General features: G+C 43.1%; 53 protein-coding genes and 1 pseudogene. 50 read left to right on the top strand and 4 right to left on the bottom strand.

The window, feature by feature from the left end; genetic code table 11:
* Positions 1 to 286 precede the first annotated feature (286 nt).
* From speE to argS, 4 genes are all read left to right on the top strand, one after another.
* Positions 287 to 1,114, top strand: coding sequence for a spermidine synthase (gene speE, locus D0469_RS04735; protein ID WP_117325509.1), 828 nt, complete (start codon positions 287 to 289; stop codon positions 1,112 to 1,114).
* A gap of 239 nt (positions 1,115 to 1,353) precedes the next feature.
* Complete coding sequence (gene speB / locus D0469_RS04730; RefSeq protein ID WP_117325497.1) at positions 1,354 to 2,235, top strand: agmatinase; 882 nt, start codon at positions 1,354 to 1,356, stop codon at positions 2,233 to 2,235.
* Between the two features lie 316 nt (positions 2,236 to 2,551).
* Positions 2,552 to 2,989 (top strand): DUF1934 domain-containing protein, encoded by a 438-nt coding sequence (locus tag D0469_RS04725; protein WP_117325496.1) that lies wholly within the window; start codon positions 2,552 to 2,554, stop codon positions 2,987 to 2,989.
* A gap of 3 nt (positions 2,990 to 2,992) precedes the next feature.
* Positions 2,993 to 4,663 (top strand): arginine--tRNA ligase, encoded by a 1,671-nt coding sequence (gene argS, locus D0469_RS04720; RefSeq protein WP_117325495.1) that lies wholly within the window; start codon positions 2,993 to 2,995, stop codon positions 4,661 to 4,663.
* A gap of 932 nt (positions 4,664 to 5,595) precedes the next feature.
* Here the strand turns inward: argS and uvsE are convergent.
* Positions 5,596 to 6,552, bottom strand: coding sequence for a UV DNA damage repair endonuclease UvsE (uvsE, locus tag D0469_RS04715; RefSeq protein WP_117325494.1), 957 nt, complete (start codon positions 6,550 to 6,552; stop codon positions 5,596 to 5,598).
* A gap of 16 nt (positions 6,553 to 6,568) precedes the next feature.
* A complete protein-coding gene (gene cls / locus D0469_RS04710) occupies positions 6,569 to 7,774 on the bottom strand; it encodes a cardiolipin synthase (RefSeq protein WP_117325493.1) in 1,206 nt (401 codons plus the stop codon).
* A 219-nt stretch (positions 7,775 to 7,993) separates the two neighbouring features.
* Here cls and D0469_RS04705 point away from each other — a divergent pair, with 219 nt between their 5' ends.
* From D0469_RS04705 to D0469_RS04665, 10 genes are all read left to right on the top strand, one after another.
* Positions 7,994 to 10,105 carry a (Fe-S)-binding protein gene (locus D0469_RS04705; protein ID WP_117325492.1) on the top strand — a complete coding sequence of 704 codons (2,112 nt, stop codon included), beginning with the start codon at positions 7,994 to 7,996 and terminating at the stop codon, positions 10,103 to 10,105.
* Positions 10,106 to 10,422: 317 nt separating this feature from the next.
* Positions 10,423 to 11,613, top strand: coding sequence for an acetyl-CoA C-acetyltransferase (locus D0469_RS04700; protein WP_117325491.1), 1,191 nt, complete (start codon positions 10,423 to 10,425; stop codon positions 11,611 to 11,613).
* Between the two features lie 292 nt (positions 11,614 to 11,905).
* On the top strand, positions 11,906 to 12,757 hold the full coding sequence (locus tag D0469_RS04695; RefSeq protein WP_117325490.1) for a 3-hydroxybutyryl-CoA dehydrogenase: 852 nt from the start codon (positions 11,906 to 11,908) through the stop codon (positions 12,755 to 12,757).
* A 246-nt stretch (positions 12,758 to 13,003) separates the two neighbouring features.
* Positions 13,004 to 14,134 (top strand): acyl-CoA dehydrogenase, encoded by a 1,131-nt coding sequence (locus D0469_RS04690; protein WP_117325489.1) that lies wholly within the window; start codon positions 13,004 to 13,006, stop codon positions 14,132 to 14,134.
* A gap of 19 nt (positions 14,135 to 14,153) precedes the next feature.
* Positions 14,154 to 15,296: an acyl-CoA dehydrogenase gene (locus tag D0469_RS04685; RefSeq protein ID WP_117325488.1), complete on the top strand. Its 1,143-nt coding sequence runs from the start codon at positions 14,154 to 14,156 to the stop codon at positions 15,294 to 15,296.
* Between the two features lie 268 nt (positions 15,297 to 15,564).
* Positions 15,565 to 16,212, top strand: a complete 648-nt coding sequence (locus D0469_RS04680; RefSeq protein ID WP_117325487.1) for a TetR/AcrR family transcriptional regulator — start codon at positions 15,565 to 15,567, stop codon at positions 16,210 to 16,212.
* Positions 16,213 to 16,223: 11 nt separating this feature from the next.
* On the top strand, positions 16,224 to 19,490 hold the full coding sequence (gene icmF / locus D0469_RS04675; RefSeq protein ID WP_117325486.1) for a fused isobutyryl-CoA mutase/GTPase IcmF: 3,267 nt from the start codon (positions 16,224 to 16,226) through the stop codon (positions 19,488 to 19,490).
* A gap of 369 nt (positions 19,491 to 19,859) precedes the next feature.
* A complete protein-coding gene (locus tag D0469_RS20965) occupies positions 19,860 to 20,018 on the top strand; it encodes a hypothetical protein (protein WP_158553349.1) in 159 nt (52 codons plus the stop codon).
* A 170-nt stretch (positions 20,019 to 20,188) separates the two neighbouring features.
* On the top strand, positions 20,189 to 20,764 hold the full coding sequence (gene rpoE, locus D0469_RS04670) for a DNA-directed RNA polymerase subunit delta (protein ID WP_117325485.1): 576 nt from the start codon (positions 20,189 to 20,191) through the stop codon (positions 20,762 to 20,764).
* A gap of 433 nt (positions 20,765 to 21,197) precedes the next feature.
* Positions 21,198 to 22,802: a CTP synthase gene (locus D0469_RS04665; RefSeq protein ID WP_117325484.1), complete on the top strand. Its 1,605-nt coding sequence runs from the start codon at positions 21,198 to 21,200 to the stop codon at positions 22,800 to 22,802.
* Between the two features lie 58 nt (positions 22,803 to 22,860).
* Here D0469_RS04665 and D0469_RS04660 read toward each other — a convergent pair whose 3' ends face one another.
* On the bottom strand, positions 22,861 to 23,400 hold the full coding sequence (locus D0469_RS04660) for a DUF2529 family protein (RefSeq protein WP_117325483.1): 540 nt from the start codon (positions 23,398 to 23,400) through the stop codon (positions 22,861 to 22,863).
* 315 nt (positions 23,401 to 23,715) lie between these two features.
* Here D0469_RS04660 and D0469_RS04655 point away from each other — a divergent pair, with 315 nt between their 5' ends.
* The 12 genes from D0469_RS04655 to spoIIR all read left to right on the top strand — a co-directional run bounded on the left by D0469_RS04655 (position 23,716) and on the right by spoIIR (position 35,963).
* The gene (locus D0469_RS04655; RefSeq protein WP_117325482.1) at positions 23,716 to 24,087 is read left to right on the top strand and encodes a response regulator; all 372 of its coding nucleotides are present in this window, start codon (positions 23,716 to 23,718) and stop codon (positions 24,085 to 24,087) included.
* Between the two features lie 287 nt (positions 24,088 to 24,374).
* The gene (locus D0469_RS04650; RefSeq protein WP_117325481.1) at positions 24,375 to 25,232 is read left to right on the top strand and encodes a class II fructose-bisphosphate aldolase; all 858 of its coding nucleotides are present in this window, start codon (positions 24,375 to 24,377) and stop codon (positions 25,230 to 25,232) included.
* Between the two features lie 99 nt (positions 25,233 to 25,331).
* On the top strand, positions 25,332 to 25,982 hold the full coding sequence (gene fsa, locus D0469_RS04645) for a fructose-6-phosphate aldolase (protein ID WP_117325480.1): 651 nt from the start codon (positions 25,332 to 25,334) through the stop codon (positions 25,980 to 25,982).
* Between the two features lie 366 nt (positions 25,983 to 26,348).
* Positions 26,349 to 27,632, top strand: coding sequence for a UDP-N-acetylglucosamine 1-carboxyvinyltransferase (locus D0469_RS04640; RefSeq protein WP_117325479.1), 1,284 nt, complete (start codon positions 26,349 to 26,351; stop codon positions 27,630 to 27,632).
* A 158-nt stretch (positions 27,633 to 27,790) separates the two neighbouring features.
* Positions 27,791 to 28,753, top strand: a complete 963-nt coding sequence (glpX, locus tag D0469_RS04635) for a class II fructose-bisphosphatase (RefSeq protein ID WP_117325478.1) — start codon at positions 27,791 to 27,793, stop codon at positions 28,751 to 28,753.
* A gap of 541 nt (positions 28,754 to 29,294) precedes the next feature.
* A complete protein-coding gene (gene rho / locus D0469_RS04630) occupies positions 29,295 to 30,584 on the top strand; it encodes a transcription termination factor Rho (protein WP_117325477.1) in 1,290 nt (429 codons plus the stop codon).
* Between the two features lie 197 nt (positions 30,585 to 30,781).
* Positions 30,782 to 30,994, top strand: coding sequence for a 50S ribosomal protein L31 (gene rpmE, locus D0469_RS04625; RefSeq protein WP_101591604.1), 213 nt, complete (start codon positions 30,782 to 30,784; stop codon positions 30,992 to 30,994).
* Positions 30,995 to 31,363: 369 nt separating this feature from the next.
* Positions 31,364 to 31,984, top strand: coding sequence for a thymidine kinase (locus D0469_RS04620; RefSeq protein WP_117325476.1), 621 nt, complete (start codon positions 31,364 to 31,366; stop codon positions 31,982 to 31,984).
* A 326-nt stretch (positions 31,985 to 32,310) separates the two neighbouring features.
* Positions 32,311 to 32,769: a membrane lipoprotein lipid attachment site-containing protein gene (locus D0469_RS04615; protein WP_117325475.1), complete on the top strand. Its 459-nt coding sequence runs from the start codon at positions 32,311 to 32,313 to the stop codon at positions 32,767 to 32,769.
* Positions 32,770 to 32,840: 71 nt separating this feature from the next.
* Positions 32,841 to 33,920: a peptide chain release factor 1 gene (gene prfA, locus D0469_RS04610; protein WP_233522940.1), complete on the top strand. Its 1,080-nt coding sequence runs from the start codon at positions 32,841 to 32,843 to the stop codon at positions 33,918 to 33,920.
* The gene (prmC, locus tag D0469_RS04605) at positions 33,913 to 34,782 is read left to right on the top strand and encodes a peptide chain release factor N(5)-glutamine methyltransferase (RefSeq protein WP_117325508.1); all 870 of its coding nucleotides are present in this window, start codon (positions 33,913 to 33,915) and stop codon (positions 34,780 to 34,782) included. The genes prfA and prmC overlap by 8 nt, the downstream gene beginning before the upstream one ends.
* 245 nt (positions 34,783 to 35,027) lie before the next feature.
* A complete protein-coding gene (spoIIR, locus tag D0469_RS21960; RefSeq protein ID WP_117325473.1) occupies positions 35,028 to 35,963 on the top strand; it encodes a stage II sporulation protein R in 936 nt (311 codons plus the stop codon).
* A gap of 207 nt (positions 35,964 to 36,170) precedes the next feature.
* On the opposite strand, the gene D0469_RS20960 is transcribed toward spoIIR, so the two are convergent.
* Positions 36,171 to 36,311 (bottom strand): hypothetical protein, encoded by a 141-nt coding sequence (locus tag D0469_RS20960; protein WP_158553348.1) that lies wholly within the window; start codon positions 36,309 to 36,311, stop codon positions 36,171 to 36,173.
* Positions 36,312 to 36,401: 90 nt separating this feature from the next.
* On the opposite strand from D0469_RS20960, the gene D0469_RS04595 reads away from it, so the two are divergent.
* The 24 genes and pseudogenes from D0469_RS04595 to D0469_RS04475 form a co-directional block, all read left to right on the top strand.
* A complete protein-coding gene (locus D0469_RS04595; RefSeq protein ID WP_117325472.1) occupies positions 36,402 to 36,851 on the top strand; it encodes a GNAT family N-acetyltransferase in 450 nt (149 codons plus the stop codon).
* A gap of 173 nt (positions 36,852 to 37,024) precedes the next feature.
* A complete protein-coding gene (locus D0469_RS04590; protein WP_117325471.1) occupies positions 37,025 to 38,071 on the top strand; it encodes an L-threonylcarbamoyladenylate synthase in 1,047 nt (348 codons plus the stop codon).
* Positions 38,072 to 38,200: 129 nt separating this feature from the next.
* Positions 38,201 to 38,716: a manganese efflux pump MntP gene (locus tag D0469_RS04585; protein ID WP_199478360.1), complete on the top strand. Its 516-nt coding sequence runs from the start codon at positions 38,201 to 38,203 to the stop codon at positions 38,714 to 38,716.
* Between the two features lie 313 nt (positions 38,717 to 39,029).
* Positions 39,030 to 39,467, top strand: a complete 438-nt coding sequence (locus D0469_RS04580) for a low molecular weight protein arginine phosphatase (RefSeq protein ID WP_117325469.1) — start codon at positions 39,030 to 39,032, stop codon at positions 39,465 to 39,467.
* 33 nt (positions 39,468 to 39,500) lie between these two features.
* The gene (locus D0469_RS04575) at positions 39,501 to 40,826 is read left to right on the top strand and encodes a methyl-accepting chemotaxis protein (RefSeq protein ID WP_199478353.1); all 1,326 of its coding nucleotides are present in this window, start codon (positions 39,501 to 39,503) and stop codon (positions 40,824 to 40,826) included.
* A 357-nt stretch (positions 40,827 to 41,183) separates the two neighbouring features.
* The gene (gene rpiB, locus D0469_RS04570; protein ID WP_117325467.1) at positions 41,184 to 41,630 is read left to right on the top strand and encodes a ribose 5-phosphate isomerase B; all 447 of its coding nucleotides are present in this window, start codon (positions 41,184 to 41,186) and stop codon (positions 41,628 to 41,630) included.
* A 358-nt stretch (positions 41,631 to 41,988) separates the two neighbouring features.
* Positions 41,989 to 42,582 carry a TIGR01440 family protein gene (locus D0469_RS04565; protein ID WP_117325466.1) on the top strand — a complete coding sequence of 198 codons (594 nt, stop codon included), beginning with the start codon at positions 41,989 to 41,991 and terminating at the stop codon, positions 42,580 to 42,582.
* A gap of 276 nt (positions 42,583 to 42,858) precedes the next feature.
* Positions 42,859 to 44,103: a serine hydroxymethyltransferase gene (glyA, locus tag D0469_RS04555; protein ID WP_117325464.1), complete on the top strand. Its 1,245-nt coding sequence runs from the start codon at positions 42,859 to 42,861 to the stop codon at positions 44,101 to 44,103.
* Positions 44,104 to 44,389: 286 nt separating this feature from the next.
* Positions 44,390 to 45,019, top strand: coding sequence for a uracil phosphoribosyltransferase (gene upp, locus D0469_RS04550; protein WP_117325463.1), 630 nt, complete (start codon positions 44,390 to 44,392; stop codon positions 45,017 to 45,019).
* Positions 45,020 to 45,038: 19 nt separating this feature from the next.
* Positions 45,039 to 46,193, top strand: coding sequence for a non-hydrolyzing UDP-N-acetylglucosamine 2-epimerase (gene wecB, locus D0469_RS04545; RefSeq protein ID WP_117325462.1), 1,155 nt, complete (start codon positions 45,039 to 45,041; stop codon positions 46,191 to 46,193).
* A 186-nt stretch (positions 46,194 to 46,379) separates the two neighbouring features.
* Positions 46,380 to 48,605: a S8 family serine peptidase gene (locus tag D0469_RS04540; RefSeq protein WP_117325461.1), complete on the top strand. Its 2,226-nt coding sequence runs from the start codon at positions 46,380 to 46,382 to the stop codon at positions 48,603 to 48,605.
* Positions 48,606 to 48,851: 246 nt separating this feature from the next.
* A complete protein-coding gene (locus D0469_RS04535) occupies positions 48,852 to 49,073 on the top strand; it encodes an AtpZ/AtpI family protein (RefSeq protein WP_117325507.1) in 222 nt (73 codons plus the stop codon).
* Positions 49,074 to 49,081: 8 nt separating this feature from the next.
* The gene (locus tag D0469_RS04530; RefSeq protein WP_117325460.1) at positions 49,082 to 49,453 is read left to right on the top strand and encodes an ATP synthase subunit I; all 372 of its coding nucleotides are present in this window, start codon (positions 49,082 to 49,084) and stop codon (positions 49,451 to 49,453) included.
* Between the two features lie 18 nt (positions 49,454 to 49,471).
* On the top strand, positions 49,472 to 50,206 hold the full coding sequence (atpB, locus tag D0469_RS04525; protein WP_117325459.1) for a F0F1 ATP synthase subunit A: 735 nt from the start codon (positions 49,472 to 49,474) through the stop codon (positions 50,204 to 50,206).
* A gap of 78 nt (positions 50,207 to 50,284) precedes the next feature.
* Complete coding sequence (gene atpE / locus D0469_RS04520; protein ID WP_117325458.1) at positions 50,285 to 50,509, top strand: F0F1 ATP synthase subunit C; 225 nt, start codon at positions 50,285 to 50,287, stop codon at positions 50,507 to 50,509.
* Positions 50,510 to 50,679: 170 nt separating this feature from the next.
* Entirely contained in the window at positions 50,680 to 51,207 is a 528-nt protein-coding gene (gene atpF / locus D0469_RS04515) for a F0F1 ATP synthase subunit B (RefSeq protein WP_117325457.1), read from the top strand.
* Positions 51,204 to 51,740, top strand: a complete 537-nt coding sequence (locus D0469_RS04510; protein WP_117325456.1) for a F0F1 ATP synthase subunit delta — start codon at positions 51,204 to 51,206, stop codon at positions 51,738 to 51,740. Before atpF ends, D0469_RS04510 begins: the two co-directional genes overlap by 4 nt.
* A 27-nt stretch (positions 51,741 to 51,767) precedes the next feature.
* The gene (atpA, locus tag D0469_RS04505) at positions 51,768 to 53,276 is read left to right on the top strand and encodes a F0F1 ATP synthase subunit alpha (RefSeq protein WP_117325455.1); all 1,509 of its coding nucleotides are present in this window, start codon (positions 51,768 to 51,770) and stop codon (positions 53,274 to 53,276) included.
* 35 nt (positions 53,277 to 53,311) lie between these two features.
* Positions 53,312 to 54,169: an ATP synthase F1 subunit gamma gene (atpG, locus tag D0469_RS04500; protein ID WP_117325454.1), complete on the top strand. Its 858-nt coding sequence runs from the start codon at positions 53,312 to 53,314 to the stop codon at positions 54,167 to 54,169.
* A gap of 153 nt (positions 54,170 to 54,322) precedes the next feature.
* Positions 54,323 to 55,720: a F0F1 ATP synthase subunit beta gene (gene atpD / locus D0469_RS04495; RefSeq protein ID WP_117325453.1), complete on the top strand. Its 1,398-nt coding sequence runs from the start codon at positions 54,323 to 54,325 to the stop codon at positions 55,718 to 55,720.
* Positions 55,721 to 55,744: 24 nt separating this feature from the next.
* Positions 55,745 to 56,149, top strand: a complete 405-nt coding sequence (locus D0469_RS04490) for a F0F1 ATP synthase subunit epsilon (protein WP_117325452.1) — start codon at positions 55,745 to 55,747, stop codon at positions 56,147 to 56,149.
* A 437-nt stretch (positions 56,150 to 56,586) separates the two neighbouring features.
* Complete coding sequence (locus D0469_RS04485; RefSeq protein WP_117325451.1) at positions 56,587 to 56,961, top strand: NADH-quinone oxidoreductase subunit A; 375 nt, start codon at positions 56,587 to 56,589, stop codon at positions 56,959 to 56,961.
* Positions 56,952 to 57,464: a NuoB/complex I 20 kDa subunit family protein gene (locus D0469_RS04480; RefSeq protein WP_117325450.1), complete on the top strand. Its 513-nt coding sequence runs from the start codon at positions 56,952 to 56,954 to the stop codon at positions 57,462 to 57,464. The genes D0469_RS04485 and D0469_RS04480 overlap by 10 nt, the downstream gene beginning before the upstream one ends.
* Before the next feature lie 2 nt (positions 57,465 to 57,466).
* Positions 57,467 to 57,671: pseudogene (locus D0469_RS04475) on the top strand (NADH-quinone oxidoreductase subunit C); the annotation flags it as partial.

The following is a 57,671-nucleotide window of genomic DNA, read 5'->3' as shown; positions in this document are numbered from 1 at the left end:
TATAATTTTTTTTAACTAAAACAAATGTCTAGCTGGAAGCCCCAGTATCGTTTTTCCTCCTGAAAATAAAAACCTCATGTGCTGTGGACTAAGTTGGATCACCACTTGTTGCTGCATTCCCCTGGGCTCTTGCGCTTTTCTTGGTTTTTAATTTTTTTGTTGGGGAACTTTAATAGTGACTGGATATAAAGTTAGGTTACCTGTATTTCTCCGGAAACTAGGGGACTTGCCTTGCTTCTTGAAAGCGATAACTTTGATAAATACAAAAAAGGAAGGAAGAGATACAATGGGAATTTGGTTTACTGAAAAACAGACAGAGAATTTTGGCATTACGATGAAGGTAAATCGTACTTTACATACAGAGCAAACAGACTTTCAAAAGCTTGATATGATTGAGACAGAAGAATGGGGCAATATGCTTCTTCTTGATGACATGGTCATGACATCGGTTAAAGATGAATTCGTATACCATGAAATGGTCGCACATATTCCATTGTTTACTCACCCGAATCCTGAAAATGTGCTGGTTGTAGGCGGAGGAGATGGAGGAGTTATCCGTGAAGTCCTGAAGCATCCAAGCGTAAAAAAAGCAACACTTGTAGATATTGATGGCAAGGTTATCGAGTATTCCAAGAAATACCTTCCTGAGATTGCAGGAATGTTAGACGATTCGCGTGTGGATGTTCAAGTAGATGACGGTTTCATGCATATCGCAAAGAGCGAAAACGAATACGATGTTATCATGGTTGATTCTACAGAGCCAGTCGGTCCTGCGGTGAACCTATTTACAAAGGGCTTCTACGCTGGAATCTCAAAAGCGCTTAAAGAAGACGGAATTTTCGTAGCTCAAACAGATAACCCTTGGTTTAAGGCTGACCTTATTACAGATGTACAAAGAGATGTTAAGGAAATCTTCCCGATTACGCGTCTATACGTTGCGAACATTCCTACTTACCCAAGCGGATTGTGGACATTCACAATCGGTTCTAAAAAACATGACCCTCTTAACGTAAGCGAAGAGCGTTTCCATGAAATCGAAACAAAGTATTACACAAAAGAACTTCATAAAGCCGCGTTTGTATTGCCGAAGTTCGTCCAGGATTTGATTAAATAATTAATATTGTTTAGCACCTTGCCTTTGTGACAGCACAAGGAACTTTACGCCAGCGATACATCGAACGAAACAAAGCGTTTAGCTTTGGGAGGATGTGCTGGCGTCGGCATTTGGCACAGGACGGAGGTTGAAATGGCCTTAAATTTCAACCCTGCCAGTTTTTAGTCGACGTTCCTTTTGTCTGGCGGCAAGGTTTTCTCATGGTTCATGAAATTTTTTAAAAGAAAGAGGGATTCTCCATGCGTTTCGATGAAGCATACTCAGGAAATGTTTTTATAAAAAGCCACCCAAACTTTGAAGAATCAGAAGCTGTTATTTATGGAATGCCGATGGATTGGACAGTAAGCTACCGCCCAGGCTCACGTTTCGGCCCGGCAAGGATTCGTGAGGTTTCAATAGGTTTGGAGGAGTACAGCGCGTATTTAAACCGCGAGCTTGAAGAAGTTAAGTATTTCGATGCTGGAGATATCCCGCTGCCATTTGGGAATCCACAGCGCAGCCTTGATATAATCGAAGACTTTATCCATAAGCTGCTTGCTGAAGATAAGTTTCCGCTTGGAATGGGCGGAGAGCATTTGGTTTCCTGGCCGGTTATGAAGGCCGTTGCGAAGAAATATCCTGATTTGGCCATTATTCATATGGACGCTCACACAGACCTTCGTGAGGAATATGAAGGGGAGCCGCTTTCCCATTCAACTCCAATCCGTAAAATTGCCGAGCACATTGGACCAAAGAATGTTTATTCATTTGGAATCCGGTCAGGAATGAAGGAAGAATTTCAATGGGCAAAGGAAAATGGAATGCACATCTCCAAATTTGAAGTGCTTGAGCCATTAAAGGAAATTCTGCCAACCTTAGCGGGCCGTCCAGTTTATGTAACAATTGATATTGATGTTCTTGATCCGGCGCACGCTCCTGGAACAGGTACTGTCGATGCAGGCGGCATCACTTCAAAAGAGTTATTGGCTTCGATTCATGCCATTGCTCAATCAGACATCAATGTGGTGGGCTGTGACTTGGTAGAGGTTGCCCCGATTTATGACATATCAGAACAAACAGCAAATACAGCCAGCAAGCTTATCCGTGAAATGATTCTTGGCTGGGTTCAAAAACGAAAATAATAAGATTGCAGTCCGGATGATCTCCGGGCTGTTTTTCTTAAAGATAGATAAAGCTTTTTCAACAGTTACAGATGTCTAGCTCCAGCGTCCGGCAACTTTTTTTGCAGGAAAATAAAGTCCTGACGCCAAGATGTGCTAGTGCCGACGTAGCCACAGGACGTGGCGGCCTTAGCGGTTCTTCCTCTGTGAGAAAGTGCTGACGCCGGCGTTCCTCTTTCAGGGCGCTTGCGCTTTTCGAATGAGGATAGGTTGAAACTTATGGAAAGAATAATTATACTTATTAAGTTATAAGGCATAAATTAAGGGAGCGGTCAAGATGTCGCTTAATGGTACAGACAGGAAAAGTGTCGCCATTACACTTAAAACAACCATACATAACGGCGGAGAAACCCAGACATATGAACTGGTCTTATCCGGCACGCAAATGTTTAAGAGTTCAGCTTTATATTTGCAATTTGAAGAAGCCAGTGAAAACGGTACTATCAAAACTACTATAAAATATACCAAAGAAGAGGCGCTGCTGATGAGAAGCGGTGCAGTCAAAATGCGGCAGGTGTTCCGGCCAGGCGAGCTGACAAACGGGCACTATCAAAGCATCTATGGAACCTTGCCGATGATAACCACAACTCATGAAATGGCACATAAAATAAGCCAGGACAATTCGGAAGAAATTATTTTTCGTTATAACCTCGAAATGAACGGAGACAGTCTTGGTCTTTATAAAATGTCGATAAAATACAGGGAGGTAGCATAAACGATGAACATTGTTGCTCAGGTTCAAGACAAGCTGAAACAGGAAATTAAAGCTGCGGTGCAAAAAGGAGGGCTGGCGGCTGAAGACCAGATTCCAAATGTAGTGCTGGAAATTCCAAAAGAAAAAGCTCACGGGGATTACTCTTCCAATATGGCCATGCAGCTGGCAAGGGTAGCAAAAAAAGCGCCGCGCATGATTGCCGAAGCCATCATTGAAAACTTTGACCGTTCAAAGGCATCCATTGAAAAAATAGAAATTGCAGGACCTGGGTTTATTAATTTTTATATGGACAACAGCTATCTTACTGAGCTAGTCCCGGCTATTTTAGCAGCGGGTGAGCGTTATGGGGAAAGCGATTTTGGCAAGGGAGAAAAAATCCAGGTAGAGTTTGTTTCTGCTAACCCTACAGGAGATCTGCACCTTGGACATGCCCGCGGTGCTGCAGTAGGCGATTCCCTATGCAATGTGCTTGCTAAAGCAGGCTATGATGTGTCTCGTGAATATTACATTAACGATGCTGGAAATCAGATTAATAATCTTGCTGCTTCCGTTGAAGCGCGTTATTTCCAGGCGCTAGGATTCGATAAGGAAATGCCGGAGGATGGATACCATGGCGCAGACATCGTTGGAATCGGTCAAGATCTGGCTAAAGAATACGGTGATAAGTTTGTTAATGAACCTGAGGAAAAAAGGTTTGAGTTTTTCCGCGAGTACGGCTTAAAGTATGAAATGGAAAAGCTGAAAAATGACCTGGAAAACTTCCGCGTCGGTTTTGATGTGTGGTATTCAGAAACCTCATTGTACAAGAACGGCAAGATTGATGAAGCACTTTCTGCTTTAAAAGAAAGAGGACATATTTATGAACAGGATGGCGCTACCTGGTTCCGGTCTACAGAGCTCGGAGACGATAAGGACCGCGTTTTAATCAAGCAGGATGGGTCTTATACGTATTTGCTTCCTGATATCGCTTACCACCGCGACAAGCTTCAACGTGGTTTTGAAACGCTGATCAATATTTGGGGTGCTGACCACCATGGCTATATCCCAAGGATGAAAGCTGCCATTGAAGCATTGGGCTATGACCGTGAGAAGTTGGAAGTAGAAATCATCCAGCTTGTTCACCTGTATAAAGACGGCGAGAAAATGAAGATGAGCAAGCGTACTGGAAAAGCGGTGACGATGCGCGATTTGATTGAGGAGGTAGGCCTTGATGCCGTACGCTACTTCTTTGCTATGAGAAGTGCTGATACCCATATGGATTTCGATTTGGATCTTGCGGTTTCTCAATCCAATGAAAACCCGGTATATTACGCCCAATATGCACATGCCCGTATTTCCAGTATCCTTCGCCAGGGAGACGAGCAGGAAGTCAGCTATGAGGGAGAAGCTGACTATTCGCTCATCTCGTCTGAGAAGGAAATTGAGCTGCTAAAGCGTCTGGGCGAATTCCCGCAAGCGATTGCAGAAGCAGCAGAAAAGCGCATGCCCCACCGCATTGCGAACTATATCTTTGACCTTGCATCTGCTTTCCACAGCTTTTACAATGCTGATAAAGTATTGGATGCAGAGCATATTGAAAGAAGCAAAGCACGTTTATCATTGGTAAAATCCGTTCAGATTACGCTAAAGAACGCTTTAAGCATAATTGGAGTTTCTGCTCCAGAGAAGATGTAATAAAGATAAAGAGACCGGTATGGCTTGTGGGCCATACCGGTCTCTTTCATAGCGGGCTCGGTTGCTCGAGTTCGTAATTTGACGTTATCGATATAATTTTTAATAGTTTTTTTAAAAAAATACTAACTCTTATAACGAAAATCAGAGTTGTCCAAGCCATTGGAATTTTATCGTCAAGATTTAATCTGTTTAGAGCAATTATATCGTTTATCGTCAATTTTTCAGGCGCATTAATTAACTTTTTGCTTTATATCGGTTAGCGATATATGTATGTGTCGCTATGAAAGGGTCAAAAAAGCGTCCGTTAAAGCCAGCAGGGGATTATATCGCCGACTTCGCTGATTTTATCGGCAACTTTTGATTTTTATCGGCGACTAAGGCAATTTTATCGGCGACTTTGCAAATATATCGATTTCTCTACATAATTCGACACAGATGGAGGTCATAAAGAGTATTAATCCGAATCCATTACATTAACTCTGTCGATTATATTCCATGAGAACAGAATGTAATTCCTGAAAACGCTGGCTAATTCCGTGGAAAATGATTTATTCCGTGGAACTGTTCATTCATTCCGAGAAAAGTAATTTTTTTCCGTAAAAATGGGCATGAATTCATTAAAAACGAACAATAATCCCGTGAATGATTCTTTAGAAAAACCAGCAATGAATTCCATGAACGATATTTTTTTGGAAAAACCAGCAGTGAATTCCGTGAACATTTTGTATCTGAAATCAAGGAATGATTCTGTACCGGAGAACCAGCATAAATCCCATGAACAACCTCACTCGGTTTAACCCAGCAAGCATCTTCCCTGAAAATTTCCGTAAAAATAGAATGTAAACTTAATCCGTCTCACAACAATGAATTCCCGCCCCACAATCCTGTGAGGCCGGCCTCACCCTATAATCCGCAAGCTTTTCGGTGGGTTTTCAGCGCCACTCCACGGTCCCGCCATTCAACCGTTTCACCCCACGGATTTTTGCCACGTCTTCAATCAGCTTTAGCATAGCTTTGTCCTTTGATTTGGCTTCGACCATGAAATCGGCATCCAGCTGCAGTTCTTTCATTAGCCGCAGCAGTGGCATGATAAAATCCAAATCGACCAAGTCCGCGTGAGAGCGGTATTCTTTTTCTGATTTAGGAGAGGATATGTGGATTTTGAGAGGTATTCCTGTATGTGCCCAGGTTAACGCAATCTCCGGCAGCAACAGCTCTAACGGAACTGTCCCTGGATTGGCCATATGGTGATGGTAATCAAATGCCAACGGGACTGTCTCGGACTGGCAGACACGCAGAGTTTCTTCTGTTGTATAGGTTTTATCATCATTTTCAAGGGTCATTTTCCGTTTGATATGCTCAGGAAGCTGTTTTATATTTTCACCAAACCGGCCAAGTGCACCCTGTTTATCACCGTAGGCGCCACCGATATGAATATTCATGTAGGAATGGCCGTGTATCCCCATGGCTTCAAACATCCGGTAATGATATTCCAAATCTCTCACAGCATTCGCGGTGATATGCGGCTTATCACTCGTAAACAATGTAAACTGATTTGGGTGGAAGCTAACCCGCATATTATGCCGCTTAATCCAGTCCCCGATTTCCTGCCATTCTTCCTTAAAGGGAGTGACAAAATCCCATAGCAGCTCGGGATGGGTGGCTAAAGGCACGATGGAGCTGGATAGGCGATATACAGATATTTCATGTGCCGCATTATAGTATAGGGTCCGCAGTGTATTGTTCAGATTTTGGCGGGTTATCTCCAGGACTTTTGTAAATCCTTGTTTGCTGCCCAGCTCCTGAAATCGTTTAAACGTAACTGTCCTGGCAGGGGAAGACTCCCATAATGAAGTTGCTGTGGAAACATAGCCAAACCGGATTATCATAGCATCCTCCTTTTAATTATAAAAAGTTGGAAATCAAGCGGGCACAGGTTTCCTTTAACTTAAGGCTAAAACCCGGTTTGTCCAACAGTTTTTTTGAAACCGGGAAGGAACTTCGAATATCCTTATCGAGTTCCTTCTTCAGGGCATCAATGCAGCTTGGGTCATATACGTAGCAATTCATTTCATGATTAAGGAAGAGGCTTCTCTTATCAAAATTAGCCGTTCCGATATCACAAACCTTATCATCAATCAAAATGATTTTCGAGTGATAGAAGCCATGCTGGAACTGGAGGATGTTAGCCCCTTGTTTAAGCAGCCTGCGAAAGTACTGATAGGATGCTTCCCGAACTAGTGAGTGATCGGCTGTCTGCGGTACGATAATCGTTATCTCCACGTTTCTCGCCAGTGCACCCAGAAGCTCGGTCATGAGCCTTTCGCTAGGGATGAAGTAGGGGGTTCCGATTACGATTTTTTTTTCAGCCATTCTTAAAAGCTTTTGATAATTTTCCTCCAGCCCAATTCCCTCGGTAGAGAAAAATTGATGCCGGCATTTTCCTCTGGATTCATCAGGCCATTGATAGTTGGGGTCAGTCTGTAAATCCTCCCCAGTAGCATTCTGCCAATCCTGGAGAAATTCAGCCTGTAAATCTGTAACACCTTCGCCTGTCATTTTTAAGTGATAATCACGCCATGGACTTAATTTTGGATCCCCGCCAATATACTCATCGCCAATATTGAAGCCGCCGAGATAACCCACCCGGCCATCAATCACACAAATTTTTTTATGATTCCTCACCTGGAGTGAATAAAAGAGATAGGGGAGCCTTGGAACCTGACAAAATGAAAAATGGACTCCAGCCTCTTTTAATTCCCTGATTATAGTGGGGTTGAGGCGGTTGCTTCCTACCCAATCAAGCAAAAGCCTGACCTCAACTCCTTCTTTTGCTTTGGACTTTAATAATGAAAAAAAATGATGGCCTATTGAATCCTCTCGTACGATATAACAAATCAAATGAACATGCTGCTTAGCACGGAGGATTTCCTCGAATAAATCAGAAAATAGCATTTTCCCTTCAGTAAAAAAACTTAAGTCAGCATATCTAATCGGATAATCTTTCTTTTCATATTTCTGCTTATGCAGCTTCTTTCCTCGTAAAAAATCTATGCGCAGCCAAAGAGCGGCTAATAAAAATGCCAATAGTAGTATAAAAACAATTGTCATTCAACCCGCTCCTTAGTCTATAATGATAGTAATAGCGTATCTCAAAAATGGCTGCTTCATCCATGTTAAACAAATCTGCGAGAAGTAATTCTGAAGAAAAAACTGTTGACTGAATGCTCATTCATTTTTATAATAAGAATAATAATTACATATGTCAGAAAAATTGAATAGTTTATAATTTTTTAAATTAATTAAAAGCCGGGAAAGGAGCAGGAAATTATGAATCCATTATTGTGGATTAATCTTATTGCGTTTTTGATTGTAACCGCTTACGCTGCGAGCTTGTTTGTCTATTTGATCAGGACAAGAATGGAATATATTAAGCTCGGCAAAAAAGCCGAGTTTGATAACCGTGTCAAGGAAAGGCTTGACAAGGTTTGGGTCAATGTCTTTGGCCAGAAAAAGCTGCTGAAGGATAAGAAGAGCGGGGCGATCCACGTCATGTTTTTCTATGGATTTATCCTTGTCCAGCTTGGGGCTATCGATTTTATCATTAAAGGGATTAAACCGGGTGCGCATCTGCCGCTTGGACCTTTATATCCTGCTTTTACCTTTTTCCAGGAAATAGTAACACTGGTCATCCTTGTGGCGGTTGTCTGGGCTTTCTACCGCCGCTATGTTGAAAAGCTGGTCCGTCTTAAGCGCGGCTTTAAATCAGGGATCGTATTGCTTCTGATCGGCGGATTAATGCTTTCAGTGCTTTTAGGAAATGGAGCGAGCATGGTCTGGCACGATCATGCAGGAGTATGGTCAGAGCCAGTTGCCTCCAGCATTGCTGCAGCATTGGGCTGGATGGGCACAACAGCAGCCATCGTTGTTTTTTATATTGCATGGTGGATACACCTGCTGTTCCTGCTTACTTTCCTGGTATATATTCCGCAATCTAAGCATGCCCACTTAATCGCCGGGCCAGCAAATGTATATTTTAGCCGCCTTGATAACCCGGGCAAACTCAAAAAGATCGATTTCGAAGATGAATCTCAGGAATCCTTTGGGGCCGGCAAAATTGAAGATTTCAACCAATACCAGTTAATTGACCTGTATGCATGCGTGGAGTGCGGACGCTGTACAAATATGTGTCCAGCCACAGGTACAGGGAAAATGCTTTCACCTATGGATATTATTTTGAAAATGCGTGATCATCTTACGAACAAGGGTGCAGCCATTACGACAAAGCAGCCATGGGTTCCGACATTTGTTTTTTCCAATACAAAAGGAAACCAGCTGGCACTTGCAGGAGCTTCCCAAGGGGCTCAGGAATCAGCTGCCGCTTTGGATTATAGTCCAAGCCTTATTGGCGAGGTTATTACAGAAGAAGAACTGTGGGCTTGTACGACGTGCCGGAACTGTGAAGATCAGTGTCCAGTAATGAATGAACACGTGGATAAAATTATTGATATGCGCCGTTACCTTGTACTGACGGAAGGGAAAATGGATGCAGATGCACAGCGGGCGATGCAGAATATTGAACGTCAGGGCAATCCGTGGGGACTTAACCGTAAGGAAAGAGAAAACTGGCGTGAAATCAGGGATGATGTGCATGTTCCGACAGTAAAAGAGGTTAGTAAAGCTGGCGAGGAATTTGAATACTTATTCTGGGTTGGTTCTATGGGATCTTATGACAATCGCAGCCAAAAGATTGCTCTATCCTTTGCCAAGTTGATGAATGAGGCCGGCGTTAAGTTCGCAATTTTGGGCAATAAGGAAAAGAACTCCGGTGATACACCGCGCCGTTTAGGTAATGAGTTTATTTTCCAGGAGCTTGCAACTAAGAACATTGAAGAGTTTGAAAAAAATGAAGTGAAGAAGATCGTCACAATCGACCCTCACGCTTACAACATATTTAAAAATGAGTATCCTGATTTCGGCTTGCAGGCTGAGGTATATCACCATACAGAGTTGCTTGCCAAACTAGTAAAGGAAGGAAAGCTTGTTCCACAACATGCGGTTAACGAAACGATTACCTTCCATGACTCGTGCTACCTGGGCCGATACAACGAAGTGTACGATGCACCTCGTGATATCCTAAAAGCAATCCCAGGAGTAAAGCTTGTTGAAATGGAACGCAACCGTGAAACAGGAATGTGCTGTGGAGCCGGCGGCGGATTAATGTGGATGGAAGAAGAAACAGGACACCGCATTAATGTGGCCCGCACTGAACAGGCTCTTGATGTGAATCCTTCTGTCATTAGCTCAGGCTGCCCGTACTGTCTAACAATGATCACAGACGGCACAAAAGCTAAAGAAGTAGAAGAAGATGTTAAAACATATGATGTAGCCGAGCTTTTGGAGAAATCCATTATCGGTGAAAAAGAAGCGTTAGTTTCCTAAACCGTTTAATAAAATTACAACAATGCCTGCACCTGCACTTGAAGGAGATTATAAGGATGCAGGCATTTCTTTAACTAAACTATTAAAAAAATGACAATTCAAAAATACTTTTGGAATGTAATCACAAATTATTTAATATTTTCATAAAAGTTGGTACTATAGAAGAGTGAATAAAGCGCTTACATTTATTTAGTTAATTTTAGCAGGGAATTTTCAGCTCGGACTAAATCCGGGCTTTTGTCCCGAGCTGGGGTGAACGAGCGTTCAGTCAGTTAAAATATTAATAAAGAAATAAAAAAGAAAAGAGGAGGAGAATTATGGCGAAAACAGTTATTGTCAGTGGCGTAAGAACACCTTTTGGAAAGTTTGGAGGGGGTTTGAGCAGCTTAACAGCTTCGCAGCTGGGAGGTATCGCTATTAAGGAAGCGCTTAACCGTGCGGGAATAGAGCCAAATCAGGTGGATGAAGTAATTATGGGCAATGTGCTTCAGGCTGGACAAGGGCAAATTCCTTCAAGGCAGGCATCAAGGCACGCGGGCATCCCTTGGGAAGTAAAGACGGAGACGATCAACAAAGTTTGTGCTTCCGGACTTCGCAGTGTTACCTTGGCTGATCAGATCATTCGTTCTGGAGATGAAGAAGTTATTGTAGCCGGGGGGATGGAATCAATGAGCAACGCCCCTTATTTTGTCCCTAAAGCAAGATGGGGTCTACGTATGGGCGATGCTCCGATGAAGGACTTAATGATCCATGATGGGTTGAGCTGCAGTTTCACAGGCGTCCATATGGGAACTTATGGCAACAGTACAGCAACTGATCTTGAGCTTTCGCGTGAAGAACAGGATGAGTGGGCCTTCCGCAGTCATCAAAAAGCCATTGAAGCCATTGAAGCGGGAGTGCTGGCGGAGGAAATTGTACCTGTAACTGTTCCAGTCCGAAAAGGAGAGCCGGTTACGGTTGCAAATGATGAAGCACCGAGAAAAGATACCTCTATTGAAAAGCTTGCTAAATTGGGGGCAGCCTTCAATAACGAAGGGACCATTACAGCGGGAAATGCACCAGGAGTTAATGACGGAGCAGGAGCACTTGTCCTAATGAGTGAAGAACGCGCTCAAAAGGAAGGAAAAACTCCATTTGCCTTTATTCTTGGACACGCAGAAGTTGCTGTGGAAGCAAAAGACTTTCCAAAAACACCGGGATTAGTAATTAATGAAATTTTAAAAAAGACTGGAAAATCGCTTGAAGAAATAGATTTATTTGAAATCAACGAAGCCTTTGCCGCTGTAGCTCTTGCCAGCAGCAGGATTGCGAATGTGGACCCGGAAAAAGTCAATGTAAACGGCGGTGCTGTAGCAATTGGGCATCCAATCGGTGCGAGCGGGGCAAGGATTATTGTCACTCTTATGCATGAGCTAAAGCGCCGTGGCGGAGGTTTAGGAATTGCAGCCATCTGCAGCGGTGGCGGACAGGGTGATGCTATCCTGATAGAAGTGCCTAAACAAGCATAATCTTAGCTAAATTCGATGTGCGGGTGTGCGAGAATTAGATTCAGTCATTTATTAAAGACTTAGTGGAAACTTATTACAAGTACAGATATCTAGCTGCAGCGCCCAGCAACTTTTTTCCCGCAGGAAAATAAAGCCTGACGCACACGATGTGCTAATGCCGGCGTTGCCGCAGGACAAGGAATGCTGCGGCAGTGATACATCGCACGAACATAGCGACAGCTTTGCGAGGACGTGGCGAACTGAGCTTTACTTCGTTACTGGGCGCTTGCGCTTTTCGAATAGGAGTGTACCAATGGATATTAAAAAAGTAATGGTCATCGGTGCTGGACAGATGGGCTCTGGAATTGCGCAGGTTTGTGCAATGAGCGGCTATAATGTCGTCCTTCATGATCTTAAACAAGAGTTTGTCGACCGGGGAATGGGAATTATTAATAAAAACTTGTCCCGTCAGGTGGAAAAAGAAAAAATGAGTGAAGACAATAAAAACAGCATATTAGGGAGAATTAATCCTTCTACGGAACTGAATAATGCAGCTGACGCAGACCTGGTAATCGAAGCAGCCGTGGAAAATATGGAGATCAAGACTAAGCTGTTTGCACAGCTGGATGAAATTGCTCCTGAACATGCCATATTAGCATCCAATACATCTTCCCTTCCTATTACAGAAATAGCTGCAGCGACAAAGAGACCGGAAAAAGTAATCGGCATGCATTTTATGAATCCGGTACCTGTTATGAAGCTGGTGGAAATCATTCGCGGGCTGGCAACAGCCAATGAAGTGTATACCGCTATTGAAGATATGTCCAAATCGTTGAATAAGGTTCCAGTTGAAGTGAATGATTTCCCTGGCTTTGTTTCTAATCGGATTTTAATGCCGATGATCAATGAAGCCGTTTACACGCTATATGAAGGAGTGGCATCCAAGGAAGCAATTGATGAAGTGATGAAGCTCGGGATGAACCATCCGATGGGACCGCTGACTCTTGCTGATTTTATCGGGCTGGACACATGCCTGTATATCATGGAAACCTTGCATGAGGGATTTGGCGATGACAAATACCGTCCATGTCCGCTGCTAAGAAAGTATGTAAAAGCTGGCTGGCTTGGAAAGAAATCCGGCCGCGGCTTTTATGAATACAGCTAATAAGTTGCCACACACGGTGGTAACAAAAGGTGTCAGGGTATAGTGACGCCTAAAGGTGCTCACGGCATGGTGAATGAAAAGGGTCTTCAAGTGTTTTGGTGAAAGAAAAAGTGGTCTCCGCTCAAGGTGATACAAAAGTAGTCCTCAATTGAGGTCGCAAAGAAAGATTGAAAGGCAATCGCTGGCATCAAAAAGGTCACGGCTTTTGACATTACAAAGCTTGTTGGCATCATGGAGGCATAATCTATGAATCTAAGATTTAATGAAGAGCAAAATATGATGCGAAAAATGGTGCGCGATTTTGCACAAAGTGAGATTGCCCCTTTTTTTGAGCAAATGGAGGCGGGAGTATTCCCAAGACCGATTCTTAAAAAGATGGGTGAACTTGGACTTATGGGAATTCCGGTTCCTGAACAGTATGGCGGCTCAGAAATGGATTATCTATCTTATATCATTGCTATTCATGAGATATCGAAGGTCAGCCCTACAGTCGGTGTTATCCTTTCTGTTCATACATCGGTCGGAACCAATCCGATTCTCAATTTCGGAAACGAGGAACAAAAACAAAAATATGTACCAAAGCTTGCTTCTGGTGATTATTTAGGCGCTTTTTGCCTGACCGAGGCCAGTGCCGGTTCTGACGCCGGAAGCCTTAAGTCCAGGGCTGTTAAAGAAGGTGATTTTTACCGGATTAATGGCTCAAAGATGTTCATTACAAACGGGGGCGAAGCAGATGTATACATTGTATTTGCTTCGACACATCCGGAAGCTGGCAGTAAAGGTGTTTCTGCTTTTATCGTTGAAAAGGGAACTCCTGGACTGTTGTTTGGTAAGGATGAGCATAAAATGGGGCTGCTCGGATCAAGGACGATCGAGCTTACCTTTGAAGATATGATGGTACCGGCTGCAAACCTATTAGGCAAGGAAGGGGACGGCTTTAAGGTCGCCCTCGCTAACCTGGATGCCGGCAGGATTGGCATTGCGGCTCAATCACTCGGGATCGCTGAAGGTGCCTATGAGCATGCAGTCCAATATGCGAAGAATCGTAAGCAATTTGGAAAACCGATTGCAGTCCAGCAGGGAATAGGCTTTAAGCTTGCCGATATGGCTACTGCAATTGAAGCTTCAAGGTTATTAGTCTATCAAGCTGCCTACTTGCGTTCACAAGGAATTAATTGTAAAAAAGAGGCCTCGATGGCTAAGTTATTTGCCTCCAGGACAGCGGTTGAGGTTTCAATTGAGGCGGTCCAGGTTTTCGGCGGCTATGGATATACGAAAGAATATCCGGTGGAACGGTATTTCCGTGATGCTAAGGTAACCGAAATCTATGAAGGTACAAGTGAGATACAAAGAATCGTGATAAGTAAACAGCTTTAGCGGAAACGGAGGATTCTACATGCAATTTAAATTATCAGAAGAGCATGAAATGATCAGGAAGATGGTTCGTGATTTTGCGAGGAATGAAGTGGCTCCAACAGCAGCCGAAAGGGATGAAGAAGAAAGATTCGACCGCGAAATCTTTGATAAAATGGCTGAACTTGGCCTGACAGGTATTCCCTGGCCTGAGGAGTACGGCGGAATTGGCAGTGACTATCTGGCCTATTGTATCGCAATTGAAGAGCTTTCCCGCGTCTGCGCTTCTACAGGGGTAACTCTATCGGCACATACGTCTCTTGCAGGCTGGCCGATCTATAAGTTTGGATCAGAGGAGCAAAAGCAAAAATATCTTCGCCCAATGGCAGAGGGAAAAACAATTGGTGCCTACGGTCTTACAGAACCGGGTTCAGGATCAGACGCCGGCGGAATGAGGACAACAGCTAAGCTGGATGGCGACCACTATATTCTTAATGGCTCCAAAATTTTTATTACAAATGGCGGAATTGCCGACACATATGTAGTGTTTGCTTTGACTGATCCTTCCTCTAAACAAAAGGGAACCAGCGCGTTCATTATCGAAAAAGATTTCCCTGGCTTTGGTGTAGGTAAAAAAGAGAAAAAACTGGGGATCCGGTCTTCACCTACAACTGAAATCATTTTTGAAGATTGCAGGGTTCCGAAAGAAAATCTTTTAGGCAGTGAGGGAGAAGGCTTTAAGATTGCTATGATGACTCTTGATGGCGGCCGGAACGGGATTGCGGCACAAGCGGTCGGAATTGCACAGGGAGCCTTGGATGCTGCGGTTGAGTATGCAAAGGAACGGGTTCAGTTCGGAAAACCGATTGCTTCACAGCAGGGAATCTCTTTCAAGCTTGCCGACATGGCAACAAGTGTGGAAGCATCAAGGCTGTTGACATATCAGGCTGCCTGGCTGGAATCTGAAGGACTCCCATACGGAAAAGAGTCAGCTATGTCAAAGCTTTTTGCAGGAGACACTGCGATGAAGGTGACAACAGAGGCTGTCCAAGTATTTGGCGGATATGGATATACAAAGGATTATCCAGTTGAGCGGTTTATGCGTGATGCGAAAATTACACAAATCTACGAAGGAACCCAGGAGATCCAGCGACTTGTAATTTCAAGAATGATCACAAAGGATTAATTGCGGAATCCTTTGCAGGCTTTATTAAGTAAGTATAACTGTTTTAACAATTATAGATGTCTAGCTACAGCGCCCAGCAGCTTTTTTTTCGCAGGAAAAAAAGCCCCGACGCACAGGACAAGGAACGCTTCGGCAGCGACGCATCGCACGAAACCAAAGCGGCAGCTTTGTGAGGACGTGCTAGTGCCGGTGTTGCCAAAGAAGGTGGCAGTTTTAGCTGTTCTTCCTTAGCCAGGGCGATTGCGCTTTTCTTAAAAGGCGGTGACGTATGAAAAAAAGAGAGGTACACGCATCTGTAAAAGATGAACGGCTTGTTAAAAAGAGACGGAATCAAATGATTAAGGGTGCTGTCACACTTTTTATAGAAAAAGGCTTCCATCGTACGACCACCCGGGAAATCGCTAAAGCAGCGGGCTTCAGCATCGGTACGCTCTATGAATACATCCGTACAAAGGAAGACGTCCTGTATCTCGTGTGTGACAGTATTTATGACGAAGTAAAGGATCGGCTCGAAAAGGATATTCCCTCGCAGGAAGGGACACTGGAAAGCCTGAAGCTGGCGGTTGCCTATTACTTCAAAGTAATGGACGAAATGCAGGATGAGGTATTAGTCATGTATCAGGAGCTAAAATCCTTAACAAAGGATGCATTGCCATATGTATTGAAGAAAGAGCTCGAAATGGTATCCATGTTTGAGCATTTGATTAGCCGTTGTGTTAATAATGGAGAATTAAATTTATCTGAACCTTACATCCGGCTGGCTGCACATAACATTGTTGTCCAAGGACAGATGTGGGGCTTCCGCAGATGGTCATTGCAAAAGATATACAGTCTTGAGGAATTTATTGATCTGCAGACTGAATTATTGATTAAAGGGCTTGCGATAAAGACAGTCAGCACGGCTACTATGGAATAGGGGGCGCAGAAATGAGTACGACCCAGGTTTATAAACCAAAAAACCATATTCGTTTTGTTACAGCATCAAGCCTTTTTGATGGTCATGATGCGTCCATTAATATAATGAGACGCATTATGCAGTCAAGCGGGGCTGAAGTTATCCACCTAGGGCATAACCGATCCGTAGAAGAAGTTGTCAATGCAGCGATTCAGGAGGATGTACAGGGAATTGCCATTTCTTCTTATCAGGGTGGTCATATGGAGTACTTTAAATATATGTACGACCTTCTGAAGGAAAGGGGGGCCTCCCACATCCGCATTTACGGCGGGGGTGGAGGGGTCATTATTCCCCGCGAAATAAAAGAGCTCCATGAGTACGGAATTGCCCGCATTTTTTCACCGGAGGACGGCAGGGTTAATGGCCTTCAGGGAATGATAGACCTGATGATAAAGGAATGTGATTTTTCGACAGTCCAGCCGACGCTTCAGGAAAAGCTGGATGACCTTAAGGGGGGCAAGACGGGGGTTATAGCCCAATTCATAACTTTTGCTGAAAACCGGCTAGATTCCTCATCAGAGACTGCTGCCGCAGTAGAAACGCTCCTTAAACAAATTAAAACCCAGGAAAAAAAGGTGCCAGTTATCGGAATTACCGGAACTGGAGGTGCAGGAAAAAGCTCGCTGACAGATGAACTGATCCGCCGGTTCCTTAATGAAATACCGGACAAAAAGCTGGCTGTACTTTCTGTTGACCCGACCAAACAAAAGACCGGTGGCGCTCTGCTTGGTGACCGCATCCGGATGAATGCGATTTTCAATAATCGGGTTTATATGAGAAGCCTGGCAACAAGGCTGTCAAAAAGTGAACTGTCACTGGCAATAAAGGATGCTATTTCAGTTGTAAAAGCAGCAGATTTTGACTTAATTATTGTGGAAACAAGCGGAATCGGCCAGGGGGATGCCGAGATTACCGAAATATGTGATATCAGCCTGTATGTCATGACAAGTGAATTCGGTGCTCCTTCCCAGCTTGAAAAAATAGATATGATTGATTTTGCCGACCTGATCGTTATTAACAAATTCGAACGTAAAGGTTCCGAGGATGCCAAACGCCAGGTTCAAAAACAATACCAGCGTTCCCATATGATGTTCGACCGCGATTCCTCTGAAATGCCTGTATACGGAACGATTGCCTCTCAATTTAATGACCCGGGAACCAATGCTTTATTTGCTGCCTTGGTTGAAAAAATCAATGAAAAAGCAAACAAAGATTGGAAGACATCCTTCTCACGCGATGCGATAGTGGAAAAACAAAACGTTATTATTCCGAGTGACCGCCGTTATTACATGAGGGAAATTACGGATACGGTCCGGAATTACCATAAGAATGCAGAAGAACAGGTTCAGCTGGCCCGCAGGCTGTTCCAGCTTGACGGTGCAATTGCTGCAGTCAAGGAACAAGGGAAAGACGAACAGGTTTTAGCATCGCTCCAAACCTTGAGGAATGAAACAGAAGCAAAGCAATCCGAGGAATCACGAAAAATTCTCGCAGGATGGGATGAGTTTAAAGAAAAATACTCGGGAGAACAATTTGTTACGAAAATTCGGGATAAAGAGATTTTGACTGTATTAAAGACAAAGAGTTTGTCAGGGCTTGATATCCCGAAAATTTCTATGCCGAAATATGCTGATTACGGGGAAATTTTAAGATGGGTATATCGTGAAAACGTGCCTGGGCATTTCCCTTACACGGCCGGTGTATTTCCGTTCAAACGGGAGGGAGAGGATCCGAAGCGGCAATTTGCTGGCGAGGGTTCGCCTGACCGTACAAACCGCCGCTTCCATTATCTGTCCAAGGACGATGATGCCAAGCGTCTGAGTACTGCTTTTGACTCTGTTACCCTTTACGGGGAGGATCCTGATTACCGCCCTGACATTTATGGGAAAGTTGGCGAAAGCGGTGTGAATATTTGTACGCTGGACGATATGAAAAAGCTTTATGCCGGCTTCGATCTCATTCATCCGTCCACTTCCGTTTCAATGACGATTAACGGGCCTGCGCCAATCATATTAGCTATGTACATGAATACGGCAATCGACCAGCAAATCGAGAAGAAAGAAACGGAATTGGGACGCATGCTTACTCCTGAAGAGTTCACTGAGGTAAAGTCCATGACCCTTCAGACTGTAAGAGGTACAGTGCAGGCTGATATTTTAAAAGAAGACCAGGGCCAGAATACGTGCATTTTCTCTACTGAATTCGCTTTAAGGATGATGGGGGACATTCAGGAATATTTTATTAAAAACAAAGTAAGGAACTATTATTCTGTTTCGATTTCCGGCTACCATATTGCTGAAGCGGGAGCTAATCCGATTTCCCAGCTTGCTTTCACCCTCTCAAACGGGTTCACTTATGTGGAATACTATTTGAGCAGAGGCATGAAGATAGATGATTTCGCTCCTAACTTATCCTTCTTCTTCTCAAACGGCCTGGATCCGGAATATACCGTGATTGGCCGCGTTGCCCGAAGAATTTGGGCAACTGTGATGAGAGAAAAATATGGGGCAAATGAGCGGAGCCAAAAGCTGAAGTATCATGTCCAAACATCAGGAAGATCCTTGCATGCGCAGGAAATTGATTTCAATGATATCAGGACGACTCTGCAGGCTTTGATGGCCCTCCAGGATAACTGTAATTCATTGCATACAAATGCATATGACGAAGCAATTACCACCCCGACTGAGGAATCTGTGCGTCGGGCCATGGCCATCCAGATGATTATTACAAAAGAACATGGTCTATCGAAAAATGAAAATCCGCTCCAAGGATCTTTCATAATGGAAGAATTGACAGACATGGTGGAGGAAGCTGTGCTTCAGGAATTTGAACGGATTGATGACCGCGGTGGAGTGCTGGGTGCGATGGAGACCCAATACCAGCGGGGCAAAATTCAGGATGAATCGATGTACTATGAAATGAAAAAACATTCCGGTGAGTTGCCGATTATTGGGGTTAACACATATTTAAATCCCAACCCGCCTTCGGAAGATGAAGTCAACAGCATGGAAATCGCACGAGCGACGAAGGAAGAAAAAGAACTTCAAATTGCTAATCTGCGTGAATTTCAGGAAAAGAATAAAAACTGCAGTGTGGAAGCGATTAATTCCTTAAAAGCAGCGGCTGTAAGTGGCGGCAATATTTTTGCTGAGCTGATGGAATGCGTAAAGTACGCCAGTCTGGGACAGATCACCCGCGCATTATATGAGGTTGGCGGACAGTATAGAAGAAATATGTAATATATAAAGATATCTGTTGTTCGTTGATGTGAGTGAAAACTGTTTTTAGAACTGAGATTGAAGGGCTATCCGCGGAAAAAATTCATGGGATGGCCCTTTTATTTTCTAACAATTATCTATATAGGAACGAAATTCATGAGAATAAGAGTTTTTCACTAAACAAACGTAACCTTGCAAAAAAGTAAAGCCAAAGCAAAAACTTTTACTTATAATAAGTGGATAAAGGGGTAATAATAAGTATTTGACTGGTGCACTCGTTCGGAGACTCGTATGGATACTTCTATTCTGTTTCGGGAAAACCAGCACTTGCTCCATTGCCAATTTATCCCGATTGCTAAACTTCTAAGTGAATTCCCAGGAGATGGATAAATGACTAAAATACGGGTTATACAAATTATTTCTTGTGCTGCTGCTCTTGTCTTGTTTTATGTTCTTTATCAGCATGCTTTGGGAGCAGTTGGATTCCTTTTGCTTTCAATCTTCTTTTTTATTCTCGCATTTACACAAAGGCGAAAAAGAAAAGATTAGTGAAAAAGCAGTAATGCTCGCCAGATAGAACTGGCATAAACCCATTTATATTGTTTATAATGGGTAATATCCGGCAAAGCAACTGGAGTTATCGGCAATCTGTTTTGCCGTGCTTTTACATAGGCATCATCTTTTATAGAAGGTTTGAAAAAGGAAAGGAAGTGCAAGTGTTGAGTTTACAAAATTTTTCTAAAGAACAGCTCGTAGAAATGTCCATGATAGAAATTGCATACGAATTGCTAATAAATAATAAACAGCCTTATTCTTTTAACGAGTTAGTGGGTGAAATCGCAGCTCTTCAAGGTGTAACAGAAGATGAGATTAAAAGAAAGCTTCCTCAATTTTATACAGATTTAAATGTTGATGGCCGCTTCACTTCTCTTGGCGAAAATCGCTGGGGTTTGAAAACTTGGTACCCAGTCGACCAAATTGAGGAAGAAGTTGTCCATACTGCAGTCAAACCGAAGAAGAAAAAGTCGAAGAAGGCTGCTGACGACGATCTGGATGATCTGGAAGATGAAGACCTTGACTTCGACGATTTTGACGAGGATGATGAACTTCTCGATGACACTGACGATGAATTGCTTGATGATGTGGATGAAGTGGATGAAGATGATGAAGATGAAGTTGACGAAGATGATGACTTCGATGAAGAAATAATCGACGATGACGAACTGCTCACGGATGAGGATGAGGAAGAGGAAGAAGATGAGGATGACTTTGAAGAAGACAAAGATGATCTGTAATCTTTCTTGACATTTTAGTGCTTAATTTGTAGAATACTTTTTGGGCTCCTTTAAAAAGGACAACGTTATTTTAATTTTTAACGCTCCCTTACTTTGATGTAAGAGGGGCGTTTTTATTTTTCAAAAAAGAAAGTTTTAAACGATTAAACCAGGGCGCTTACACATTTAGCACTCAGGATTTAATTAAAAAGCTTTCGGCATCCAACCTGTTTTAATCTGCGGTTTTAAAGCAGTAATCATGCTGGATATGTATCCTGTCCAAAAAGCATAAAGGTATACAGCTTCCATTCTGGCTGCTTTTATTTTGGACTTCTGTTTTCGACAATCGCTGAGTTTTCTAATAAAGACCTGACTAACAGGTAAAAATAAATCTGCTAAAACAAAATTATGTACTTAAGGGCAGATTTTTTAAAAAGAGGGGGAAAAACCAATTATGACTAAGTATATTTTTGTCACTGGAGGCGTTGTATCATCTCTTGGAAAAGGGATTGTGGCAGCTTCTTTAGGAAGATTATTAAAAAACCGCGGGATGAATGTGACTATTCAAAAGTTTGATCCGTATATCAACCTTGATCCAGGAACAATGAGCCCTTATCAGCATGGTGAGGTTTTCGTTACGGATGATGGTGCTGAAACAGACCTGGATTTGGGCCACTATGAGCGCTTCATCGATATAAATCTTGGAAAGCACAGCAATGTGACGACAGGTAAAATTTATTCAACTGTACTGCGCAAAGAACGCCGCGGCGACTATCTTGGCGGAACAGTACAGGTTATCCCCCATATAACAAATGAAATTAAAGAGCGCGTTTTCCGCGCAGGGCGTGAAACGAATGCGGATGTGGTCATTACCGAAATTGGCGGAACAGTCGGTGATATTGAATCGCTTCCTTTCCTGGAAGCTATCCGCCAAATTAAAAGCGACATTGGCCGTGACAATGTGATGTATATCCATTGTACGCTTGTGCCTTATATTAAAGCGGCAGGCGAGATGAAAACAAAACCAACACAGCACAGTGTTAAAGAGCTCCGCAGTCTCGGTATTCAGCCAAATGTAATTGTGGTGCGTACTGAAATGCCGATCTCTCAGGATATGAAGGATAAAATTGCGCTATTCTGTGATATTGATACAAAAGCTGTAATTGAGTGTCAGGATGCGGACACACTATATTCAATTCCTTTAGCACTACAGGATCAGAAGTTCGATCAGATTGTTTGCGACCATTTAAAACTTGACTGTGGAACAGCCGAAATGACTGAGTGGAAAGCACTGGTTGAAAAAGTAACGAGCCTTTCCAATAAAACTCGAATCGCTCTGGTTGGGAAGTATGTTGAGCTTCAGGATGCCTACATTTCCGTCGCAGAAGCTTTAAAGCATGCCGGATATGCATTTGATTCAGAAATCGAGATTAAATGGGTCAATTCTGAAGAGGTTAACCGTGAAAACGTTAATGAGCTTCTTAGTGATGTTGATGGGATCCTTGTTCCGGGAGGTTTTGGAGATCGCGGAATCGAAGGGAAAATTGCAACAACTGAGTATGCAAGGGTTAATAAGATCCCATTCTTCGGTATCTGTCTTGGAATGCAGCTGGCCTCAGTAGAATATGCCCGAAATGTTTTAGGGCTGGACGGTGCCCATTCTGCTGAAATTAACATAGAAACACCATATCCGATCATCGACCTGCTTCCGGAGCAGAAGGATGTCGAGGATCTGGGAGGTACGCTGAGACTTGGCCTTTACCCTTGTAAATTGGTTGAAGGAACAAAAGCCCATAGTGCTTACAACGACGAAGTGGTGTATGAACGCCATCGCCACCGTTACGAGTTTAATAACCATTTCCGCCAGGCTATGGAAGCAAAGGGCTTTATCTTTTCAGGAACAAGCCCGGATGGCCGCTTGGTAGAAATCATCGAGCTGAAAGATCATCCATGGTTTGTGGCCTGCCAATTCCATCCTGAATTTACTTCAAGGCCAACTCGCCCGCAGCCGCTGTTCCGCGACTTCGTTGAGGCGTCATTAAAGGTAAGCAACAATTAAATAACATCAAAAAACCTTGTCATAGATTCCCGTGACAAGGTTTTTTACCGTAATTTATCTAATCTTCATTATACTCATGTAAAATTTCCGTCAGGGTAAACTTTAATCCATAAAATATAAATAGAGCGGCCATTAAATATGGCAGTCCAATCCGGTTCCCCTCTTCGTCAGGGATAAGGCCTTTAACAAGCTGGAGGTCGATAAATACATCGGCCATTGTTGCAAGATTTGGTTCTTCAGAAGATTGATGGCTGCTTACTGCAATAAAAGGTGTATTCACATCATATAATTTCCTGGCAATCTCTAGAGCGGTATGGTCATTTGCATCCCGGGAAATTAAAATAACCCGGTCAGAAGATTCAGTATGTGCGATCTCGTTATCATTAATCAGCAAATGAGCATTGGGTACCAAGGGTTCAGCACCAAGGATAGCTTCCAATGCTACTCCTTCCATCTCTGCAACCCCATGGATATAGAGGATTCCTTCTCCTAATGCCGCTTGGGCCAGCAGACGAGCTCCATCCTCGATTGCCATCTCTTCTTTATCAGAAATCCTTTTAAACAGACCAGTTAGCTGTGTGGAAAACATTTTCAACATAAAAAAGGCTCCTTTATCAATGTGGGTATAAACAGATTTATTATAAAACAAAGCTGATTTCTAAGCTAATGAGCCACCTTTTTATTCGAATTATAACAATTAAAGGAAAATATCTGAAAACTGGCGGTGATAAAGAAGGATAATAAGGATGTCGGAACGAATATGTAAGCACATGAAGCTCTAGTAGAGCTTATTAAAAAATTATAGAGAAATTTCCCCTTTAGAGGCTGATGCCAATAAAAGGGAAACGGGTATAGAAGATTACAAAAGAAAATGGATAATAATAACGAGTCAAGAAGGGGGAAAATAACGAGAATGGAACAAAAGATCTTAATCGTAGATGATCAGTTTGGTATCAGGATTTTATTAAATGAAGTCCTCCAGAAAGAGGGTTATAAAACGTTCCAGGCAGCAAACGGGGTACAGGCATTAAGCGTGGTTACTGACCATTCTCCGGATCTGGTCCTGCTTGATATGAAAATACCGGGCATGGATGGCATCGAAATACTAAAGAGAATGAAGAAACTGGATCCGGATATAAGGGTCATCATTATGACTGCTTACGGCGAGCTTGATATGATTCAGGAGGCAAAGGACCTTGGAGCCATGACCCATTTTGCCAAGCCGTTTGATATTGATGATATCAGGAAAGCAGTGAGAGAGTATCTGACTGTTCAAACGGACTGATTTTGCGTTAATGGGGATTTTTTTTTAGCCACAGGAGCAGTAAGAAGATTATCATAGGGAAATCCATTCGGAATGGGATAACTACTCTACTTCTGCATAATTCTCGTAAATTCCAAATTCATTTCAAATAAGTGAAATTCTTGCCGATTCTTTCTTGTACTGATATGCTAAAGGTGAATTACATAACCTCTTCTTAGACTGGTGTATAGCAGTCTTATTTTTGAGGGATTATTCTAAAAGAGATACTGCGATTTGCAGAGCATTATCCACTATAAGGAGGAACGAACATGCCTTTAGTATCAATGAAAGACATGCTAAATCAAGCATTGGAAGGCAAATATGCGGTCGGCCAATTTAACATCAATAACCTGGAATGGACTCAGGCTATTCTAGCGGCTGCAGAACAGGAGAAATCCCCTGTAATCCTTGGAGTTTCAGAAGGTGCAGCACGTCATATGGGCGGTTTCAAGACCACTGTTATGATGGTGCAAGGCCTGTTGGAAGACATGAAAATTACAGTGCCTGTTGCCATTCATTTGGATCATGGTTCTAGCTTCGATAAGTGCAAGGAAGCGATTGAGGCTGGTTTCACATCAGTTATGATTGATGCTTCTCACCATCCATTAGAAGAAAACATTGAAACTACTTCAAAGGTTGTCGAGTTTGCACACTCAAAAGGTGTTTCTGTAGAGGCAGAGCTTGGTGTGGTTGGCGGTCAGGAAGATGATGTAATTGCAGATGGCGTTATTTATGCTGATCCGAAAGAATGTGAAGAATTGGTCAAACGCACAGGAGTTGACTGCTTCGCACCTGCACTGGGCTCTGTTCATGGACCATACAAAGGGGAGCCTAACCTAGGTTTCAAAGAAATGGAAGAAGTACGCGATCTAACAAACATACCGCTAGTTCTTCATGGAGGAACTGGAATTCCAAAAGCTGATATCGATAGGGCTATTTCTTTGGGAACTTCTAAAATCAATGTAAACACTGAAAACCAAATTGCCTTCACAAACGCAGTCCGTGAAGTATTAAACAGCAATTCGGAAGTGTACGATCCGCGTAAATACATCGGGCCAGGCCGTGACGCAATTAAAGACACTGTTATTGGAAAGATCCGTGAATTCGGCTCTGCTGGAAAAGCTTAATTATTATAAAAAGAAATATGGAAACCGCCTAATGAGGCGGTTTCATTTTACTTGCATTTTATAGAATATTTAAATAATAGGTGGAGTGGAGGAATTAGGATGAAATTTTTTATTGATACGGCAAATATGGATGAGATCCGCGAAGCACACGCTTTAGGAATTTTAGCAGGGGTAACAACAAATCCTTCTTTGGTGGCAAAGGAAAAGGGTGTATCTTTCCATGATCGCTTAAGAGAAATCACTTCACTTGTAAAAGACTCGGTCAGTGCTGAAGTTATTTCTCTCGACCATGAGGGCATGATGAAAGAGGCAAGGGAGCTGGCAGAGATCGCTCCAAACATTACTATTAAGGTACCAATGACTCCCGATGGATTAAAAACTGTTGCAGCCTTGACTAAAGATGGAATTAAAACGAATGTCACTCTTATTTTTAGTGCCAACCAGGCTCTGCTTGCTGCAAGAGCTGGAGCCACATATGTCTCCCCGTTCCTTGGAAGATTGGATGATATAGGCTTTAACGGCCTTCAGCTTATTTCTGATATTGCAGATATTTTTGCAATCCACGGAATTGAGTCGGAAATTATCGCGGCCTCTATCCGCCATCCAATGCACGTGACGGAAGCAGCATTAAAAGGGGCTCATATAGCAACTATTCCTTATAAAGTCATCCTGCAGCTGTTCAATCATCCGCTCACGGAAAAAGGCATCGAAGCCTTCCTGGCAGACTGGAAGTCGAGATCAGAATCTTAAGTGCACCCTGAAAGATAGTTTCCACGCATACGCAGTGTAAAAGAGTAGTTTTATGTACAGATCTAGCGCAAGGAACTCGTGCCGCAGCTTCTTTCAGCGTAAATAATAAAATGAATTAGGAGGAGGCTGTAATTACATTGCAGCCTCCTATCCTATAATTGCCGTTCCTTATTATGGGATTTGTGTTACCTATGACCTATTTTTATTTTTTTTCCATATTTCTACATGACTTTCACATTTTTGTGTAAACTATAAAAATAGATAGGAAACATGTCGAAAATATGATGCCTTTTATTGGGAAATAATACCTTAAAAGGTATTTATTGAAATATACTCTAAACTGCTTTGCGTGGAAGGGAGTTTGTTATGGAAAAACTTAAAATTTCCGGCGGATACCCATTAAAGGGAAGCATTCGTGTAAGCGGTGCTAAAAATAGTGCGGTAGCGCTGATTCCTGCAACAATTCTGGCTGATTCTCCCGTTAAAATTGAAGGACTCCCTATTATTTCTGATGTTGAAATTCTAAAGGGGCTTTTGGAGGAAATTGGCGGAACAGTATCACTTGATGGCGATGAAATGTCCGTTGATCCTAGCCGGATGATATCAATGCCGCTTCCAAATGGCCGTGTTAAAAAATTGAGAGCCTCTTATTATTTAATGGGGGCCATGCTTGGCAGATTCAAAAAAGCGGTAATTGGCCTACCAGGCGGTTGCCATTTAGGGCCTCGCCCGATTGACCAGCATATCAAAGGATTCGAAGCACTTGGGGCACAGATCACAAACGAACAGGGAGCTATTTACCTTCGAGCGGACGAGCTAAGAGGTGCGCGTATTTATCTGGATGTCGTAAGTGTTGGGGCAACAATTAACATTATGCTTGCTGCCGTTAAGGCAAAAGGCAGGACAATCATCGAGAATGCAGCAAAGGAGCCAGAAATAATAGATGTTGCAACGTTGCTGACAAATATGGGAGCTAATATTAAAGGTGCGGGTACTGATATCATCCGTATAGATGGTGTGGAACATCTCCATGGCTGCCGGCACACCATTATTCCTGACCGTATTGAGGCTGGCACGTTTATGATTCTTGCTGCAGCTGTTGGTGAAGGCATTGTAGTTGACAATGTCATTCCACAACACTTGGAATCTGTTACTGCGAAGCTTAGGGAAATGGGAGTAAATGTTGAAACTGGAGATGACCAGATATTTGTTTCCCCTGGCTCCAAATTTAAAGCTGTTGATATTAAGACTCTGGTTTACCCAGGGTTTCCTACGGATTTACAGCAGCCATTCACCTCATTGCTCACAAAAGCTTCTGGTTCAAGTGTTGTAACTGACACGATTTATGGTGCCCGCTTTAAACATATCGATGAGCTCCGCCGCATGAACGCCAATATTAAAGTAGAGGGAAGGTCTGCCATTATCAATGGCCCATCCCAGCTCCAGGGAGCAAAGGTAAAAGCCAGCGACCTTAGAGCGGGAGCGGCCCTGGTGGTGGCGGGTTTGATGGCAGAAGGGCTTACGGAAGTAACTGGCCTTGAACATATCGACAGAGGCTACAGCAATTTGGTGGAGAAACTAAATGGACTAGGTGCCACTATTTGGCGCGAAAAAATGACAGCGGAAGAAGTAGAGCAACTCAAGAATTAGGTCTTTAAATTATTGGGTTGCAGCCTGTCTGAATGAAAGCATTTTGATAGAAAAAGCTCTGGCGCTATTTTATTATGTTACAATATTTCCTTTAATGTGTTACACTATTAGCGGATATTAGAATATAGTGTGATGCTGTGTATTGAGGAGGAACATATATGGAGAGAAGCTTATCAATGGAGCTTGTACGAGTTACGGAAGGTGCTGCCCTTGCATCGGCCCGATGGATGGGTAGAGGCAAAAAGAATGAGGCTGACGGTGCGGCTACTTCCGCTATGCGGGATGTCTTCGACACGGTTCCGATGAAAGGTACCGTTGTGATTGGTGAAGGCGAAATGGATGAGGCACCTATGCTTTATATCGGTGAAAAACTGGGAACTGGATACGGACCGCGAGTAGATGTTGCAGTTGATCCGTTAGAGGGGACAAACATTGTCGCATCTGGAGGATGGAATGCCCTGGCTGTCCTGGCCGTTGCCGATCATGGGAATCTCCTGAATGCCCCCGATATGTACATGGATAAAATTGCTGTAGGTCCTGAAGCAGTTGGACAAATTGATATAAATGCTTCGGTAATTGATAACTTAAAAGCTGTAGCGAAGGCGAAAAATAAGGATATTGAGGATGTGGTCGCCACTGTTTTGAACAGGCCGCGCCATGAAAAGATTATTAAGGAACTGCGAGAAGCAGGTGCAAGGATAAAACTGATCAATGATGGCGATGTGGCCGGAGCGATCAATACCGCCTTTGACCAAACAGGTGTCGACATTTTATTCGGTTCGGGTGGAGCACCGGAAGGAGTTCTTGCAGCTGTAGCACTGAAATGCCTTGGTGGTGAAATTCAGGGAAAGCTGCTTCCGCAAAACGAAGAAGAGCTGGCACGCTGCCTGAAGATGGGCATAGATGTCCAAAGGGTATTAAGGATGGAAGACCTTGTCCGGGGTGATGACGCGATATTCGCTGCTACCGGTGTTACAGATGGAGAACTGTTGCGCGGCGTTCAGTTTAAAGGCACATACGGGGAGACGCACTCTCTTGTCATGCGAGCAAAATCAGGAACTGTCCGGTTCATAGATGGAAGGCATAGTCTTCAAAAAAAGCCAAATCTTGTTATGCGTTAAACTCATTAAGCCAAAATTCTTCTGAAAATTAGTTGCTTTTAAATAAATTAAGCCTTCCTGTGTTTCAATTCCTTTAAAAGTGGATATTTTGATAAGGAAGGTGCTGGCGGGGCGAGCGAATAGGCGCTCGCTTTTTCCTGCTAGATAAGAAATTAAACAATTTTATCAAGTAAAGATGTCTAGCTCCAGTTCCCAGCAACTTTTTTTTCGCAGGAAAATAAAGCCCCTGCGCACAGGACGTGCCAGAACTTAGTCGACGTTCCTTTCTAGAAGGGCGCCTGCGCTTTTTGTTAAAATATTTAAGTTGAATAATTACCTGAAAGAAAGTAAAATAAAATTTGTTTTTATATTTTCTTCATTTAAACTCCAAGAAAGCCTTCAATTATTTCTTCTTTACTTTTTTAAGAATGAAAAATTCCTTTCTTAGTTTCATATGAAAATAGCCGTTTTCCACCAGGACTAGGGTGAGTTTTCCATTTCATCCATTCAGACTTATTTTTGATGGATGCTGCTTCTTAATTTTATAAAGTGTGGTGTCATAATGAGTTTAACTATTTCTAATTTAGAAAACATGAAGCTTAAGGATTTGTATGAACATGCACGTACATACAAAGTTTCCTATTACAGCAAGCTTTCCAAAAAAGAATTGATATTTGCGATTTTAAAAGCCCAGGCTGAACAGGATGGCCTTCTGTTTATGGAAGGTGTACTGGAAATCATTCCGTCTGAAGGATTTGGCTTCTTGCGTCCAATCAATTATTCTCCAAGTTCTGAGGATATTTATATTTCTGCATCCCAAATTCGGAGATTTGATTTAAGGAATGGAGACAAAGTATCCGGTAAGGTTAGGCCTCCGAAGGAGAACGAACGTTATTACGGGCTTTTGCACGTAGAAGCGGTAAATGGCGATGATCCTGAATCTGCGAAGGAGCGGGTGCATTTCCCAGGCTTGACGCCACTATATCCGAACAGGCAAATCAAGCTTGAAACAGGACATAAAAGTGTATCCACCCGGATTATGGATGTTATTTCTCCTGTTGGATTTGGACAGCGTGGATTGATCGTTGCACCGCCTAAAGCAGGTAAGACGATGTTGTTAAAGGAAATTGCCAATTCCATTACAACAAACCATCCTGAAGCTGAGCTGATCGTTCTCTTAATCGATGAACGTCCCGAGGAAGTAACCGATATTGAGCGTTCGGTTGCAGGGGATGTTGTAAGCTCTACCTTTGATGAAGTGCCTGAAAATCATATTAAGGTAGCTGAATTGGTGCTTGAACGTGCCATGCGCCTTGTTGAGCATAAGCGTGATGTGATAATCCTGATGGACAGCATTACTCGTCTTGCAAGAGCATATAATTTAGTTATCCCGCCAAGCGGAAGAACTCTTTCCGGAGGGATCGATCCTGCAGCATTCCACAGGCCTAAACGGTTTTTCGGGGCTGCAAGGAATATTGAAGAAGGCGGCAGCCTGACCATCCTGGCGACAGCCCTTGTGGATACAGGTTCCCGTATGGATGATGTAATTTATGAAGAATTCAAAGGTACTGGAAATATGGAGCTTCATCTTGACAGGGCCCTTGCTGAACGACGCATCTTCCCTGCTATCGACATTAGAAGATCCGGCACAAGGAAAGAAGAGCTTCTTATCCAGAAAGACCACCTGGACAAGCTGTGGGCAATCCGTAAAACTATGTCAGATACCCATGATTTTGCTGAGAAGTTCTTGCGTAAACTAAAACAAACAAAGAGCAATGAAGATTTCTTCAGCAAGCTTGAAGAAGAAATGAAGGCAGTAACAGCCGGTGGAGCAAAGCGCAGCAATACGTAAGTACTAGCGACTGCTTTTTACCCCCTGTTTAAAAGATCAAGCATTTGACAATCTATTGGGAAAAATACTTGCATTTCATTGTCCCAGTCGCTATAATAAAGACAATGTGTTCTTATTAAATCTGCGAGGAACAAGTTTCCCGCATTGCAGTATATAACTCTGTCTCGAATGATTCAGGGCGGAAGGAGATGAAAAGAATGAAAGCTGGAATTCATCCAAATTACAAAAAAATTACTGTAACTTGTGCTTGCGGTAATACATTTGAAACTGGTTCTGTTAAAAATGAGGTACGCGTTGAGACTTGCTCTGAGTGCCACCCATTCTATACTGGCCGTCAAAAGTTCGCTGAGGCTGGCGGACGTGTAGACCGTTTCAACAAAAAATACGGCATTAAGCAACAACAACAATAATATCAATAACTACTGCAAAAACAGGCAAGGTAAAGTCTATCTTGCCTGTTTTTTTCTTTGTTAAGGAAATTATAAAAATTAAGAGTTGTGGATAACGGAAGTAGTTTATCTAACTCTAGCTCCAGCGCCCAGCCCTTCGGAAGGCAAAAGACGCCTTCTGTCACCGCTTGTCTTATGCTTGTCCGGGCTAACCAGGGCGCTTGCACTTTTTGTTCTTTGGATATATTTAAAAACCAAACATTACATAAAAGCCGATAGGCTGCTAAGGATAAATTTTCTGATAGCAGGGAAGCTTTAGTGTGATTGAATAGCAAGTGTGGTTTTTGACCTATTAATATTGATAAGCGTTCTGAAGGGAGAGACCGTTTCGTGTACGTAATGAAACAAACCGGCTGGATTGAAGTAATCTGCGGCAGTATGTTTTCCGGTAAATCTGAAGAATTGATAAAGCGGGTGCGCCTTGCGCAATTTGCTAAACAAAACATCGCGGTGTTTAAACCGGTCCTCGATAACAGATATGCGGAAGAATCTGTTGTTTCTCATAACGGAAATTCTGTAATGGCAAAACCGGTTGCCCTTTCGACTGATATTTTCGCGAATCTTGAGGAAGGGTTGGACATCATTGCAATTGATGAAGTTCAATTCTTTGATGAAGAAATTATAGAAGTTGCCCAGCATCTTGCGGATAGTGGGTATCGGGTTATACTTGCCGGTTTGGATCAGGATTTCCGCGGAGAACCATTCGGTCCTATGCCCGCCCTTCTGTCTCTGGCTGAATCTGTGACCAAGCTACAGGCGGTATGTGCGGTCTGCGGCTCTCCGGCGAGCAGAACGCAGCGCCTGATAAATGGGGCTCCAGCCTCCTTTGATGATCCCGTTATCTTGGTAGGGGCTTCAGAGGCATATGAGCCACGCTGCAGGCATCATCATCAAGTACCCGGAAAGGGCGAAAGAATCCAAAAGCCTTCCGACATAATGAAACTCCGATAATATAACTGCTCGAAGACAATACAATGTCTTTGGGCAGTTTTTTTATTTGGTGGTATAGTTTGAAACTTTATTCTGTTGTGACCAAGAGCCGTCACAACCCTGTGCTGCGATCAAGTCCATCGCAACCTTGAATCGCTTCGGAAGGCAAAAAGCGCCTTCTGTCAGCGCTTGTCTTATGCTTGCTGGAGGCCCACACGATGTGGGCCAGAACGGCGCTGCCACAGGATGTGGCGAAGTTAGCGGTTCTTCCTTTGTCAGGGCCCTTACGTTTTTCGTTATACCATCTTGTTTGTTTGGAAAGGATAAACAACAGGAGGTGTGTATAGATGAAAAGAATCTTATTTTTCATTACGTTAGCTGCGGTTTTAACTCTCGGCGCATGCAATACAAAAAATGAATCTATTAATACAAAGTTTCATGATCAGGATGGAGTCCGCACCATTTCAAATGAAAACGCAAGGAATGGCAATGATGCCGACCTGCAGGATCCTGCCGGCGAATTGCCTTCGGAGGAAAACCCGAATATGCTCAATTTGTCAGGCGACAATAACCCTACGCTTGAGGATTCGGCAACAAAGGCGAAGGATGTTATCAACCGCCAAACAGGTTATGAGGCAGGAGCCGTATGGATAAATGGCAGGGATATGACAGTCACAGTCCATAAGAAAGGAACCTTTGAAGGCCATCAGGAACGGAACCGTGAACAAGCCCGCCTGCAATGGATGCTGATAAAGGCTTTGCCAAGATATAACGTAAAAGTGAATCTCGAAGAAAACGGCAGCTAAGGTTATCCCGAATGTTTTTGACGTTGTTTATTCACCTATACTATAATATATGTTATGGATAAAATTACGAGGTGAATACTGTGTTAGATCGTCTGCAAGCAGTTGAAGATAGATATGAAAAATTAAATGAATTATTAAGTGACCCTGAAATCATTAATGATTCGAACAAACTAAGAGAATATTCGAAAGAGCAGGCAGGCATCCAGGACACTGTGATGGCCTATAAGGAATACAAAACTGTCCGTGAACAATTCCAAGATGCAAAGGCAATGCTTGATGAGAAGCTGGATGCCGATATGCGTGAAATGGTTAAAGAAGAAGTAAGTGAGCTCGAAGAACGGATGGAAGAGCTTGAGGCAAGGCTGAAAATCCTCCTAATTCCAAAGGATCCAAATGATGATAAGAACGTAATCATGGAAATCCGAGGTGCTGCAGGCGGTGATGAAGCTGCGCTGTTTGCCGGAAGCCTTTACCGTATGTATAGCCGCTTTGCCGAGGCACAGGGCTGGAAGACGGAAGTTATGGAAGCGAATCCTACAGGTCTGGGCGGTTTCAAGGAAATCATTTTTATGATCAATGGCAATGGAGCCTATTCCAAGCTTAAATTTGAAAATGGTGCGCACCGCGTTCAGCGTGTCCCTGAAACTGAATCAGGCGGCCGTATCCATACTTCCACTGCAACTGTGGCTGTACTGCCTGAAGCGGAGGAAGTAGAGGTAGACATCCATGAAAAAGATGTACGTGTCGATACATTTGCTTCTAGCGGCGCGGGTGGCCAGAGCGTTAACACTACCATGTCAGCTGTCCGCATGACTCACCTTCCTACCGGGATCACTGTTTCCATGCAGGATGAAAAATCTCAAATTAAGAACAGGGAAAAAGCGATGAAAATCCTGCGCGCACGTGTATATGATAAGTTTCAGCGGGAAGCACAGGCTGAATATGACGAGAACAGGAAGCTTGCTGTCGGGACCGGTGACCGTTCAGAACGGATCAGGACCTATAATTTCCCGCAAAACCGTGTAACAGACCATAGGATTGGTTTAACTATCCAAAAGCTGGATCAGGTTATTGAAGGAAAGCTTGATGAAGTAATTGATGCTCTTATTTTAGAGGACCAAGCTTCCAAGCTTCAAAATGCTGATGAGTAATTCCGGATGGAAAGTTTATGAAGCCCTGAATTGGGCTTCTTCTTATTTACAAGAGTCAAAACGGGATGAGAATGCAGGAGAAATCCTCCTGAGGCATTTTCTGCAAGTGGAAAGATCAGGTCTGTTTGCTAATTTTCACACAGAAATTCCTGATCAAATTCAAGTAAAGTTTAAGGAAGCTGTGGAGCTCCATGTGAAGGGTACTCCGATCCAGTATATTATTGGGCATGAAGATTTCTATGGCCGTAAGTTTAAGGTGACTGGGGAAGTACTTATCCCAAGGCCTGAAACGGAAGAACTGATTTTTCACATCCTAAGGAAAATCCCTTCTGTTTTTGGCAGAAAAAACGGATTAAGCCTTGTGGATATCGGTACAGGAAGCGGCGCGATTGCAATCACGATGAAACTGGAACATCCAACCCTTGATGTAACGGCAACTGATATTTCGGAGGCATCTCTGGAGGTAGCAAAGGAAAATGCTGGGGACCTTGGTGCGGATGTCCGGTTTATTCGCGGTGATTTGCTGCAGCCGTTCATCGAAAAAGAACAAACATTGGATATCATTCTTTCTAATCCTCCGTATATTCCACTTCACGATAAGGAGTGGATGTCAGAGGTCGTAATCGGGCACGAACCGCATCGCGCCTTATTTGCAGGTGAAGATGGACTTGATTTTTACTGGCGCTTTATGGAAGAGCTGCCGCTTGTAGTGAAGAAGCCTGGCCTTATAGGTTTTGAAATCGGGGCTGGCCAGGGAGAAAGCGTTGCTGACATGCTGCGCAGTACTTTTCCAGAAGCGTTGGTCTCTGTAGAATATGATATAAACGGCAAGGACCGGATGGTATTTGCAGAAATACGTTAGGGAACTCCGCAGCATAACCTGAGCAAGGTTATGGGCGGGGTTTTTTATTTTCTTGATCAGCGTGTTACGAGCAATTTGGCTTTTCCTTTTTATAAAAATTTACTTAACTCACGATATAGTGTACATAACTCTTCTCTTTTCGATTAAAAAAATTCTGCGCCCTTAAGGAAAAAAATTTCAATTTGCTAGTTTAAGATAAACAATTTCAGGCCAGACTGTTAGTGTGAAAGGGAGGAGCGAAAAACATGAACAAAAAATATATTGCGTTAGCTTATCTACTAATCTTAACGATCGGAACGATCTTAAGTTTATATATGCCAAAACAGGAGACAGCTTCTGCTGAAGAAACATTGGTCATTCCAAAAGAGGCCATTCGCCTGCGAATTCTGGCCAATAGCGATAAACAGAAAGACCAGGATATTAAGCGTCTGATCAGGGACGAAGTGAATGCGGATATTGCTGGATGGGTGAAGGACTTAACATCTCTGGAAGATGCAAGAAACGTAATTAAATCCCATCTGCCTGATATTCAAAAAACAGCAGAACGTGTGGTTCAGGAGAATGGTGTTAGCCAAACGGTGAAAGTGGATTTTGGCCGGGAGAACTTTCCGACGAAGCTTTATGGGCAATATCTGTATCCTGCAGGCGAATATGAAGCTATTATTATCACACTGGGCGCAGGGGAAGGGGCTAATTGGTGGTGCGTACTGTTCCCGCCGCTTTGTTTTCTAGATTTCTCAAACGGGACGGCTGTAAGCCAGAGCCCAATAGAGGATGAGACGCAAACTGCTGTTGAGCAAGAAGAAACACAGCCGGGGGAAGAAGATGTAACAGAAACTATAAGAAATAAAGCTCGGGGTCAAGAAACAGTTAAAATAACGGAAGTAATGGAAGAACAATCAAAAGAGCTGGTATATGTTGAACAGAATAAACAGTCATCGGAAGAGCCAGTATTCGTTGAACAGGAAAAACAGTCATCGGAAGAACCGGTACACGTAGAACAGGATGAACAGTCATCGGAAGAACCAGTTTATGTTGAAGAGGATGACCAAGCATCCAAGGGTCCGGTGTACAGTAAACAGATTGAGCAGCCATCAAAAGAACCGATATACGCAGAACAGGATGAGCAGCCAATAAAGGCAAAGTTTCTTATTTTTGAGCTATTTGAAGGTATTTTTTAATTAATTTTCAAACAACAGACCGCTGTATTCCTATCTTGTTAGAGCTGGAATGGCGGTCTGTTGATTTTGGCATTTCTTTTTTACCGGAATATCGTTTGCTGCCAAGTATCCCACAGTAATATTCATGATAAACCAAAAAATACTGCTAATGATGCTGTCCAGCAACGTTGCCGTTATCGTGCCGGTCAGTGTTAACTTCTATTAAGTCTAATCTCCATCAAATGGTTTGTTCTTCAAATATTTCCCGTCCACAAGTGAATGGATTACATCCACAAAATGTGGATAATCGATAGAATCCTCGCTTGTTTGTGAATAACTTGTAACGCCTGAAAAAATCCTTATCCACACACTATCCCCTGTTTGGAAATCTATTAAGGTTCTATTTTAGTAGATTGTGCATAACTTAGAAACAAAAGCATAGAAGTGGAGGAAAGCGTGATGAACGTTCAATTTAGAGGTGCAGAAGCTGGGGATGTGATAGAACTGGAGGAATTTTACCGGGCTGCAAAGGTAAGTTTCACAGGCTTAAGCGAAAATTACAGCTACTATTTATTAGCAGAGGATGGGGCAGGTAAAAAGATAGCGGCAATTGGTATTGAACCTCTTCGGGATGTAGGATTGCTGAGATCATTTGTCTTTGACCGAACATTCCCTGTTGAACAAATACCTTCTATGCTTCAACAGGTCCTATTGCTTGCGCAGGTAAGCAGTCTTAAGTCGGTTTTCCTCGCTACTGACAAGGAATCAACACTTTCCTTATTTGAAGCGCTTGGTTTTAGGAGAGTTGAACATGATGAGCTTCCAGATGAATTGCTTTCTTCTTCACATGCAGTGGAGCTTGCTAAAAGAATGACAACCAGATTTATGTGTAAAACGTTTTCAAAATAATTTATATATCCACAAAGTTATCCACTTTTTCACTAGAATTATCCACAATTTGTGGATAAAACTTGTTTTCCAGATAGTCTTCTTTTATACTTTCAAAGTAACTTTTTTGTAAAACTTAAGTAACAAATGTAATTTATAATAAAGGCAAGAACTTAAATAGAAGGTGCTATTAAATGAAAACAATAAAATGGATTGTGGATAAAGATGTGGATAATCTAAAAACTTATCCCCAGATTACAGAACCTGCTGAGTTATTAAAAACAAATGAATTGGTGGCATTTCCCACGGAAACTGTATATGGACTCGGAGCGAATGCAAAAAGCGATGAAGCTGTGGAAAAGATCTTTCTGGCAAAGGGACGTCCTTCAGACAACCCGCTCATTGTACATATTGCCTCCAAAGAACAATTACAGCAAATTGCAGAAGAAATACCTGCCAAAGCGGAATCCCTAATAGATGCCTTTTGGCCGGGTCCTTTAACGGTAGTCTTAAAGAAGAAGGCTGGGGTTCTCTCCGAAAAGGTGACAGCAGGATTAGAAACAGTAGCTGTCCGCATGCCCGATGATCCGGTTGCGTTGAGCCTGATTGCTGCTGCAGATATCCCGATTGCGGCACCGAGTGCAAATACTTCTGGCCGTCCCAGTCCAACTGCCGCCCGCCATGTATTAGATGATTTGGAAGGTAAAATTGCCGGAATCGTAGACGGAGGATCAACTGGGGTTGGACTTGAATCCACGGTTGTGGATTGCACCGAAGCAGTTCCGGCTATTCTTCGTCCAGGGGGAGTGACAAAAGAAGAGATTGAATCAGTCATTGGCCCTGTAAAAGTGGATGAAGCACTCAAAAATGCGGCTGCCGCTCCAAAATCACCCGGCATGAAATACACTCATTATGCTCCAAAAGCCGATTTTTTCCTTGTAAAAGGAGAACCTTCTTTTATCCAGCAGCTTATCGAAGAAAACAAGGCTAAGGGTTTAAGAACAGGTGTGTTTACCACTTTGGAAAATAAGCATCTGTATGAAGCTGCCGATGCTGTCATCGGTCCTGCTGCTGCTGGAGATTTAAAAAAATTAGCAGCCAGCCTTTATGGAACATTGCGTACCTTTGATGAAAAAGAAGTAGATATCATTTATGGAGAAGTTGTTCCTGAAGAAGGATTAGGAAGTGCCATTATGAACCGCCTTTTAAAAGCGGCAGGCCACCGTGTAATCGAGCAGTAAGACCCCCAAAAAACTTGGACTGGATTTGATTCTAATTAACCTCTGACAAGCATACCCTGTTTGTAGGGCAAGTCCAAGGGGGTAAAAGCTGTGAATTCGTTTGCTGGAGAATTGTTTACACTACTATTAATGGCATTCGCGCTGGGAATGGATGCCTTTTCAGTAGGATTAGGAATGGGAATGTTTAAGCTCAGGCTGAAGCAAATCTTTGTTATCGGTTTGACAGTAGGAGTCTTTCACGTTGTCATGCCGCTATTGGGAATGGCGGCTGGCCGGTTTATTTCTGGACAATTTGGCACCTTTGCCGCCTATGCGGGAGGCATCTTGCTATTAATTTTAGGACTTCAAATGTTTTACTCGGGACTAAAAGGCGGCGAAGAGACACTTCTTGCTCCAGTAGGGGTCGGCTTATTTGTGTTTGCATTAAGTGTCAGCCTCGACAGCTTCTCGGTAGGCTTAACTCTAGGCATATATGGAGCAAGAACAGCAGTAACTGTTATTTGCTTTGGAGCCGCAGCTACCATTCTCACATGGCTTGGGCTGCTGGTCGGGAGAAAAGTACAGGGGATCCTTGGCGTATACAGTGAAGTACTGGGAGGAAGCATCTTGTGTGCCTTCGGGATTAAATTATTATTGTCTATGTAAAAACTTATATCTAGCAAGATGCAGATCCCTGGCTCTTAAGAGCGGGGATTTTTTTATTCCGGCAGATCAACCTCGGCTGAAGTTTACAAGCCTGCTGGGATCATGCAATCGTCACAAATTAGACAAAGAGGCCTCTCATATTTGGAAAAAGATAGACGATATAAGAGTAAGAGCCTATTTAATTATTCTGTAATATTCCGATGGCGGTCATCACGCTTATTCCAATTGGGTCTTTTGAAACAAATTGCAAATGGATTATAATGGACATTAAGATATCCATCAGAAAATGCGGGGATAAGGGAGGCTTACAACAATGATTCGTGTTTTATTTGTTTGCACAGGCAATACATGCAGAAGCCCGATGGCGGAAGCGATACTAAAGAGCAAAAATATACCTGGCGTTGAAGTGAAATCAGCAGGAGTTTTTGCGGCGGAAGGAGATGCTGCATCCCGATACGCTAAGGAAGTAATGGACCTGAATTCCATATTGCATGAGCATTCTTCCACTCCGTTGACGAATGCTGAAATAGAATGGGCAACACATATTTTTACGATGACAGAAAGCCATAAATCTATCATTCAGGATATATATCCTCAGGCTATTGAAAAAACATTTACCATAAAAGAGTTTATTATAGGCAGCCAGGGCGACAGAGACATTTCCGATCCGTTTGGAGGCTCCCTCGCCACCTATAAAAAAACATTTCAAGAATTGGAAAGCCTGATCAGCCAGCTGCCGGATAAATTATAGAGAACGGAAGGCCTGATAACGCTGGAAAACAGGATGAAGCAGGACCGGGAGATAAAAGGGGGAAGAATTGTGTCAGAAAAGAAAAGGTATAAATTTGGTTTGCGCAAAAAACTGTTGGTCTTTATTACAACGTTGGCGCTCATTACGTATGGTACATCCGGTGTGTTTATTTATGTGCTTTATCCTATGTTTTTCAGCGGGATCAATGAAGCGGTATACAACGTCTTGATTCTTTTGCTTGGCATCATTTGGTCAGGGATTCTGGCATTTTTCGCTGCGGGCTTTATCATTAAGCCGCTAGTAAAGCTGGAAAGGGTAGCTTTGAAAGCAGCAGAAGGGAATATCAAGGAGGATTTGGAAGTTTCGAAATCTGATGATGAAATTCGTTCATTGGGAATCGCATTCAACCATATGCTTTTTAACTTAAGGGAAATGGTCCAAAGGATTGATGAAAACTTCCGCGAGACAAATGACAAGGTAATCTCCATCTCACGGGAATCCTCGCGTGCAGCTGAGCAGGCTGAAAATATCGCCAGAACAATTGAAGAAATATCTTTGGGTGCCGACAATTCTGCGGTATCTATCCAAACCACAGCCGAATCCGTAGAGGATATTATTTTAATTGCAAGAGAGGTGCAGGACAAAGCAAAAGCTTCTGCCCAAACCTCCACTGAAATGGTTAATGAACTTATAAACAGCAAAGAAGTGATTCACTCACTTATTAGCGGTATCCAGCATCTGGCTAAAGAAAACCAAGACTCGCTGCAATCTGTAAAACGGCTGGAGGATAATGCAAAGAAAGTAGAACAAATTATCCAGCTTGTAGGCGACATTGCCGCACAGACGAATCTGCTTGCATTGAATGCATCCATTGAAGCGGCACGCGCAGGAGAACATGGTAAAGGCTTCGCGGTCGTTGCCGATGAGGTGCGCCTTCTTGCTGATGAGAGCGCTAAAGCGGTTCAGGGCATATCATCTCTCATCCAGAATATCCAGCAGGATGTTCAGGGAGTGGTAAAGCAAATAAATGAACAAGTAGAATCCGCTAATAAAGAAGCGAAAAAAGGAACGGAAACGAATGCAGTTATTGAGGAAATGACCAAGACTGTTAACAAGGTAGCGGCGGCCGTTCAGGATATTACGGTTCTGGTTGACCGCCAAATGAAAACCATTCAGCAAACAGCCAGCCAATCAGAGGAGGTAGCAGCGATCGCTGAGCAAACCTCTGCCGGAGCAGAAGAAGTAACCTCTGCCACGCAGGACCAGGCTGACGTTATTGAAAACGTCGAAATTCTTGCAAATGAACTAAAGGAACAAGCTGAAAAGTTACAGCAGACCATCATTCGCTTTCAGGTATAAACAACTTTTTAACTTTTAAATATGTATTAAGTCCGGCTTGTTAGATATTCTGTGCTGCCTGAAAAAGCAGATAAGGGATCAGCAGGCCGGATTTTTTACTAGGTAAGAAAGTATATCCTTTGTAATAAGTACAGACGTCTAGCTCAAAGCTCCTGCACCGACGCACAGGACAAGGAATGCTTCGGCAGCGACTCAACGCACGAAACAAAATGGCAGCTTCGTGAGGACGTGCTGACTTTAGTCGATGTTCCTTGTGTTAGGGGGGTTTTTGCTTTTCTAATAAAGGAACGTTGCTTTATCTTTTATTTCGGATATGTCAAAATAAATAAAAGAGACAGTTTAAAGGGAGGCAGTAAGATGAAGGTAGCTATTGCTTCAGACCATGGGGGATTAAATATCCGGGAAGAAATAAAGAATTTGCTTTTGGAAATGGGCATTGAGTATGAGGATTTTGGATGTGATTGCAGCACATCCGTCGACTATCCAGACTACGCCATTCCTGTAGCTGAAAAAGTAGCCAACGGAGAATTTGACCGAGGCATTTTAATTTGCGGCACAGGCATAGGAATGAGTATTGCGGCGAATAAGGTAAATGGTATCCGCTGTGCACTGGTTCATGATGTATTCAGTGCTAAAGCTACTCGGCAGCATAATGACAGCAACATTCTTGCAATGGGAGAACGTGTAATCGGTCCAGGGCTGGCAAGGGAAATTGCTAAGGCATGGCTAGAATGGGAATATGAAGGCGGCCGCCATGCAGCACGGGTAGGGAAAATTACAGAATACGAGAAAACAACTCTTTAGCAGCTTTATTTACCAGATAAGAATATGTTACTTTTTTTTCTTAGGGGAAAAAAAGCACTCGGATGTTGTGCCAAAAGACGTCTCAACCCTTTGTTGCGATCAAGTTGCGATCAAAAGCCATCGCAACAAGTGCCGTCACAACCCTGTGTTGCGATCAAGTTGCGATCAAAAGCCATCGTAACCAAGAGCCATCGCAACCTTGGTCATAAGCCAATCGCTTCGGAAGGCAAAAAGCGCCTTCTGTCAGCGCTTGACTTATGCTGTATTGTGACCAAAAGATGCCACAAATCTGCCGGGGCTGCCCAGGGCGCTTGCGCTTTTCAAAATCACTCTAAATTTAGAAAGGATGAAATTCGTTATGGCGTTTGAGAAATCTGTTTCATCTGATTTGGAGGAATGGAGTTCACAGCTTCGAACCATATTGGCCGATTTACAAGTTGAGGCCCAATTAGAGGACAAGCATCTTCTCGTCATTGGCTGCAGTACCAGTGAGGTCGTAGGCAAAAGGATTGGAACAGAAGGCGCGCTTAATACAGCCGCTATACTATTTAGAGAGTTTGAGGAATTTCAGCAAAAGACCGGTGTGCAGCTGGCGTTTCAATGCTGTGAACACTTGAATAGGGCACTGGTAGTAGCTCGACAAACAGCTGAGAGCCGCGGTTATGAAGAGGTCTCGGTTATACCCGTTCAAACAGCGGGTGGAGCAATGGCTGCCTATGCGTTTAATCACCTGAAACAGGCGGTTGTTGTGGAACACATTAAAGCGGATGCTGGAATTGATATCGGTGATACCTTTATCGGCATGCATTTAAAGCATGTAGCGGTACCACTAAGAAGTAAGATCAAGCAGGTGGGATATGCTCATGTAACTACGGCGAAGACGCGACCTAAATTAATTGGCGGCGAGCGGGCTATGTATGACAATAAGCCTGAATTAAAGAGCTGTACCTAATCGTTGTTGTATATAATATGAGAAAATCCTGCCATTCTCAAAAAAGCAGGGTTTTTTTGTGTCTGAACATTGTTAAAGGGTTTGGAAACCGAATATTTTTCAAATAGATAATAATAAATGTTCGTAAAAAAATCCGTTCAGCTACTACCATATCGATTTTGAACATGATAATATAGAGTAGAATTTTCGAAAAAATACCGCTTTTTGCAAAGGCTTTTTCTTTGAACGAACTTAAAAGAAAAACCAAATGTACTATTTTATCTGAGGGGGATTCCAATGAACCATTTGGCGAAGCAGGATGAGCAAGTATGGAAAGCAATACAAAAAGAACTAGGACGTCAAAGAAGCAAGATTGAATTGATTGCTTCTGAAAACTTCGTAAGTGAAGCAGTAATGGAAGCGCAAGGTTCAGTATTGACGAACAAGTATGCAGAAGGTTATCCGGGAAAACGTTATTATGGCGGTTGTGAATATGTAGATATCGTGGAAGATTTGGCGCGTGACCGGGCAAAGGAAATCTTCGGTGCAGAGCATGCAAATGTCCAGCCTCACTCAGGTGCACAGGCAAATATGGCGGTTTACTTCACCATTCTGGAACAGGGAGATACAGTCCTTGGAATGAATCTTTCTCACGGCGGACACTTAACTCATGGAAGTGCCGTTAACTTCAGTGGTATACAATACAATTTCGTTGAATATGGTGTAGATCAGGAAAAGCATACGATTAATTATGAGGATGTACTCGAAAAAGCGCGTACGCATAAGCCTAAGCTGATTGTGGCCGGTGCCAGCGCTTATCCGAGAGAAATTGACTTCAAGCGTTTTAGGGAAATCGCCGATGAAGTTGGAGCCTATTTGATGGTCGATATGGCACACATCGCGGGTCTTGTTGCAACAGGGCTTCATCCTAACCCAGTACCTTACGCTGATTTTGTTACAACTACTACTCATAAAACACTTCGCGGACCTCGCGGTGGTATGATTCTTTGTAAGGAAGAATTTGCAAAGAAGATTGACAAATCTATTTTCCCAGGAATTCAGGGAGGGCCGCTGATGCATGTCATAGCAGCTAAAGCGGTTGCTTTTGGCGAAGCTCTTCAAGAGGATTTCAAGCAGTATGCCCAGAATATTATTGAAAACGCAAAACGTCTTGGTCAGGCTTTGAAAAATGAAGGAATTACGCTTGTTTCTGATGGAACAGATAATCACCTGCTGCTACTTGATGTCCGTTCACTTAACCTTACTGGAAAAGTGGCTGAAAAAGCACTGGATGATATCGGCATAACCGTGAACAAAAACACAATTCCTTTCGATCCGGAAAGCCCGTTTGTTACAAGCGGAATCAGAATTGGTACTGCTGCTGTTACTTCACGCGGTTTTGGCCTGGAGGATATGGATGAAATTGCGGCAATTATCGGACTGGTACTGAAAAATCATGAAGATGAATCCAAATTAGAAGAAGCTAAACAACGCGTAGAGGCACTTTCTGGTAAATATCAGCTTTACCCAACATTGTCATAAAGCTTTCAACAAACCTTTCCGGCATAGTTCGGAAAGGTTTTTTTAGTATTAACTAGTACGGATGTCTAGCTACAGCTCCAAGCAACTTTTTTTCCATAGGAAAATAAAGCCCCGACGCACACGACTTGCTAGTGCCGACGCGCCACAGGATGTGGCATTTTAGCCGTTCATCCTACGATCTGGAGCTTTCGCTTTCAGCATCAGTTGATGAAAAATGTTTTTTTCTGTAGAATGAGTTGAAGTGCAAATGTAAGATGATATCCGAATATGAAAAGGAGAGATCCTTATGGGAAAGGTATACGTTTTTGATCATCCCTTAATCCAACACAAGCTTACATACATCCGTGACACAAGTACGGGTACAAAGGAATTCCGTGAATTGGTCGATGAGGTCGCAACCTTGATGGCCTTTGAAATTACAAGGGACATGCCGCTGGAGGAAGTGGAAATCAATACACCTGTAAGTAAAGCTACATCAAAGGTACTCTCAGGCAAAAAGCTTGGAATCGTACCGATTTTACGTGCTGGCATCGGTATGGTAGATGGTATTTTAAAATTGATTCCTGCTGCAAAGGTGGGACATGTCGGCTTATATCGTGATCCTGAAACATTGATGCCTGTCGAATACTATATCAAGCTTCCAAGTGATGTAGAGGAAAGAGAATTCATCGTAGTGGATCCAATGCTTGCAACCGGCGGATCCGCAATCGAGGCTATTCATTCATTAAAAAAACGTGGTGCAGTCAACATTAAATTTATGTGCCTGATAGCTGCGCCAGAAGGTGTGGACGCACTGAAGGAAGCGCATCCTGACGTGGACATTTACATTGCCGCCCTTGATGAAAAATTAAACGACCATGGCTATATCGTTCCGGGCCTTGGTGATGCGGGAGATCGTTTATTTGGGACGAAGTAATTCCCAAAAGGAGTAAACTATGAAAAAACCTATCAAAGTTATGACCATTTTTGGTACTCGGCCTGAAGCTATTAAAATGGCTCCGTTAGTGCTTGAATTGAATAAGCACCCTGAATCTTTTGAGTCGATTGTTACAGTAACTGCACAGCACAGGCAGATGCTCGACCAGGTTCTTGATATTTTTTCCATAAAGCCTGACTATGACCTGAATATTATGAAGGACCGTCAGACGCTGATCGATGTTACGACGAGAGGGCTGGAGGGGCTTGATAAGGTTATGAAGGAAGTAAAGCCGGACATTGTCCTTGTGCATGGTGACACCACAACTACCTTTATCGCCAGCCTTGCCGCTTTTTATAATCAAATAGCAATCGGCCATGTGGAAGCAGGTCTTCGTACATGGAATAAATATTCTCCGTTCCCTGAGGAAATGAACCGGCAATTGACTGGCGTAATGGCGGATCTGCATTTTGCGCCAACAACAAAATCGGCTCACAACCTGTTAAATGAGAACAAAAAAGAAGAGTCCATATTCATTACCGGCAATACTGCAATTGATGCATTGTCTACGACAGTAAATGAGGATTACACTCACCCTGTTCTGGACAAGCTCGGGAATGACCGTCTGGTTTTACTAACAGCCCATCGCCGGGAAAACCTTGGTGAACCTATGCGGAATATGTTCAGGGCAGTAAAGCGCCTGGTGGAAGAAAACGGTGATGTTCAGGTGATTTATCCAGTTCACCTGAATCCTGTTGTACGTGAGCTCGCAGATGAAGTGCTTGGAAATGATCCGAGAATTCAGCTGATTGAGCCACTGGATGTCTTTGATTTCCATAACTTTGCGGCAAGAGCTCATTTGATTCTGACAGATTCCGGCGGCGTTCAGGAAGAAGCCCCATCGCTTGGCGTTCCTGTCCTAGTCTTGCGGGATACAACAGAACGGCCTGAAGGAATAGAAGCTGGTACTCTGAAGCTGGCAGGTGTAGATGAAGAAACTATTTACAGTCTTGCTTCCGAATTATTAAATGATGAAGCAGCCCATGCGAAAATGGCAAAGGCCGGAAACCCGTATGGTGATGGAAAAGCGTCTATCCGAATAGCTGAAGCGATCAAATACTACTTCAACCAATTAGATAGCCGTCCCGAACCATATAATCCATTAGATCAATAAATCTATTCAATAAACCGGAAAACCCTGTTGCGAAAACTGACAGGGTTTTTTGCATGTCTTGAGAAAATAAGCAAGGGAATATGCTTTCATCACGCTGCGCCAATAGTAACTTGTCGGGGAATAAAAGCACTCTTGCTGCATATGTCCATTCCTCCGGTGAAACGCTATTCAAAAGGAGGAGTAGCTATGACTATCAGAACGGTAAGTTTTATTTTAATTTTTATGCTAATTGCAGGTTCTTCCACATCCTCAGCCATTGATCGCCTTCCCCCGCTGCCGCAGAGATCCCAGAATGAACAGGTCATTGCCGTTGTCATGCTGGCTGCTCCAAGGACGGAGCCGCAGATAGAAAAGCTTTTATCCTCTTACTCTTCCATTAAATTACGAAAAATCTTTAGATATGCATTAAATGGGTTTTCGGTTCTTGGTAAACGACAAGATCTGAAACGCTTAAAAACGAACCCTTTAGTCAAAGAAGTTTCCGAAGCTGCGGAATATAAAGTAACTGTGGATAAAAGCGTCCCGTTTATCGGAGGCAGGGAAGCAAGAGGTGTTTTTGATAAATCCCATCATCGCCTTACAGGAAAGGGTGTAAAGGTAGGGATCATTGATACGGGAATAGATTATAACCACCCTGATTTACGAAGATCCTACAAGGGGGGCGCAGATTTAGTAGACGGTGATGAAGACCCGATGGAATCCGAAGGGAAAGAGGGGATAGCCACTTCGCACGGAACTCATGTTGCTGGAATCATTGCTGCAAATGGAAAAATCCAGGGAGTTGCACCGGAAGCAGAGATTATTGCATACAGGGCCCTCGGTCCCGGAGGTGTAGGGAATACTGAACAAGTCATTGCAGCTATTGACCAGGCGATTAAGGATTCAGTCGATGTACTGAACCTGTCACTTGGCAATAACGTAAACGGGCCGGACCTTCCGATTTCACTGGCTTTGGATAAAGCAGTGGAAAGCGGAATTACTGCCGTCACTTCAAGCGGTAATTCCGGACCCGGCGTATGGACTGTGGGAACCCCGGGTACAGCCGGCAGATCTATTACAGTAGGAGCATCAACCCCTCCTATGGATGTGCCCTATCTTAAAGCTGGACTCGGGGCAAGAAAGATAAAGATAAGACTTACTGAATTTCAGGGAAGCAAAGCGTGGAACTTTCATAACTCCCAGGAACTCGCATTTGGAGGTATTGGGGAAAGTGATGAACTAAAACAGGTGAGAAACAAAATAGCAATCATCAAACGCGGAAAACTGACATTTGCTGAAAAAATTGAAAATGCCGAAAAAGCGGGTGCAGCAGGAATTCTCATTTATAATAATGTTAATGGTCCATTTACAGGCGGCCTGCTAAAGCCGCACGGGATACCCGCTGTAAGTATTTCCAAGGAAGATGGTGTTCGGCTGATAAAAATAATGAAGGAAACAGGTTCGGCAACAGGATCGTTTTTTTATAAAGTTGAAAAGGATCAGCTCGCTGATTTTAGCTCAAGGGGACCTGTTACGGTGAATTGGGCTATCAAGCCGGACCTTCTTGCGCCGGGAGTTTCAATTGAAAGCACAGTGCCCTCGGGATATGTAACAATGGCCGGTACCAGCATGGCAGCCCCCCATATTGCGGGAGCCTGTGCTTTATTAAAACAGGCGCATCCAGATTGGGGGCCGGAGCAAATTAAGTCCGCCCTTATGACAACAGCATTGGCTTTAAAAAAAGAGAATGGACAGCTATACCATGTATTTGAACAAGGAGCAGGGAGGGTGGATATAGCACATGCAGTAAAGGCGGCTACGCTTGTAATTCCTGCTTCATTGTCATTCGGTATGTTTAAAGCAAAAGCAGGATATGTTGAGCACCGCGTAAAGATACTTGTTGAGAATAATGGAAGTGCAGCCATCCGCTATTCATTTGTTTACCCGGCAAGAAGAAACGGTGTCAACTGGAGAATGCCCCGTGACTTTATATTAAAACCAGATGAAAAAAAAGAGGTCTTCATTGGCGTGGCAGTAGATTCCTGTAAAGCAAAACAAAAGATTGCGGATGGATATGTAACTCTGTTAGCAGGGACACAAAAAATCCAGCTGCCTTTTCTATACGTTATGGAGGAACCTAAATACCCGCGAGTGATGGGCTTTGACTTTGCTGCAGCGGATTCCCCGTACAACTACAAATATGAAGTGTATTTGCCTGGCGGAGCCGAACAATTTGGTATTGCGCTCTATGATTATGATAGCCTGCGTTTTGTCGGTTACCTGGACTGGGCTTACGATGTCCCAAGAGGCCAAATTAAGAGAGAGCTTTTCAAAAAGGATTTGCCGCCAGCGGGTGTATACAGGGCTGTAGTTTTTGCCAGAAAAGCTGGAAAAGAAAACAGAATTAACCAAATCATTCAGATAGAAGAATAAAGCATTTTTCAAGTGGGAATTTGTGGTTTTTGAATTTTTTACACAAAATGTGAACAATTCGTTAATTATTACGAACCTGTGACAATTTTCACTATCGAGCAATTGACAATGTAAGGTGCCTATTGTATGCTTACAAAGGGCATGGATGACAGGGTTTTCAGATACTGCTGTGCAATTTTATTCCCACTTGTGCACAATGCAAATATTGTTTTTTTCACCTTCACAATTACCCGCGAGGATGCTGCCATGCGTAAAAAAGATCGTCATTTATTCAGGGCAATGGCATTAACATCTGCAATTCTATCCCAATTGGTCGGATGCACTTTAGTAGGTCTGTTTGCTGGAAGATGGGTCGACAGTAAGCTGGGTTCTGCTCCGTTCTTACTGGTGATAGGACTTCTTTTGGGACTTGCTGCTGGCACCTTTGCCATGCTGCGCACTGTCCGACAATATTTCTCAGGAGATTAATTACTATAATGCCAGATTTAGAAGCAATGTTTATCAGGCAACGGAAGTACATATTGTTACTGTTGTCTATTTATCTGCTATGTGCTGGAATTACTCCGTATAAGACCGTTTTCCTGGGGCTGGTGCTGGGAACGGCTATTAGTCTGTTTAATTTTTGGTCAATGGTCCAGAAAAACAGGAAGTTTTCCGAAGCGGTTGCTGCAGGGAAGAAAGTGAAATCTCTGGGAATGCTTACGAGATTATCTATGGGAGCCCTGGCTGCAGTCATTGCCTTAAGGTACCCGGATAAATTTCACATGATTAGTGTGGTAGTTGGATTAATGACATCCTATTTTGTCATTATGATAGATTATTTTATCCAAAATTTACGTCAAAAGTAAAAAGAGAGGTGAATACTGATGAATCATGGAGCTCCTATAGTAGAATTTCTGGGACTGCACTTCAACTTGGCTAACATCATGATGATTACCATTGCAAGTCTCATTGTTTTCATACTCGCTGTTGTTTCCACTCGCCGGATTGAGATGAAGCCGACGGGAATCCAGAACTTTATGGAATGGGTAATGGATTTCGTTAAGGGAATTATCAACAGTTCGATGGATTGGCAAACTGGCGGGCGCTTTCTTGTACTGGGATTGACCCTGATTATGTATATTTTTGTTTCGAACATGTTGGGTTTACCCTTCTCAGTAATTGTAGGCCACGATCTTTGGTGGAAATCGCCAACTGCTGATCCTGTCATCACCATGACACTGGCAGTAATGGTAATGGGATTATCCCACTATTATGGTGTCAAAATGCTGGGGGCAAAAGCGTATGGAAAAACATTTTTCCAGCCAATGAGTTTTATGTTCCCCTTAAAGATTATCGAAGAGTTCGCGAACACCCTTACACTGGGACTGCGGCTTTACGGTAATATCTATGCAGGTGAAATCCTTTTAGGATTGCTTGCAGGCCTTGCCACAAGCGGTTATGCCGATGGAATCGGCAGCGGTTTAATAGGCACAATATCTGCAGCTGTTCCGATGCTGGCATGGCAAGGATTCAGTCTTTTTGTAGGTTCAATTCAGGCATTTATTTTTGTAATGTTAGCAATGGTTTTCATATCACATAAAGTGAGCCAGGACCATTAATTATAAACTTTGTTCAATTATTGAACACCAAGCTAAAGAAAAACTATATTAATATATTTTCAAGGAGGAAAATTTATCATGACAGGTTCTATTGGTCTTATCGCAGCAGCGATTGCAGTTGGTTTAGGTGCGTTAGGTGCAGGTATTGGTAACGGTCTTATTGTTGGACGTACAATTGAAGGTATGGCTCGTCAGCCAGAAGCTCGCGGTATGCTTCAAACAACAATGTTCATTGGGGTTGCGTTAGTTGAAGCCCTTCCAATCATTGGGGTAGTTATCGGTTTCATCGTTTTAGGAAGATAAGCAGCAGCATTGAAATAATGGCGAAGATCATTCGATAAGAACCTTCGCCATTCCTTTATGTCTTTTATCCTTAAACACAGGTATTTTAACCTAGAAATCTCTTTTCAAATATATCTATTTGAAAATTCCGAACACTATAGAGCGAATCTTTTGAAGGGAGTGAGCCGAGCGTGTCAACGAATGTTTTTATCTTAGGAGCAGCTGAGGGAGGCCTACACTTTAACGGTGGGGACATTATATTTCAGCTGGTAATGTTTATTATCCTGTTAGCGCTGGTTAAGAAATATGCATGGGGCCCATTAATGGGAATCATGAAACAGCGTGAAGAATTTGTTGCAAATGAAATCACAGCTGCAGAAGCAAGCCGTGCAGAAGCAAGCAAGCTGCTTGAAGAGCAGCGTGAATTGCTAAAACAATCCCGTGTTGAAGCGGGCCAGTTAATCGAAAATGCAAAGAAGCAGGGCGAAGCGCAGCGTGAAGATATTATTACGACTGCACGTGCCGAGGCTGAACGCTTAAAAGAATCAGCAAGACGAGAGATTGTACAGGAAAAGGAAAAAGCAGTTTCAGCTTTACGCGAGCAAGTTGCGTCTTTATCTGTTCTTATTGCATCAAAGGTTATTGAGAAGGAACTTTCTGAAGCAGACCAGGAGAAGCTGATTAAGGAGTATATTCAAGAGGCAGGAGAAGAGCGATGAGTGATATCTCAGTAGCAAAGCGGTATGCCGTCGCGCTTTTTCAAATTGCTAAAGAGCAACAGCTTTTTGATCAGATCGAAGAAGATCTCCGTGCAGTGAAACAAGTATTCACAACTAGTGGAGAACTTCTGGAATTCTTAAAGCATCCTAAAGTAACGAATGAAGCGAAAAAACAGCTGATTGAGGATACTTTTATTAATATCTCAGCTCCAGTGAAGAATACGCTTAAGCTAATGACAGACCGTCACCGTACAGATGTTATTGTACAGATGGCTGTAGATTTTATTGATTTGGCAAATGAAGAAAAATCAGTTGCTGATGCACAGGTATACACTGTACGTCCGCTGACAGATGCTGAACGGGAAGCCGTTTCTTCTTCATTTTCATCACGAGTCGGAAAAAGTACATTACGAATTGAAAATATAGTAGACCGCAGTCTATTAGGCGGCATTAAGCTACGCATAGGCAACCGTATTTTTGATGGAAGCGTAAGCGGTAAGCTGGAACGCCTTGAAAGAGAACTATTAAAGTAATATTTCGCGAGAATAGGGGTGAAATTCATGAGCATCAAAGCTGAAGAAATCAGTGCGCTGATTAAAAAGCAGATTGAAAACTATCAATCGGAAATTAAAGTAAGCGATGTTGGTACTGTTATCGTAGTAGGTGACGGTATTGCTCGCGTTCATGGTTTAGATAATGTCATGGCCGGAGAGCTCGTAGAATTTTCGAATGGTTCAATGGGTATGGCACAGAACCTGGAAGAAAATAACGTTGGTATCGTTATTCTTGGGCCTTACGCAGAAATTCGTGAAGGTTCTGAAGTACGCCGTACAGGACGCATCATGGAGGTACCTGTAGGTGAAGAACTAATCGGACGTGTAGTTAATCCTCTTGGCCAGCCGGTAGACGGACTTGGACCAATTAATTCAACGAAAACTCGTCCAATCGAAAGCCCTGCAACCGGTGTAATGGACCGTAAATCTGTTCATGAACCACTGCAAACGGGTATTAAAGCGATCGATGCACTTGTGCCAATCGGACGCGGACAGCGTGAGTTGATCATCGGTGACCGCCAGACTGGTAAAACATCTGTTGCTATCGATACAATCCTAAATCAAGCTGACCAAAACATGATCTGTATCTACGTTGCAATCGGCCAAAAAGAATCTACAGTACGTAATACTGTTGAAACATTGCGTAAGCATGGTGCATTGGATTACACAATTGTAGTTACTGCATCAGCTTCCCAGCCTGCTCCGCTTTTATACTTGGCTCCTTATGCCGGTGTAACTATGGGAGAAGAATTCATGTTCAATGGCAAGCATGTTCTTATTGTTTATGATGATCTTTCAAAACAAGCAGCAGCTTATCGTGAGCTTTCCCTGCTACTTCGCCGTCCTCCAGGCCGTGAAGCATTCCCAGGGGATGTATTCTACTTGCACTCACGTTTATTGGAGCGTGCAGCTAAGCTAAACGATACTCATGGTGCAGGTTCAATCACTGCATTGCCGTTCGTTGAAACACAGGCTGGCGATATCTCTGCTTATATCCCAACAAACGTTATCTCCATTACAGATGGACAAATCTTCTTGCAATCTGACTTATTCTTCTCAGGCGTACGTCCTGCTATCAACGCAGGTCTTTCCGTATCCCGTGTAGGTGGATCAGCTCAGATCAAAGCGATGAAGAAGGTTGCGGGTACTCTCCGTCTTGACCTTGCTTCTTTCCGTGAACTTGAAGCATTTGCCCAGTTCGGTTCTGACCTTGATAAAGCAACTCAGGCAAAGCTTGCACGTGGTGCACGTACTGTTGAAGTGCTTAAGCAGGATTTGAACAAGCCTGTATCAGTAGAGAAGCAAGTTATGATTTTCTACGCTCTTACACGCGGACATCTTGATAGCATTCCTACTGAGCAAATCCGTCGTTTTGAATCAGAATTCCATGCTTGGCTAGATCGTAACCACACTCATTTATTAGACCATATCCGTACAACCGGCGACCTTCCTAAGGACGACGAGATGACAGCGGCAATCACTGAATTTAAGAAGACATTCGTTATTGCTGAATAATTGGTCTATAAATTGTAAAAGGGTGGTGAGAATGAATGGCATCATTACGCGATATAAAAAGCCGGATAACATCTACTAAAAAGTCGAGCCAGATCACGAAAGCGATGCAGATGGTTTCCGCATCAAAATGGAACCGTGCTGAAGGTAATGCGAAAAGGTTTGTTCCTTACATGGATAAAATCCAGGAGGTAGTTGCGAGCATTGCGGCAGCAAGTACGTCTGTTAAGCATCCGATGCTTGTGTCACGTCCGGTGAAGAAGACAGGATATCTTGTCATCACATCTGATCGTGGACTTGCGGGAGCATACAACAGCAGCATTCTGCGCCATGTCTTTCAAACAATTAAAAACCGCCATAAATCCCCGGATGAGTATGCAATTATCGCAATCGGGAGAGTAGGCAGAGACTTTTTCGTTAACCGGAAAATAAATGTTGAACTGGAAGTTGTTGGTCTGCCTGACCAGCCTTCCTTTACAGATATAAATGATCTTGCAAGATCTGCAGTCGGATTGTTCCAGCAGGGAGCGTACGATGAACTATACATGTATTATAACCATTATGTCAGTGCGATCCAGCAGGATGTAACGGAAAAGAAATTGCTTCCATTAACGGATATCCAGCCTTCCGGCAAAATGGCTTCATATGAATTTGAACCATCTTCTGAAGAGATTCTTGAAGTGCTGCTTCCGCAATATGCAGAAAGCCTGATCTATGGTGCATTATTGGATGGAAAAGCAAGTGAGCACGCTGCTCGTATGACTGCTATGAAAAATGCAACGGATAATGCTGCTGAACTGATTAACAATCTGTCACTTCAGTACAACCGTGCACGTCAGGCAGCCATTACCCAGGAAATCACTGAAATTGTCGGCGGTGCAGCCGCACTGGAATAAAAGAAAAACCGGAGCCAGCAGGATGGACAGAAGTTTTATCAAAATCGTTAAAACGTCTTGATCCAATCAATGGAAAGCATGCTTTCTATGTCCTGTGGCCTCCGGTATCTATTTGAATGGATAGTGTCATAAGTAATGTTAGGAGGGAACAAGATGAATAAAGGACGCATTACCCAAGTTATGGGTCCGGTTGTTGACGTTAAGTTTGAAAGCGGTCAGCTTCCAAAAATCCATAATGCGTTAAGAATAGAAGATGCAGCATCTGGCGACAGCTTAACTCTTGAAGTTGCCCTTCATCTAGGAGATGATTCCGTTCGTACCGTTGCAATGTCTTCAACTGACGGTTTAACTCGTGGAACAGTATTTGTAGATACAGGTGCACCAATTTCAGTACCAGTTGGTGACGTTACACTTGGACGTGTTTTCAACGTACTTGGTGAAAACATTGACCTTGATACTCCGATTGCTGCGGAAGCTAGCAGGAATCCAATTCATAGACAAGCTCCATCATTTGAGAACCTTTCTACAGAAGTAGAAATTCTTGAAACAGGAATCAAGGTAGTAGACCTTCTTGCTCCTTATATTAAAGGTGGAAAAATTGGTCTGTTCGGTGGTGCCGGTGTTGGTAAAACTGTATTAATTCAGGAGCTTATCAACAACATCGCCCAAGAGCACGGCGGTATTTCCGTATTCGCCGGTGTCGGTGAACGTACTCGTGAAGGAAATGACCTTTACCATGAAATGAGCGATTCAGGTGTTATCAAGAAAACAGCGATGGTATTCGGTCAAATGAACGAGCCGCCTGGTGCACGTATGCGTGTTGCCTTGACAGGTTTGACGATGGCTGAATATTTCCGTGATGAACAAGGACAGGACGTTCTTTTCTTCATCGATAACATTTTCCGTTTCACACAAGCAGGTTCTGAGGTTTCTGCCCTATTAGGACGTATGCCTTCTGCGGTAGGTTACCAGCCAACTCTTGCTACAGAAATGGGACAATTACAAGAGCGTATTACTTCTACTAACGTAGGTTCCGTAACGTCTATCCAGGCGATCTACGTACCTGCGGATGACTATACTGACCCGGCTCCGGCAACAACTTTCGCTCACTTGGATGCAACAACAAACCTTGAGCGTAAGCTTTCCGAGATGGGTATCTATCCAGCGGTTGACCCGCTTGCTTCAACATCACGTGCATTGTCGCCTGAAATTGTCGGGGAAGAACATTATAATGTTGCCCGTCGTGTACAGCAGACTTTGCAGCGCTATAAAGAGCTTCAGGACATCATCGCCATCCTTGGTATGGATGAGCTGACTGATGAAGATAAGCTTGTTGTTGCACGTGCACGCCGCATTCAATTCTTCTTGTCTCAGAATTTCCACGTAGCCGAGCAGTTTACTGGCCAGAAAGGTTCTTACGTGCCAGTTAAAGAAACGGTTAAAGGATTCAAGGAAATTCTTGAAGGGAAATATGATGACCTTCCTGAAGATGCATTCCGTCTAGTAGGAAGAATTGAAGAAGTTGTTGAAAAAGCAAAACAAATGGCTTAATTAAGGGACCAAGGAGGGTATTAGATGAAGACGGTTAAAGTCAGTGTTGTTACTCCCGATGGCCCTGTATATGATTCTGAAGTCGAGATGATAAGCACAAAAGCGCAAAGTGGGGAGCTTGGCATTTTGCCAGGACATATTCCTATGGTCGCTCCTCTGAAAATCGGTGCTGTCCGCCTGAAAAAGGGCGGCCAGACTGAATATTTAGCAGTAAGTGGCGGCTTTTTAGAAGTACGTCCTGATGTTGTAACCATTCTTGCCCAATCGGCAGAAACTACAGAAGACATCGATATGGCACGTGCCCAGGCAGCGAAAGCGCGGGCTGAACAGCGTTTACAGAATAAACAGGACAATATAGATGCAAAAAGAGCAGAGCTAGCTCTGCAGCGAGCCATCAACCGTATAACTGTTGCGGAAAGAAAGTTTTAAAAATAGCACTATTCACCCTTCAAAAGAGGGTTGGATAGTGCTTTTTTTGTTCCGGGAAGAACCACCTGTTCTTGTCTAAACTATGACATTTGTTACAGACTGAGACATGATTTGATCTTAAAATAGTAGGGGATTTTGGTCTTAAAAGGCAGGTATGTTGCCCCGTTGCTAAAAAGTTGCCTCTCTGAACAGGTTCAGGGCTAATACTAGCCATACTATTCGTGATAAAAAGGCTTAGGCTGGCATATATTTAGAGAGGACCAAATTCTTACAAAACAAATCCTTCGCTTTATCGACACTCTTTTTTAAGAATGATATAATGAATTCGGTTACATTTTTAAAAGTTTGAGGATTCTAACAATTTATGAGAAGTAAATTGCATTAGCAAGTAAAGCCTGATGTAAAGCCGAACATTATACATATGAAGGGGGATGGGCATGGAGCTTTTGAATCAGTATCAGAATAATTATCTGATAGTTTTTGTGTTTCTATGTCTAGGGATTTTGCTGCCAATTGTAGCTATTCTAATAGGTAAGCTACTTCGGCCTCATAAGCCGTCCGATGCCAAGTATACTACCTATGAAAGCGGGATTGAACCTTTCCATGATTCAAGAGTTCAATTCAACGTCCGCTACTATATTTTTGCCTTGATGTTTGTCATATTTGATGTAGAAACAGTCTTTCTTTACCCATGGGCGGTTGCCTATGAAAACCTTGGGATATTTGCACTTATTGAAATGCTGATTTTTATTCTCTTGCTTCTTATTGGACTTATCTATGCATGGAAAAAGAAGGTGTTAAAATGGAATTAAAGATGGATAACATTACCCCTGAAGAGATGGAAGAGCTGCAAAGAAACGTGTTTATGGCAACACTTGAGCAAATTAAAGCATGGGCCCGCAGCAACTCGCTCTGGCCAATGACATTTGGGCTTGCCTGCTGTGCAATTGAAATGATGGGCGTAGGATCCTCCCACTACGATCTGGATCGCTTCGGTTCATTTTTCAGAACTTCCCCAAGACAATCTGACGTTATGATCGTATCAGGAACGGTTACAAAAAAGATGGCACCGATTGTAAAGCGCCTGTATGATCAAATGCCTGAGCCAAAATGGGTAATCGCCATGGGTTCATGTGCCACAGCTGGTGGCCCCTATGTAAGATCCTACTCCGTTGTAAAAGGTGTGGACCAAATCGTACCGGTTGATGTATATATTCCAGGCTGTCCGCCTAACCCGGCCGCACTAATTTATGGAATAAATAAATTGAAAGAGAAGATTCGCTATGAGGCGAAAACCGGGAAGAAGGTGATTTAACCGTGAGCGATGATAAAAATCTCGATCAGCTAAAGAAAGAGGCGGCCGCAAAAGCAAAAGCAGCCGCACTGGCGAAGATGCAAGCAAAGGGAGAGGCAGAAGCCCCGTCAGAGGAAAGTGATGACGCCGACCTGGCGAAGAAAAAAGCAGCTGCAGCTGCCAAAGCAAAAGCAGCCGCACTAGCGAAGATGAAAGCAAAGGAACAAA

This window comes from Peribacillus saganii, assembly GCF_003429095.1.
Taxonomy (GTDB): Bacteria; Bacillota; Bacilli; order Bacillales; family DSM-1321; genus Peribacillus; species Peribacillus saganii.
The sequence above is the reverse complement of the archived record's forward strand: the minus strand, read 5'-3'. Positions and strand labels throughout refer to the sequence as shown.

Bases quoted from the DNA above. Each gene is read 5' to 3' on its own strand.
- speE (WP_117325509.1), top strand. From the start codon at position 287: ATGGGAATTTGGTTTACTGAAAAACAGACAGAGAATTTTGGCATTACG.
- speB (WP_117325497.1), top strand. From the start codon at position 1,354: ATGCGTTTCGATGAAGCATACTCAGGAAATGTTTTTATAAAAAGCCAC.
- D0469_RS04725 (WP_117325496.1), top strand. From the start codon at position 2,552: ATGTCGCTTAATGGTACAGACAGGAAAAGTGTCGCCATTACACTTAAA.
- argS (WP_117325495.1), top strand. From the start codon at position 2,993: ATGAACATTGTTGCTCAGGTTCAAGACAAGCTGAAACAGGAAATTAAA.
- uvsE (WP_117325494.1), bottom strand. From the start codon at position 6,552: ATGATAATCCGGTTTGGCTATGTTTCCACAGCAACTTCATTATGGGAG.
- cls (WP_117325493.1), bottom strand. From the start codon at position 7,774: ATGACAATTGTTTTTATACTACTATTGGCATTTTTATTAGCCGCTCTT.
- D0469_RS04705 (WP_117325492.1), top strand. From the start codon at position 7,994: ATGAATCCATTATTGTGGATTAATCTTATTGCGTTTTTGATTGTAACC.
- D0469_RS04700 (WP_117325491.1), top strand. From the start codon at position 10,423: ATGGCGAAAACAGTTATTGTCAGTGGCGTAAGAACACCTTTTGGAAAG.
- D0469_RS04695 (WP_117325490.1), top strand. From the start codon at position 11,906: ATGGATATTAAAAAAGTAATGGTCATCGGTGCTGGACAGATGGGCTCT.
- D0469_RS04690 (WP_117325489.1), top strand. From the start codon at position 13,004: ATGAATCTAAGATTTAATGAAGAGCAAAATATGATGCGAAAAATGGTG.
- D0469_RS04685 (WP_117325488.1), top strand. From the start codon at position 14,154: ATGCAATTTAAATTATCAGAAGAGCATGAAATGATCAGGAAGATGGTT.
- D0469_RS04680 (WP_117325487.1), top strand. From the start codon at position 15,565: ATGAAAAAAAGAGAGGTACACGCATCTGTAAAAGATGAACGGCTTGTT.
- icmF (WP_117325486.1), top strand. From the start codon at position 16,224: ATGAGTACGACCCAGGTTTATAAACCAAAAAACCATATTCGTTTTGTT.
- D0469_RS20965 (WP_158553349.1), top strand. From the start codon at position 19,860: ATGACTAAAATACGGGTTATACAAATTATTTCTTGTGCTGCTGCTCTT.
- D0469_RS04665 (WP_117325484.1), top strand. From the start codon at position 21,198: ATGACTAAGTATATTTTTGTCACTGGAGGCGTTGTATCATCTCTTGGA.
- D0469_RS04660 (WP_117325483.1), bottom strand. From the start codon at position 23,400: ATGTTGAAAATGTTTTCCACACAGCTAACTGGTCTGTTTAAAAGGATT.
- D0469_RS04655 (WP_117325482.1), top strand. From the start codon at position 23,716: ATGGAACAAAAGATCTTAATCGTAGATGATCAGTTTGGTATCAGGATT.
- D0469_RS04650 (WP_117325481.1), top strand. From the start codon at position 24,375: ATGCCTTTAGTATCAATGAAAGACATGCTAAATCAAGCATTGGAAGGC.
- fsa (WP_117325480.1), top strand. From the start codon at position 25,332: ATGAAATTTTTTATTGATACGGCAAATATGGATGAGATCCGCGAAGCA.
- D0469_RS04640 (WP_117325479.1), top strand. From the start codon at position 26,349: ATGGAAAAACTTAAAATTTCCGGCGGATACCCATTAAAGGGAAGCATT.
- glpX (WP_117325478.1), top strand. From the start codon at position 27,791: ATGGAGAGAAGCTTATCAATGGAGCTTGTACGAGTTACGGAAGGTGCT.
- rho (WP_117325477.1), top strand. From the start codon at position 29,295: ATGAGTTTAACTATTTCTAATTTAGAAAACATGAAGCTTAAGGATTTG.
- rpmE (WP_101591604.1), top strand. From the start codon at position 30,782: ATGAAAGCTGGAATTCATCCAAATTACAAAAAAATTACTGTAACTTGT.
- D0469_RS04615 (WP_117325475.1), top strand. From the start codon at position 32,311: ATGAAAAGAATCTTATTTTTCATTACGTTAGCTGCGGTTTTAACTCTC.
- prmC (WP_117325508.1), top strand. From the start codon at position 33,913: ATGAGTAATTCCGGATGGAAAGTTTATGAAGCCCTGAATTGGGCTTCT.
- spoIIR (WP_117325473.1), top strand. From the start codon at position 35,028: ATGAACAAAAAATATATTGCGTTAGCTTATCTACTAATCTTAACGATC.
- D0469_RS04595 (WP_117325472.1), top strand. From the start codon at position 36,402: ATGAACGTTCAATTTAGAGGTGCAGAAGCTGGGGATGTGATAGAACTG.
- D0469_RS04590 (WP_117325471.1), top strand. From the start codon at position 37,025: ATGAAAACAATAAAATGGATTGTGGATAAAGATGTGGATAATCTAAAA.
- D0469_RS04585 (WP_199478360.1), top strand. From the start codon at position 38,201: ATGGCATTCGCGCTGGGAATGGATGCCTTTTCAGTAGGATTAGGAATG.
- D0469_RS04580 (WP_117325469.1), top strand. From the start codon at position 39,030: ATGATTCGTGTTTTATTTGTTTGCACAGGCAATACATGCAGAAGCCCG.
- D0469_RS04575 (WP_199478353.1), top strand. From the start codon at position 39,501: ATGAAGCAGGACCGGGAGATAAAAGGGGGAAGAATTGTGTCAGAAAAG.
- rpiB (WP_117325467.1), top strand. From the start codon at position 41,184: ATGAAGGTAGCTATTGCTTCAGACCATGGGGGATTAAATATCCGGGAA.
- D0469_RS04565 (WP_117325466.1), top strand. From the start codon at position 41,989: ATGGCGTTTGAGAAATCTGTTTCATCTGATTTGGAGGAATGGAGTTCA.
- glyA (WP_117325464.1), top strand. From the start codon at position 42,859: ATGAACCATTTGGCGAAGCAGGATGAGCAAGTATGGAAAGCAATACAA.
- upp (WP_117325463.1), top strand. From the start codon at position 44,390: ATGGGAAAGGTATACGTTTTTGATCATCCCTTAATCCAACACAAGCTT.
- wecB (WP_117325462.1), top strand. From the start codon at position 45,039: ATGAAAAAACCTATCAAAGTTATGACCATTTTTGGTACTCGGCCTGAA.
- D0469_RS04540 (WP_117325461.1), top strand. From the start codon at position 46,380: ATGACTATCAGAACGGTAAGTTTTATTTTAATTTTTATGCTAATTGCA.
- D0469_RS04535 (WP_117325507.1), top strand. From the start codon at position 48,852: ATGCGTAAAAAAGATCGTCATTTATTCAGGGCAATGGCATTAACATCT.
- D0469_RS04530 (WP_117325460.1), top strand. From the start codon at position 49,082: ATGCCAGATTTAGAAGCAATGTTTATCAGGCAACGGAAGTACATATTG.
- atpB (WP_117325459.1), top strand. From the start codon at position 49,472: ATGAATCATGGAGCTCCTATAGTAGAATTTCTGGGACTGCACTTCAAC.
- atpE (WP_117325458.1), top strand. From the start codon at position 50,285: ATGACAGGTTCTATTGGTCTTATCGCAGCAGCGATTGCAGTTGGTTTA.
- D0469_RS04510 (WP_117325456.1), top strand. From the start codon at position 51,204: ATGAGTGATATCTCAGTAGCAAAGCGGTATGCCGTCGCGCTTTTTCAA.
- atpA (WP_117325455.1), top strand. From the start codon at position 51,768: ATGAGCATCAAAGCTGAAGAAATCAGTGCGCTGATTAAAAAGCAGATT.
- atpG (WP_117325454.1), top strand. From the start codon at position 53,312: ATGGCATCATTACGCGATATAAAAAGCCGGATAACATCTACTAAAAAG.
- atpD (WP_117325453.1), top strand. From the start codon at position 54,323: ATGAATAAAGGACGCATTACCCAAGTTATGGGTCCGGTTGTTGACGTT.
- D0469_RS04490 (WP_117325452.1), top strand. From the start codon at position 55,745: ATGAAGACGGTTAAAGTCAGTGTTGTTACTCCCGATGGCCCTGTATAT.
- D0469_RS04485 (WP_117325451.1), top strand. From the start codon at position 56,587: ATGGAGCTTTTGAATCAGTATCAGAATAATTATCTGATAGTTTTTGTG.
- D0469_RS04480 (WP_117325450.1), top strand. From the start codon at position 56,952: ATGGAATTAAAGATGGATAACATTACCCCTGAAGAGATGGAAGAGCTG.